The sequence below is a fragment of the Streptomyces sp. NPDC058812 genome, assembly GCF_042744565.1.
GTDB classification, from domain to species: Bacteria; Actinomycetota; Actinomycetes; order Streptomycetales; family Streptomycetaceae; genus Streptomyces; species Streptomyces thinghirensis.
This window is the reverse complement of the sequence record NZ_JBHYOB010000022.1, coordinates 81,035-135,724: the sequence shown is the minus strand read 5'-3', so window position 1 is coordinate 135,724 and position 54,690 is coordinate 81,035. Positions and strand designations below refer to the sequence as shown.

Annotated in this window: 47 protein-coding genes, 1 tRNA gene and 1 riboswitch (1 of these 49 running past the window's edge); of the genes, 38 read left to right on the top strand and 10 right to left on the bottom strand. The window is 72.3% G+C overall.

The window, feature by feature from the left end; genetic code table 11:
* The 5 genes from ACFW48_RS33285 to ACFW48_RS33265 all read left to right on the top strand — a co-directional run.
* Window positions 1-549: flavodoxin-dependent (E)-4-hydroxy-3-methylbut-2-enyl-diphosphate synthase (locus ACFW48_RS33285; RefSeq protein ID WP_386321478.1), on the top strand; the 549-nt coding region annotated here is incomplete at its 5' end.
* Between the two features lie 27 nt (window positions 550-576).
* The gene (gene dxs / locus ACFW48_RS33280; protein ID WP_386321476.1) at window positions 577-2,517 is read left to right on the top strand and encodes a 1-deoxy-D-xylulose-5-phosphate synthase; all 1,941 of its coding nucleotides are present in this window, start codon (window positions 577-579) and stop codon (window positions 2,515-2,517) included.
* Complete coding sequence (locus ACFW48_RS33275; protein WP_386321473.1) at window positions 2,518-3,903, top strand: aspartate aminotransferase family protein; 1,386 nt, start codon at window positions 2,518-2,520, stop codon at window positions 3,901-3,903.
* Window positions 3,904-3,979: 76 nt separating this feature from the next.
* The gene (locus ACFW48_RS33270) at window positions 3,980-4,630 is read left to right on the top strand and encodes a helix-turn-helix domain-containing protein (protein WP_386321470.1); all 651 of its coding nucleotides are present in this window, start codon (window positions 3,980-3,982) and stop codon (window positions 4,628-4,630) included.
* Window positions 4,627-4,749 (top strand): DUF6126 family protein, encoded by a 123-nt coding sequence (locus tag ACFW48_RS33265; protein WP_386321467.1) that lies wholly within the window; start codon window positions 4,627-4,629, stop codon window positions 4,747-4,749. Before ACFW48_RS33270 ends, ACFW48_RS33265 begins: the two co-directional genes overlap by 4 nt.
* 9 nt (window positions 4,750-4,758) lie before the next feature.
* Here ACFW48_RS33265 and ACFW48_RS33260 read toward each other — a convergent pair whose 3' ends face one another.
* Window positions 4,759-5,556 carry a tyrosine-protein phosphatase gene (locus tag ACFW48_RS33260; protein ID WP_386321464.1) on the bottom strand — a complete coding sequence of 266 codons (798 nt, stop codon included), beginning with the start codon at window positions 5,554-5,556 and terminating at the stop codon, window positions 4,759-4,761.
* Window positions 5,557-5,978: 422 nt separating this feature from the next.
* A riboswitch (cyclic di-AMP (ydaO/yuaA leader) is annotated at window positions 5,979-6,136 on the top strand.
* A gap of 4 nt (window positions 6,137-6,140) precedes the next feature.
* On the opposite strand from ACFW48_RS33260, the gene ACFW48_RS33255 reads away from it, so the two are divergent.
* Complete coding sequence (locus ACFW48_RS33255; RefSeq protein WP_386321461.1) at window positions 6,141-7,112, top strand: peptidoglycan DD-metalloendopeptidase family protein; 972 nt, start codon at window positions 6,141-6,143, stop codon at window positions 7,110-7,112.
* Window positions 7,113-7,316: 204 nt separating this feature from the next.
* Window positions 7,317-8,102 carry an SGNH/GDSL hydrolase family protein gene (locus ACFW48_RS33250; protein ID WP_386321499.1) on the top strand — a complete coding sequence of 262 codons (786 nt, stop codon included), beginning with the start codon at window positions 7,317-7,319 and terminating at the stop codon, window positions 8,100-8,102.
* A gap of 332 nt (window positions 8,103-8,434) precedes the next feature.
* Here ACFW48_RS33250 and ACFW48_RS33245 read toward each other — a convergent pair whose 3' ends face one another.
* On the bottom strand, window positions 8,435-9,055 hold the full coding sequence (locus ACFW48_RS33245; RefSeq protein WP_386321459.1) for a TetR/AcrR family transcriptional regulator: 621 nt from the start codon (window positions 9,053-9,055) through the stop codon (window positions 8,435-8,437).
* Window positions 9,056-9,114: 59 nt separating this feature from the next.
* A complete protein-coding gene (locus ACFW48_RS33240) occupies window positions 9,115-9,699 on the bottom strand; it encodes a carboxymuconolactone decarboxylase family protein (RefSeq protein ID WP_386321457.1) in 585 nt (194 codons plus the stop codon).
* A gap of 168 nt (window positions 9,700-9,867) precedes the next feature.
* On the opposite strand from ACFW48_RS33240, the gene ACFW48_RS33235 reads away from it, so the two are divergent.
* The 4 genes from ACFW48_RS33235 (at window position 9,868) to ACFW48_RS33220 (ending at window position 12,866) form a co-directional block, all read left to right on the top strand.
* The gene (locus ACFW48_RS33235; RefSeq protein WP_386321454.1) at window positions 9,868-11,061 is read left to right on the top strand and encodes an MBL fold metallo-hydrolase; all 1,194 of its coding nucleotides are present in this window, start codon (window positions 9,868-9,870) and stop codon (window positions 11,059-11,061) included.
* Window positions 11,062-11,149: 88 nt separating this feature from the next.
* Window positions 11,150-11,338, top strand: coding sequence for a hypothetical protein (locus tag ACFW48_RS33230; protein WP_386321451.1), 189 nt, complete (start codon window positions 11,150-11,152; stop codon window positions 11,336-11,338).
* Between the two features lie 38 nt (window positions 11,339-11,376).
* The gene (locus tag ACFW48_RS33225; protein WP_386321448.1) at window positions 11,377-12,210 is read left to right on the top strand and encodes an ATP-binding cassette domain-containing protein; all 834 of its coding nucleotides are present in this window, start codon (window positions 11,377-11,379) and stop codon (window positions 12,208-12,210) included.
* Window positions 12,207-12,866, top strand: coding sequence for a hypothetical protein (locus ACFW48_RS33220; protein WP_386321446.1), 660 nt, complete (start codon window positions 12,207-12,209; stop codon window positions 12,864-12,866). Before ACFW48_RS33225 ends, ACFW48_RS33220 begins: the two co-directional genes overlap by 4 nt.
* Before the next feature lie 519 nt (window positions 12,867-13,385).
* On the opposite strand, the gene ACFW48_RS33215 is transcribed toward ACFW48_RS33220, so the two are convergent.
* A complete protein-coding gene (locus tag ACFW48_RS33215; RefSeq protein WP_386321444.1) occupies window positions 13,386-14,327 on the bottom strand; it encodes an SDR family oxidoreductase in 942 nt (313 codons plus the stop codon).
* Window positions 14,328-14,561: 234 nt separating this feature from the next.
* Between ACFW48_RS33215 and ACFW48_RS33210 the strand changes: the two genes are divergently transcribed.
* Complete coding sequence (locus ACFW48_RS33210) at window positions 14,562-15,410, top strand: helix-turn-helix transcriptional regulator (RefSeq protein ID WP_386321441.1); 849 nt, start codon at window positions 14,562-14,564, stop codon at window positions 15,408-15,410.
* Between the two features lie 195 nt (window positions 15,411-15,605).
* On the top strand, window positions 15,606-16,814 hold the full coding sequence (locus ACFW48_RS33205; protein WP_386321438.1) for an oxygenase MpaB family protein: 1,209 nt from the start codon (window positions 15,606-15,608) through the stop codon (window positions 16,812-16,814).
* Window positions 16,815-16,955: 141 nt separating this feature from the next.
* Here ACFW48_RS33205 and ACFW48_RS33200 read toward each other — a convergent pair whose 3' ends face one another.
* From ACFW48_RS33200 to ACFW48_RS33185, 4 genes are all read right to left on the bottom strand, one after another.
* Window positions 16,956-18,119 carry a TetR/AcrR family transcriptional regulator gene (locus tag ACFW48_RS33200; RefSeq protein WP_386321436.1) on the bottom strand — a complete coding sequence of 388 codons (1,164 nt, stop codon included), beginning with the start codon at window positions 18,117-18,119 and terminating at the stop codon, window positions 16,956-16,958.
* A gap of 194 nt (window positions 18,120-18,313) precedes the next feature.
* Window positions 18,314-19,405: an NAD(P)-dependent alcohol dehydrogenase gene (locus ACFW48_RS33195; RefSeq protein ID WP_386321433.1), complete on the bottom strand. Its 1,092-nt coding sequence runs from the start codon at window positions 19,403-19,405 to the stop codon at window positions 18,314-18,316.
* Window positions 19,402-19,917 (bottom strand): DUF4334 domain-containing protein, encoded by a 516-nt coding sequence (locus tag ACFW48_RS33190; protein ID WP_386321430.1) that lies wholly within the window; start codon window positions 19,915-19,917, stop codon window positions 19,402-19,404. Before ACFW48_RS33190 ends, ACFW48_RS33195 begins: the two co-directional genes overlap by 4 nt.
* Before the next feature lie 49 nt (window positions 19,918-19,966).
* Window positions 19,967-20,659, bottom strand: coding sequence for a TetR/AcrR family transcriptional regulator (locus ACFW48_RS33185; protein ID WP_386321428.1), 693 nt, complete (start codon window positions 20,657-20,659; stop codon window positions 19,967-19,969).
* Between the two features lie 262 nt (window positions 20,660-20,921).
* Between ACFW48_RS33185 and ACFW48_RS33180 the strand changes: the two genes are divergently transcribed.
* The 5 genes from ACFW48_RS33180 (at window position 20,922) to ACFW48_RS33160 (ending at window position 28,880) form a co-directional block, all read left to right on the top strand.
* Window positions 20,922-22,076, top strand: coding sequence for a CaiB/BaiF CoA transferase family protein (locus ACFW48_RS33180; RefSeq protein WP_386321426.1), 1,155 nt, complete (start codon window positions 20,922-20,924; stop codon window positions 22,074-22,076).
* A gap of 137 nt (window positions 22,077-22,213) precedes the next feature.
* Window positions 22,214-23,356 carry an acyl-CoA dehydrogenase family protein gene (locus ACFW48_RS33175; RefSeq protein ID WP_386321496.1) on the top strand — a complete coding sequence of 381 codons (1,143 nt, stop codon included), beginning with the start codon at window positions 22,214-22,216 and terminating at the stop codon, window positions 23,354-23,356.
* A 100-nt stretch (window positions 23,357-23,456) separates the two neighbouring features.
* The gene (locus ACFW48_RS33170; protein WP_386321424.1) at window positions 23,457-24,671 is read left to right on the top strand and encodes an acetyl-CoA C-acetyltransferase; all 1,215 of its coding nucleotides are present in this window, start codon (window positions 23,457-23,459) and stop codon (window positions 24,669-24,671) included.
* Between the two features lie 51 nt (window positions 24,672-24,722).
* Window positions 24,723-26,936 carry a 3-hydroxyacyl-CoA dehydrogenase NAD-binding domain-containing protein gene (locus ACFW48_RS33165; protein WP_386321421.1) on the top strand — a complete coding sequence of 738 codons (2,214 nt, stop codon included), beginning with the start codon at window positions 24,723-24,725 and terminating at the stop codon, window positions 26,934-26,936.
* 111 nt (window positions 26,937-27,047) lie between these two features.
* Window positions 27,048-28,880, top strand: coding sequence for an AMP-dependent synthetase/ligase (locus tag ACFW48_RS33160; RefSeq protein ID WP_386321418.1), 1,833 nt, complete (start codon window positions 27,048-27,050; stop codon window positions 28,878-28,880).
* A 59-nt stretch (window positions 28,881-28,939) separates the two neighbouring features.
* Here the strand turns inward: ACFW48_RS33160 and ACFW48_RS33155 are convergent, their stop codons facing one another.
* Entirely contained in the window at window positions 28,940-30,079 is a 1,140-nt protein-coding gene (locus tag ACFW48_RS33155; RefSeq protein WP_386321416.1) for an acyl-CoA dehydrogenase family protein, read from the bottom strand.
* A gap of 74 nt (window positions 30,080-30,153) precedes the next feature.
* On the opposite strand from ACFW48_RS33155, the gene ACFW48_RS33150 reads away from it, so the two are divergent.
* On the top strand, window positions 30,154-30,750 hold the full coding sequence (locus ACFW48_RS33150) for a TetR/AcrR family transcriptional regulator (RefSeq protein WP_386321414.1): 597 nt from the start codon (window positions 30,154-30,156) through the stop codon (window positions 30,748-30,750).
* A gap of 26 nt (window positions 30,751-30,776) precedes the next feature.
* Here the strand turns inward: ACFW48_RS33150 and ACFW48_RS33145 are convergent, their stop codons facing one another.
* A complete protein-coding gene (locus ACFW48_RS33145; RefSeq protein ID WP_386321412.1) occupies window positions 30,777-32,282 on the bottom strand; it encodes an aldehyde dehydrogenase family protein in 1,506 nt (501 codons plus the stop codon).
* 475 nt (window positions 32,283-32,757) lie between these two features.
* Here ACFW48_RS33145 and ACFW48_RS33140 point away from each other — a divergent pair, with 475 nt between their 5' ends.
* From ACFW48_RS33140 to ACFW48_RS33050, 19 genes are all read left to right on the top strand, one after another.
* Window positions 32,758-34,671, top strand: a complete 1,914-nt coding sequence (locus ACFW48_RS33140) for an ATP-binding protein (RefSeq protein WP_386321409.1) — start codon at window positions 32,758-32,760, stop codon at window positions 34,669-34,671.
* Window positions 34,672-34,769: 98 nt separating this feature from the next.
* Window positions 34,770-35,204 (top strand): roadblock/LC7 domain-containing protein, encoded by a 435-nt coding sequence (locus ACFW48_RS33135; RefSeq protein ID WP_279560566.1) that lies wholly within the window; start codon window positions 34,770-34,772, stop codon window positions 35,202-35,204.
* Between the two features lie 2 nt (window positions 35,205-35,206).
* Window positions 35,207-35,581, top strand: coding sequence for a DUF742 domain-containing protein (locus tag ACFW48_RS33130; protein ID WP_193776113.1), 375 nt, complete (start codon window positions 35,207-35,209; stop codon window positions 35,579-35,581).
* Window positions 35,559-36,203 (top strand): ATP/GTP-binding protein, encoded by a 645-nt coding sequence (locus tag ACFW48_RS33125; RefSeq protein ID WP_386321404.1) that lies wholly within the window; start codon window positions 35,559-35,561, stop codon window positions 36,201-36,203. The genes ACFW48_RS33130 and ACFW48_RS33125 overlap by 23 nt, the downstream gene beginning before the upstream one ends.
* Before the next feature lie 82 nt (window positions 36,204-36,285).
* Window positions 36,286-36,861, top strand: coding sequence for a GAF domain-containing protein (locus ACFW48_RS33120; protein ID WP_386321401.1), 576 nt, complete (start codon window positions 36,286-36,288; stop codon window positions 36,859-36,861).
* 178 nt (window positions 36,862-37,039) lie between these two features.
* Entirely contained in the window at window positions 37,040-38,068 is a 1,029-nt protein-coding gene (gene tdh, locus ACFW48_RS33115) for an L-threonine 3-dehydrogenase (protein ID WP_386321398.1), read from the top strand.
* Between the two features lie 42 nt (window positions 38,069-38,110).
* Window positions 38,111-39,304, top strand: coding sequence for a glycine C-acetyltransferase (locus ACFW48_RS33110; protein WP_386321395.1), 1,194 nt, complete (start codon window positions 38,111-38,113; stop codon window positions 39,302-39,304).
* A 59-nt stretch (window positions 39,305-39,363) separates the two neighbouring features.
* Window positions 39,364-40,266: a LysR family transcriptional regulator gene (locus tag ACFW48_RS33105; RefSeq protein WP_386321392.1), complete on the top strand. Its 903-nt coding sequence runs from the start codon at window positions 39,364-39,366 to the stop codon at window positions 40,264-40,266.
* 66 nt (window positions 40,267-40,332) lie between these two features.
* Entirely contained in the window at window positions 40,333-40,911 is a 579-nt protein-coding gene (locus ACFW48_RS33100; RefSeq protein WP_386321494.1) for a helix-turn-helix domain-containing protein, read from the top strand.
* On the top strand, window positions 40,908-41,426 hold the full coding sequence (locus ACFW48_RS33095) for a GNAT family N-acetyltransferase (protein WP_386321389.1): 519 nt from the start codon (window positions 40,908-40,910) through the stop codon (window positions 41,424-41,426). Before ACFW48_RS33100 ends, ACFW48_RS33095 begins: the two co-directional genes overlap by 4 nt.
* Before the next feature lie 57 nt (window positions 41,427-41,483).
* A complete protein-coding gene (locus tag ACFW48_RS33090) occupies window positions 41,484-41,843 on the top strand; it encodes an MmcQ/YjbR family DNA-binding protein (RefSeq protein ID WP_386321387.1) in 360 nt (119 codons plus the stop codon).
* Between the two features lie 184 nt (window positions 41,844-42,027).
* Window positions 42,028-43,353: an MFS transporter gene (locus ACFW48_RS33085; RefSeq protein WP_386321385.1), complete on the top strand. Its 1,326-nt coding sequence runs from the start codon at window positions 42,028-42,030 to the stop codon at window positions 43,351-43,353.
* A gap of 103 nt (window positions 43,354-43,456) precedes the next feature.
* Window positions 43,457-43,530: transfer RNA gene (locus ACFW48_RS33080), tRNA-Pro, on the top strand.
* 960 nt (window positions 43,531-44,490) lie between these two features.
* Complete coding sequence (locus ACFW48_RS33075; RefSeq protein WP_386321382.1) at window positions 44,491-45,915, top strand: 3-phosphoshikimate 1-carboxyvinyltransferase; 1,425 nt, start codon at window positions 44,491-44,493, stop codon at window positions 45,913-45,915.
* Complete coding sequence (locus tag ACFW48_RS33070) at window positions 45,908-47,185, top strand: aspartate aminotransferase family protein (protein WP_386321379.1); 1,278 nt, start codon at window positions 45,908-45,910, stop codon at window positions 47,183-47,185. Before ACFW48_RS33075 ends, ACFW48_RS33070 begins: the two co-directional genes overlap by 8 nt.
* Window positions 47,182-48,459 (top strand): Coenzyme F420 hydrogenase/dehydrogenase, beta subunit C-terminal domain, encoded by a 1,278-nt coding sequence (locus tag ACFW48_RS33065; protein WP_386321376.1) that lies wholly within the window; start codon window positions 47,182-47,184, stop codon window positions 48,457-48,459. Before ACFW48_RS33070 ends, ACFW48_RS33065 begins: the two co-directional genes overlap by 4 nt.
* On the top strand, window positions 48,456-49,550 hold the full coding sequence (locus ACFW48_RS33060) for a hypothetical protein (protein ID WP_386321375.1): 1,095 nt from the start codon (window positions 48,456-48,458) through the stop codon (window positions 49,548-49,550). The genes ACFW48_RS33065 and ACFW48_RS33060 overlap by 4 nt, the downstream gene beginning before the upstream one ends.
* The gene (locus tag ACFW48_RS33055; protein ID WP_386321372.1) at window positions 49,544-51,526 is read left to right on the top strand and encodes a non-ribosomal peptide synthetase; all 1,983 of its coding nucleotides are present in this window, start codon (window positions 49,544-49,546) and stop codon (window positions 51,524-51,526) included. The genes ACFW48_RS33060 and ACFW48_RS33055 overlap by 7 nt, the downstream gene beginning before the upstream one ends.
* Window positions 51,519-54,690, top strand: partial view of a beta-ketoacyl synthase N-terminal-like domain-containing protein gene (locus ACFW48_RS33050; RefSeq protein ID WP_386321369.1) — the 5' portion only. The gene runs 1,550 nt beyond the window's last position; only the first 3,172 of its 4,722 coding nucleotides appear in the window; its start codon is at window positions 51,519-51,521; the stop codon falls past the right edge of the window. The genes ACFW48_RS33055 and ACFW48_RS33050 overlap by 8 nt, the downstream gene beginning before the upstream one ends.

The following is a 54,690-nucleotide window of genomic DNA, read 5'->3' as shown; positions in this document are numbered from 1 at the left end:
TACCGCCAGCTCGCGGCCCAGTGCGACTACCCGCTGCACCTGGGTGTCACCGAGGCCGGCCCCGCCTTCCAGGGCACCATCAAGTCGGCCGTCGCCTTCGGCGCACTGCTCTCCCAGGGCATCGGCGACACCATCCGCGTCTCCCTGTCGGCCCCGCCGGTCGAGGAGATCAAGGTCGGCATCCAGATCCTGGAGTCGCTCAACCTGCGCCAGCGCGGCCTGGAGATCGTCTCCTGCCCGTCCTGCGGCCGTGCCCAGGTCGACGTCTACAAGCTGGCCGAGGAGGTCACCGCCGGCCTGGAGGGCATGGACGTCCCGCTGCGCGTCGCCGTCATGGGCTGCGTCGTCAACGGTCCCGGCGAGGCCCGCGAGGCCGACCTCGGCGTCGCCTCCGGCAACGGCAAGGGCCAGATCTTCGTCAAGGGCGAGGTCATCAAGACCGTCCCCGAGTCCAAGATCGTGGAGACGCTGATCGACGAGGCGACGCGGATCGCCGAACAGATGGAGAAGGACGGCGCGTCGGGGGAGCCGGCCGTCACCGTGAGCTGAACAGCACGGACCGAAGGGGGCCCGAGCGTGACGATTCTGGAGAGCATCCGGGGACCACGCGACCTGAAGGCGCTGTCCGAGGCGGAACTCGGCGAACTGTCCGACGAGATACGTGACTTCCTGGTGCACGCGGTCGCCCGCACCGGCGGACACCTCGGACCCAACCTGGGGGTGGTGGAACTCACCGTCGCCCTGCACCGGGTCTTCGAGTCACCGGCCGACCGCATCCTGTGGGACACCGGCCACCAGAGCTACGTACACAAGCTCCTGACCGGCCGCCAGGACTTCTCCAAGCTGCGCGGGAAGGGCGGACTGTCCGGTTATCCGTCGCGCGAGGAGTCCGAGCACGACGTGATCGAGAACAGCCACGCCTCCACCGTCCTCGGCTGGGCCGACGGCCTCGCCAAGGCCCGCCAGGTGCGGGGGGAGCGCGGACACGTCGTCGCCGTCATCGGCGACGGCGCGCTCACCGGAGGCATGGCCTGGGAGGCCCTGAACAACATCGCGGCGGCCAGGGACCGGCCGCTGATCATCGTCGTCAACGACAACGAACGCTCGTACGCGCCGACCATCGGCGGCCTCGCCAACCACCTCGCGACGCTCCGGACGACCGACGGCTACGAGCGGGTGCTGGCCTGGGGCAAGGACGTCCTCCAGCGCACCCCCGTGGTCGGAAACACCGTCTACGAGGCCCTGCACGGCGCCAAGAAGGGCTTCAAGGACGCGTTCGCCCCGCAGGGGCTCTTCGAGGATCTGGGGCTGAAGTACGTCGGCCCGATCGACGGGCACGACACCGGGGCCGTCGAGTCGGCGTTGCGGCGTGCGAAACGCTTCCACGGGCCGGTGCTGGTGCACTGCCTCACGGAGAAGGGCCGCGGCTACGAACCCGCCCTGCGCGACGAGGAGGACCACTTCCACACCGTCGGTGTGATGGACCCGCTCACCTGCGCGCCGCTCAGCCCCTCGAACGGACCGTCCTGGACCTCCGTGTTCGGCGAGGAGATCGTCCGCATCGGCGAGGAGCGCGACGACGTCGTGGCGATCACCGCGGCCATGCTGCACCCGGTCGGCCTCGCCGCCTTCGCCGAACGTTTCCCCGACCGGGTCTGGGACGTCGGCATCGCCGAGCAGCACGCCGCCGTGTCCGCGGCCGGCCTCGCCACCGGCGGCCTCCATCCGGTCGTCGCCGTGTACGCCACCTTCCTCAACCGCGCCTTCGACCAGTTGCTCATGGACGTGGCCCTGCACCGCTGCGGGGTCACCTTCGTCCTGGACCGGGCCGGCGTCACCGGCGCCGACGGGCCCTCGCACAACGGCATGTGGGACATGTCCGTCCTCCAGGTCGTCCCCGGTCTGCGCATCGCCGCGCCGCGCGACGCCGACCAGCTGCGCGCCCAGCTGCGCGAGGCGGTCGCCGTCGACGACGCGCCGACGCTGGTGCGCTTCCCCAAGGAGTCCGTCGGACCGGCCGTACCCGCCGTCGACCGGGTCGGCGCGATGGACGTCCTGCACGCGGCCGACCGGCCCGAGGTGCTGCTCGTGGCCGTCGGCGTGATGGCGCCCGTCTGCCTCCGCGCCGCCGAGCTGCTCGAAGCCCGCGGCATCCGGTGCACCGTCGTCGACCCGCGCTGGGTCAAACCCGTCGACCCGGCGCTCGCGCCCCTGGCCGCCCGGCACCGTCTGGTGGCCGTCGTCGAGGACAACAGCCGCGCCGCCGGGGTCGGTTCGGCGGTGGCACTGGCGCTGGGCGACGCCGACGTCGACGTACCCGTGCGCCGGTTCGGCATCCCCGAGCAGTTCCTCGCGCACGCCAAGCGCGCCGAGGTGCTCGCCGACATCGGTCTCACGCCGGTCGAGATCGCCGGGCGGATCAGCGCGAGCCTGGCCGTCGGCGCACAGGCCGGGGAAGCGGCCGGAGATCAGGCCGGGGACGTCCGGACCGTCACGCCAGTCCAAGGAGAGAGCTGAATGACCAAGGAGTTCGACCTCGCCGCGCTCTTGGCCGAGCGCGGAGCCGAGCGGTACGAGCTGCACGCCAGGCACCTCAACCACCAGTTGCCGCGCATGCTGCACACCATCGGCTTCGACAAGGTCTACGAGCGGGCCGAGGGCGCGCACTTCTGGGACGCGGACGGCAACGACTACCTGGACATGCTCGCCGGGTTCGCGGTGATGGGCCTGGGGCGCCACCACCCTGTCGTACGCAAGGCGCTGCACGACGTCCTCGACGCCTCGCTGGCCGACCTCACCCGCTTCGACTGCCCGCCGCTGCCCGGGCTGCTGGCCGAGAAGCTGCTCTCCTACAGCCCGCACCTGGACCGGGTCTTCTTCGGCAACAGCGGCACGGAGGCGGTCGAGACCGCGCTGAAGTTCGCCCGGTACGCGACGGGCAGGCCGAGGATCCTGTACTGCACGCACGCCTTCCACGGGCTGACCACCGGCTCGCTGTCCGTCAACGGCGAGGACGGTTTCCGCGACGGCTTCGCCCCGCTGCTCCCCGACACCGCCGTCCCGCTCGGCGACCTGGACGCTCTGGCGCGGGAGCTGGCCCACGGCGACGTGGCCGCCCTGATCGTGGAGCCGGTCCAGGGCAAGGGCGTGCACGAGCCCCCGCCCGGCTATCTGCGTGCCGCGCAGGAGCTGCTGCACCGGCACAAGGCGCTGCTGATCGCCGACGAGGTGCAGACGGGCCTCGGCCGGACGGGCAAGTTCTACGCCTTCCAGCACGAGGACGGCGTCGAGCCCGACCTGGTGTGCGTGGCCAAGGCGCTGTCCGGCGGATACGTGCCGGTGGGGGCCACGCTGGGCAAGGACTGGATCTTCCAGAAGGTGTTCTCCTCGATGGACCGGGTCCAGGTCCACTCGGCGAGCTTCGGGTCCAACGCGCAGGCCATGGCGGCCGGGCTCGCGGTGCTGTCGGTGATGGAGAACGAGGAGATCGTGGCGAACGCGGCCGCGGTGGGAGAGCGGCTGAAGTCCCGGCTGACGGAGCTGGTGGACCGCTACGAACTGCTCGCCGACGTCCGGGGGCGGGGGTTGATGATCGGCATCGAGTTCGGCCGGCCCAGGTCCCTGAAGCTGCGCAGCCGCTGGACGATGCTGCAGGCCGCGCGCAAGGGTCTGTTCGCGCAGATGGTCGTGGTGCCGCTGCTGCAACGGCACCGGATCCTGACGCAGGTGTCCGGCGACCACCTGGAGGTGATCAAGTTGATCCCGCCGCTGATCATCGGCGCGGCGGACGCGGACCGGTTCGTCGACGCCTTCACCGAGGTGATGGACGACGCCCACAACGGCGGCGGCCTGATGTGGGACTTCGGAAAGACCCTGGTCAGGCAGGCGGTGGGCAATCGTTAGCGCGTCCACCCGCGACCGTCTTTGCCTCTGAGGCAAGAAAATTGCCTGTCGGGCAGGTTTCGGGCTGAATGGAGGCATGACCTCCCACGAGACCGGTCCGCCGTCGCCGGACGCGCCGGCGGACGCGGTGTCCGTCGTGGCACCGCAGCTGCGTGCCCTGCGGCGCAGGGCCGCCCTCACCCTGGAGGCGGCGGCCCGCGCCGCCGGGCTGTCGCCCGCCCACCTCTCCCGCCTGGAGACCGGGCAGCGCCAGCCCTCGCTGCCGATGCTGCTCTCCCTCGCCCGTGTCTACGGTACGACCGTCTCGGAGCTGCTCGGCGAGACGGCCGCGGACCGGGACGCCGTCGTGCGTGCCGACGCCATGGAGCCGACGTTCGCGGGCGGCTGGACGTACTGGCAGGCCGGCGGGGCCGGGCGTGGGATGCAGGCCCTGCGGGTCCATGTGCCGCACGGCTCACAGGGTGACATCGTGCGGGTGCATCCCGGTGAGGAGTGGCTGCACGTCCTGCGCGGCCGGCTGCGTCTGCGCCTCGGGGACACCGTGCACCGGCTCGGTCCGGGTGACAGCGCGCACTTCGACTCGCTGACTCCGCACCGGATCGCCGCTCAGGACGCCGACGGGGTCGAGCTGCTGTTCGTCCACACCCTGCTGCAGAGTCCGACGGCGGCGCTGTGCCTGGGACCGGCCGGCACGCCGGCCCACCCCACCCCTGGAGAGACGCGATGAACCTGCAGGAGAAGTTCCCACGCGCCCTGTGGGTGCGGCTCTTCGTCTACCTCATCGTGGGGCACGTCTTCGCGGCCTTCGTCTACCTGCTCTTCGAGGTGGGCACCAACGGCCGGTGAGCGGGTGGCTCAGTCCAGCATCCGCTCGCGCAGCCGCTCCCGGGTCTCCGGCGTGATCCGCAGGCCCTTCTCCAGGTAGGCGTCGACCCCGCCCCAGGTCTCCTCGACGGTCTCGAAGGCCGCCGCCAGATACTCGGCGCGCGCGTCGAAGAGGGGGCTGAGCAGCTCCATGACCTCGGGGGAGTAGGCGGAGGCGGCGGAGCTGCTGCGGCGCACCTTGTAGCGGCGGTGCGTGGCGTTGGACTTCAGGTAGTCGTCGATGACGGCCTCGCGCTCGACGCCCAGGGCGAGCAGCGTGATCGCGATCGACAGGCCCGCGCGGTCCTTGCCGGCCGCGCAGTGCATCAGGGCGGGGACGCTGTCCTCGGCGAGCGCGTGCAGCACCCGGGAGTGCTCCGCCGTGCGCTCCTTGATGATCATGCGGTAGGAGTCGATCATCCGGTTGGCGGCCTTGCCGTCCGCCAGGATCTCGCGCAGCTGGTCGAGGTCGCCGTCGCGGACCATCTTCCAGAACTCGGCACCGTCGGCCGGATCGCTCAGCGGCAGGTTCACATTGCGCACGCCGGGCAGCTCGACGTCCGGGCCCTCGAGCTTCTGGTCGGCCGCGTTGCGGAAGTCGAAGATGGTGTGCAGGCCCAGCGAGGCCAGGAACGCGGCGTCCTCCCCGGTGGCGTGCGCCAGGTGGCCGCTGCGGAACAGCACCCCTTGTCGCACCCGCCGCCCGTCCACGGTCGGCAGCCCGCCCACGTCACGGAAGTTACGCACACCGGCCAGCTCGGGTTCGGTCGACGGGACCTGCTGCGTCACGGGGACTCCTCCCACTCCGCCCCGCCGGCGCTGCTCGCCGACGGGCACCACTCGAAGATACGGCACGGTCCGGGGGCGTCGGCTGCGCAGCCGCCCGACTGCGCCACATCTGGACCGTCTGTCCGAATTGTTGCCTTCCTTCCAACTAGCGCCGGAATGAAAGGGGCTGGAGAGGCGGCGCGTGAGCAGCGTCATATCCGTGACCGTGCGTTGCTCGTCATGTTCACGTAATTCGGCCGGTTTTCAAGGCTGTTTACGCGAAAGGGCACTGCGCGAATCGACGGAGGGTGACCGGTGTTCCCGTAAAGGATCAATCGGAACACCTGTCAATGGAACCCCTCGCTTGTCCCCGCGCGTCTTGGTCCCTTACGTTCACCACCGATCCGGACGGACGCCTAATCCTGCCGCCGACCGGAGCCCGCACTCATCCACCACCCGTACACGGCAGGAGCGGGGGACCCACAGGTACAACTGCCTGTTCCGGTTCCCGGAACGGCTTGGGGTAAAGCCGCGTCTCGGCGCGGCCGGGCATCTCCAGCTCGCACCCGACAGCTCACCTCGTAGGCGCCGGAGAGGAATTCACCATGCCCGCGAAGGGTAAGCACCGCCGTACCAGGGCCATGCGCCTGACCCGCACCATCGCCGTCGCCGGAACCGGTGGCGCCGCGCTCGCGCTCCCGCTGCTGGGTGCCGCCGGCGCCCACGCCGCTCCCGCGCAGTCCGTTTCCGAGCAGGCCGTGCAGTCCATACCGACGACGGCGAAGAAGGCCGCCGGCAGCGGCACCGAGAAGAACGCGGACTCGCGGACGTACACCGTCAAGAGCGGTGACTACCTCTCGAAGATCGCCGACGAGCAGGACGTCGACGGCGGCTGGAAGAAGCTGTACTCGGACAACCGCGACGCCGTCGGCTCGGACCCGTCGCTGATCCACCCCGGCCTGAAGCTCTCGGTCGGCGAGCAGGCCGCGAAGTCGTCGGCCCCCTCCTCCTCCGCCGAGTCGGAGAAGCCGGCCGAGAAGCCCGCCGCGCCGAAGAAGTCGTCCTCCGAGAAGTCCGAGTCGGCCGAGAAGCCGTCGGACGCCGCGAAGACCTCGTCCTCGGACTCCTCCGACTCCTCGAACGCGAGCGCCCAGTCCGCCGGCACCACCAGCGGCTTCACCTCGCCCGTGCCCGGCGGCGCCGTCGGCACCCCGTACCACCAGACCGGCAGCATGTGGTCCAGCGGCTACCACACCGGCACGGACTTCGTCGTCCCGACCGGCACCTCGCTCAAGGCCGTCGGCGCGGGCACCGTCGTCTCCGCCGGCTGGGGCGGCGCGTACGGCAACCAGGTCGTCATCCAGCTCGCCGACGGCCACTACGCCCAGTACGCCCACCTGTCCTCGCTCTCCGTCTCCGCCGGGCAGTCCGTGACGGCGGGTCAGCAGGTCGGCCTCTCGGGTGCCACCGGCAACGTGACCGGTCCGCACCTGCACTTCGAGATCCGCACCACGCCGGACTACGGCTCGGACGTGGACCCGATCGCGTACCTGCGCTCGCACGGCGTCTCTCTCTGACGACGGCTTGGGCGCAGCCTCCGCGCCACCGAAGGCCGGACCCCGATCCCCGGGTCCGGCCTTCGGCGTATTCCGGAATTGACGAACACTTTAGGCGTGGTCTTTCTCACCGCCCGTCAACCCTTTCCTACGGTCGCGTAGGTCACATTCCAAGGTGAATCATGGGCCGATGTGGCAGACGATTCGAAGAGTGACAGCAGAGAAGTGATCGGGTCGTACGTGGCGGTGGGGGACAGCTTCACCGAGGGCGTCGGTGACCCAGGCCCCGACGGGGCGTTCGTCGGCTGGGCGGACCGGTTGGCCGTACTGCTCGCGGACCGGCGCCCCGAGGGCGACTTCAGGTACACGAACCTCGCCGTGCGCGGCAGGCTGCTCGACCAGATCGTGGCGGAGCAGGTCCCGCGGGTCGTCGAACTCGCGCCGGACCTGGTCTCGTTCGCGGCGGGCGGCAACGACATCATCCGCCCCGGCACCGACCCGGACGAGGTGGCCGAGCGGTTCGAGCGCGCCGTGGCCGCGCTGACCGCGGCGGCCGGCACCGTCCTGGTGACGACCGGCTTCGACACCCGTGGGGTGCCCGTCCTCAAGCATCTGCGCGGCAAGATCGCGACCTACAACGGGCACGTCCGTGCCGTCGCCGACCGCTACGGCTGCCCCGTGCTCGACCTGTGGTCGCTCCGGAGCGTCCAGGACCGCAGGGCATGGGACGCCGACCGGCTGCACCTGTCGCCGGAGGGCCACACACGCGTGGCGCTGCGGGCGGGCCAGGCCCTCGGCCTGCGTGTCCCTGCCGACCCGGACCAGCCCTGGCCGCCGCTGCCGCCCCGCGGCACCCTGCACGTCAGGCGCGACGACGTGCAGTGGGCGCGCGAGTACCTGGTGCCGTGGATCGGACGCCGGCTGCGAGGCGAGTCGTCGGGCGACCACGTGATCGCCAAGGGGGCGCTGTCGCCGGACGACATCAAGGTGCGGATCGCGGCGGTGGCCTGACGGCGGCGTACGGGGTGCGGGCGTGCGGGGTGCGGGCGTGCGGGGTGCGGGCGTGCGGGGTGCGGTTTGCGGCGGACGATCGCGGGGCCGCTTCGCCGCTTCGCCGCTTCGCCGCTTCGTCGGTTCGCGCGGGCGGACGTGGGCCGGGTGGGCGGGCCCGGTCGTCGGTGGAACGGTGTTCGAGGGGTCGGCCGGTCGTGCTGTGGACGCGGGGCGGGGCGAGCCCGGTCGTCGGCGGAACGGTGGCCGAGGGGTCGGCCCGTCCCGCTGTGGACGCCGGGGCGGGGGTGTCCGTCCGCGGCGAGGTGCCGCCGGTCCGCGCGAGGCCGCGGCTAACGGCGTGGTGTCGTCAACGCCTCGCGTTCCAGGCCGAGTTCGCGAGCCAGGGCCTCGTCCGTCCACTCCTGGGCCCGGGCCTGGGACACCGCACCCGGGTAGGACGTCAGCTGCACGGCCAGCCCGTCGAGCAGGGCGGTCAGACGCAGCGCCGCGCCGTCGGGCTCCGGGCACGTGAACTCCCCGGCGGCCACGCCCTCGGCGATGACCTCGGCGATCGCCGCCTTCCACTGACGGTCCAGTTCCCGCGTGACCTCCCGCAGCGCGGGCTCGCGCAACGCCACCGCCCAGCCCTCGATCCACAGCCGCCAGCCCTTGGCCTGCCCGGTCGGGGCGTACCAGCGCACGGCCGCCCGCAGCCGGCGCAATGCCGACGTACGGCGGCCGAGCAGCTTGCGCAGACGGGAGAGATCGTCCTCGGCGGCGTACGTGAACGCCGCGGCGACGAGCTTCTCCTTGGTGGAGAAGTGGTAGAGCACCAGCGCGTTGCTGACACCCAGCGCGGCGGCCACGTCGGCGATCCGCAACGCCGCCACACCCCGCGCGGATATCTGCTCGATCGCCGCGCGCAGCAACTCCTCGCGCCGCTCCGCGACACCCAACCGGACTCTCACCACGCCCGTCACCCTATACACGCACCCGGACATGCGGCGACGGCCGCTACGGGCCCGGTCGCTCAGTCCGTCGTCGCGGTGACCGGGCCGGTGCGCTCCGTGCCGGGCAGGTCGCAGGAGTCCTTGAAACCCTGGCTGGTGAGGTCGAGCGCCGCGTTGATGCGGGAGCGCAGGTTCTCGACGGCGACCATGGCCGTCAGCTCCACGAAGGCGGGCTCGCCCAGCCGGGCCCGCAGCCGCTCGGCGAGGTCGTCGCCGACGGTGGGCGGCGTCGCCGTCACCGCCTCGGCGTACTCCATGACGTCCCGCTCCAGCGGCGTGTAGGCGTCGCTCTCCCGCCACACCGGAACGTCGTGGAGCTTGCGCCGGTCCATGCCGCGCTCGGCGTTCTCCCAGTACCCGAAGTCCATGCACCAGGAGCAGCCGATCGAGGCCGCCGAGGCCATCACCGCGAGCGCCTTCAGGTCGGAGTCCAGCCTGTTCCACTTGGCCACGGACTGCTCGAAACGCAGGTCGCCCCAGAGCACGCGCGGGTTGTGGGCAAGCGCCTTGCCGGGGTCGAGGACCTTGCCGTAGGTGCGCAGGGAGTACCACTCCATGACGCGGAGGAGGAGCGTCCGGGGCGGGGTGAGGGATACGCGGGCCATGAGGGCCACCTTCCTGTCCGTCGGTCGTGCCGTTGGTTCCCGGGCGCTTCGGCGCGGGCGCCCTCACCGGTACGACGGGTGGGGGGAACTCGGATGTGACATCGGGCGTTCGAGGTGACGTCGGACGAGACGACAATGAGAGCCTGATCTACTCCACCTGGAGGTACCGTGGCCGGTTTCCGTTCCCCGAACTCGGCGCTCCGCGTGCCGCGGCCCGCGGCCTTCGGCGCGGACCCGAGTGGTGAGCGCATGGCACGTATCCGCAGATCGCCGCACTTCCGTGACGGCGTCTTCCAGAACCCCGGAGGCACGGCCCGGACCCGGCCCTCCGGATCGGCCGCGGAATTCGCCAAGATCTACTTCGACCGGCAGGCCCGGCTCCGTCGCGCGCCGCTGGGTACCGTGCCGGTGCACGCCACCACGCTCGCCGACCTCGCCCGGCCGCCCGCCACCGGACTGCGGCTGACCTGGATGGGGCACTCCAGCGTGCTCGCCGAGATCGACGGGCAGCGCGTGCTCTTCGACCCGGTGTGGGGCGAGCGCTGCTCCCCGTTCCCCTTCGCCGGTCCCCAGCGGCTGCATCCGGTCCCGGTGCCCCTGGCGGCCCTGGGCCCGGTCGACGTCGTCGTGATCTCGCACGACCACTACGACCACCTGGACATGCCCACGATCAAGGCGCTGGCCGGCACGGACACCCTGTTCGCGGTGCCGCTCGGCGTCGGCGCCCACCTCGAACACTGGGGCGTGTCCGCCGGCCGGCTGCGCGAGCTGGACTGGCACGAGTCGACGCGCGTCGGCGGCCTCACCCTGACCGCCACTCCGGCCCGGCACTTCTGCGGACGCGGGCTGCGCAACACCCAGCACACTCTCTGGGCGTCCTGGGTCGTCGCCGGGGAGGAGCACCGCGTCTTCCACAGCGGCGACACCGGCTACTTCGACGGCTTCCGGGACATCGGCGCCGCACACGGCCCGTTCGACGCCACGATGATTCAGCTGGGGGCGTACGCCGAGTTCTGGCCGGACATCCACATGACCCCCGAGGAGGGCGTACGCGCCCACCTCGACCTCCAGGGAGGCCGGCCGGGCGGCGCCCTGCTGCCGATCCACTGGGGGACCTTCAACCTCGCACCGCACGCGTGGGCGGAGCCGGGGGAGTGGACGACGGACGCGGCCGAGGAGGTCGGCCAGGTGGTGGCGTGTCCGCGGCCGGGTGAGCCGTTCGAGCCGGCGGGAAAGCTGCCGGTGGAGCCGTGGTGGCGGGCAGTGTCCGGTCCGATCGCGCACCCGTGGCGGCGTCCCCGGAGCACTGAGGGCTTGGCTGAGGCGAGCAGGGGTGATCTGGATCTTGCGGGTGAGCGGTGAGGTTGGTCGGCGACGAGCTGGGGGAGACGGTCCGGATGCTGGAGCGTCTCCCGGCTGAGGTCCTCAACAACCTGCCCGGGTTCAGAAGGTGGCCCAGTTCCTGCCCGACGCGGCCGGCGGGATCATCATGCGCCGAGAGCCCCAGGAGCACATGATCCTCACCGCGTGGAGCGGCATGGCCGTCCTCGCGGCGCGGAGGCCGAGCCCCGTAGTCTGCGAGCACGTGGGGGCGTTGCACCGGACGGAGGAGAGCAGTTGTTACGTCTTCGATCCGTGAGCAAGCGCTATGGCCGTGGCGATTGGATCCTGAGAGACGTGGACGTGGAGGCCCCGGCCGGTGAGGTCGTGGCATTCGCAGGCGGGAACGGATCGGGGAAGTCAACGCTGCTGCGGATCGCGGTGGGCCTGTCCCGGCCGACCTGCGGCACGGTGGCCGCCCGGCCGCCCGTTGTCGGGTACGTCCCGGACCGGTTCTCCCCCAACGAACGTATGTCGGCCGCGGCGTATCTGACACACATGGGCCGCGTTCGTGGGCTGACCACCTCGGTCGCCTCGGCGCGGGCCGGCCGGCTGCTGGACCGGCTCGCCCTGGTGGGCGGCAAGCACGCCCCCCTGCGGAGCCTGTCGAAGGGCAACGCGCAGAAGGTCGCGCTGGCCCAGGCCCTCCTGGTGGAACCCGGGCTGCTCGTCCTGGACGAGCCGTGGTCCGGGCTGGACACCGACGCCCACGGCGTGCTCGCCGAGATCATGACCGAGGTCGCGGCCTCCGGCGGCACCGTCGTGTTCACCGACCACCGCGAGTCGGTCACCCGGGCCCGCGCCACCCGGACCTACACGGTCAGCAAGGGCCGCGTGTCGTTGCGGGGGCCGGAGCCGCGGGCCACCGAGCAGCGGCCCGCGTCCGAAGTCGTCCTGACCGCGGGCCGGGACGGCCGCGTACCGCAGGACCTCGCCTGGGAACGACTGGACGGCGTACTGACGGTGAGCCGGGACGACATGGGCGTCAGGATGCGCGTGGGACGCGAGTCCATCGACGCTCTGCTGTTCACCGCGCTCCAGCACGGCTGGTCCGTCGAGCGCGTCACCGGCGGGACGGCCACGGACCACCACCGGACGCCGAACGCCGCGACGAACGGGGAGATGCGGTGATCGCGCTCATCCGCTACACCTTCGCCACCGTGCTGCACACGCAGCGCTACCTCGCCCCGCTGCTCCTGTTCATGGGCCTGATGGGCGTGCTGACCGTCAACGGCAGCGGCTCGCTGCCCCCGGCCTACGCCTCGTCCGCCGGCGCGCTGTTCGTCTGCTCGACCTGGCTGACCATCGCTCTGATGAGCCTGGACGACCCACCGCAGCGGGCGATCGTCGTCATCACCGCGGGCGGCCGGTCGCTCACGGTCCTGCTCGCGGCGATCGGCACGGCTCTGCTGAGCTGTCTCGTCCTGATGGTCTTCGGCCTGTTCTTCCCGTTGTGGATGGGCGACTACGTGGTCACCACGTCCGACCTTCTGCTGGGCATCGAGGCACAGCTCACCTGTGCCCTCGTCGGCATCGCCATCGGAGTGCTGTGCTCGCGGCTGGTCTTCAAACGACAGGGATACGCGCTGGTCGCCGCCCTCGCGCTGGTGATGGGAGTCCTCTTCACCAAGGACATGCCGCCGGTCAACCGCCTGTTCACCCTGATGTCCACGACCCCCGACGCGGCGAAACTGCTCGCCCCCGCCGGCGTCATGCTGGTGATCTCCGCGGTGATCCTTGCCGTGTTCACCGCCGCCACGCAGTTCGTCGCCGGGCGCAGAGAATAGACCGTCGGCCCTCCGCGCCGGACCGCGGCCGAACCGGGCGATGCCCACGGCGGTGGGTGGCTTGGAGACGGGCGGGCGAGTCGTACATGCCGATCAGGGGTTTGCTGTCCGGGCCGATGACGGCCCCGGCGAGGCGCAGGCACAGGGCCTCGGCCTGGTCGCGGAACCAGCGGTAGTGGGCCACGCCCACGTGCAGCCGTGGTTGCCGATGGCTGACCCTGATCTGCGGCGTGGTCGTCACCTCCGAGGCCGCACATGCGACCCGGACCCTGTCCGGGCGGACGTGGGCGGACGTGGGCGACGGCCCTCGTGAGGGGAGCGGCAGCGGCCACCTGGCTGCCGGACCCTCTGCCGTTCACCTGACACCCCACCCCGGCCACTGAGCCAGGCAGGCCCCGCACCGGCGGCCGGCCCCGGTGAACCCGGGCCGGCCGTTGGTCGGCGTAGGACTGGGCACGATGCCGATCCGGCCCCGGTGGGCTCGGCCGAGACTGGTCCTTCGGAGCAGCGGCATCGGGTCTACGCCCGGGATCGAGCACCCACGAGTTCCTCGGAGGTCTGCCACATGCGCCGCGCTTCCTCCGTGCTGCGCAGGCGGCTGTACAGCCGCTGCTCCGCCGGAGGGCCACCCAGGTGCCCGGGCCCGCTCGGGCCGTAGAACCCGCCGCCCACGGCCCGGGGGGAAGTGGCGGCGTAGAGGGCGGGCAGTTGCGCCGTGTGGACCGTGCCGACGACGATGCCACGCGCGGACAGGGCGCGGATCAGGCGCACGCCCAGTGTGTCCTTGGCGCGGCCGACCTCGGGGCGGGCGGCGAGGAGGCTCGTCGGCGCGACTCCGGGGTGGGAGAGGTTGCTCGTGATGCCCCAGCCCGCCGCTTCGCTGCGCCGGTCGAGTTCCAGAGCGAAGAGGCCGAAGGCGATCTTCGACTGGCTGTAGGCGCGCATGCCGTTGTAGGACCGCTCCCAGTTCAGGTCGTCCCAGTTGATGGCGTTGCGGTTCGCCGCGACGCTGATCTGGGACGTCACGCGGGCCTGGCCGGCTCGCAGCAGGGGCAGCAGGTGGTTGACCAGGGTGAAGTGGCCCAGATGGTTCGTGCCGAACTGCAGCTCGAGGCCGTCGGTCGTCGTCTGCCGGTCGGGCGGTGTCATGACGCCGGCGTTGTTGACGAGGAGGTGGATGGGGCGGTCCTCGTCCAGCAGGGTCTTGCCGAGTTCCGCGATGGAGGCGAGCGAGGAGAGGTCGAGGGCGCGCAGCGACACGTTCGCGTCGGGGATCCGCTCACGGATCCTGGCGGCCGCTCCTTCGCCCTTGCGCGGATTGCGGACCGGCATGACGACCTCCGCGCCGGCGGCGGCCAGACTCAGCGCGATGCCGAGCCCGATCCCGTCACTCGCTCCGGTGACGACAGCGCGCTTCCCGGTCAGGTCGGGAACGGTGATGTCGATGTCCTGGCGTGGCATGTCCGCACTCCCTCACGACGTCGTTGTCCCTACCGTGACCCCGACGAACGGACCTATCCAGGGACTCCCGATCCACCGATACGCGCGGACAGGGTACGGCCGACCCGGGACGGTGCCGGGACACGACTGCCCGCCGCCCGACCCCGCCGGGCGGCGCCCGAGAGGGGGATCGACGATCCGTGGATGAACGCGGGTGCGCGCGCTAGAAAGGATCAGTACGGGAGGAGACGACGCATGGAGATCGACCGGGCCGGACTCGCGGCGTTCCTGCGGCGCCGCCGGGAACTGCTGCAACCCGAGGACGTCGGCCTCCCGCGCGGACAGCGGCGCAGGACCAGCGGGCTGCGCCGTGAGGAGGTCGCCGAGCTCTGCCACATGTCGACCGACTACTACGCTCGGCTGGAGCGCGAGCGCGGCCCGCAGCCGTCCGAGCCGATGATCGCCTCGATGGCGCAGGGGCTGCACCTCTCCCTCGACGAGCGGGACCACCTGTTCCGTCTGGCCGGCCACGCCCCGCCCGTCCGGGGCACGGGCACCGTCAGCGAGCACATCAGCCCCGGCCTGCTGCGGGTCCTCGACCGACTGGGCGACACGCCCGCGGAGGTCGTCACCGAGCTGGGGGAGACGCTGCGGCAGACCCCGCTCGGCGTCGCCCTCACCGGCGACACGACCCGCCGCACCGGCCCGGCGCGCAGCATCGGCTACCGCTGGTTCACCGACCCGGCCACGCGCGAGCTCTACGAGCCGGCGGATCACGCGTTCCTCTCCCGCATGTTCGTGTCCGGCCTGCGTGAAGTGGCCGCCGTACGGGGGCCCGGCTCCCGGGCCGCCCAGTACGCCGAGCTGCTCCTCACCCGCAGCGACGAGTTCCGCGGCCTGTGGGACAAGCACGAGGTGGGCGTCCGCCCCCATCACGTCAAGCGTTTCCGCCACCCGGAGGTCGGCCCCCTCGAACTGAACTGCCAGACCCTCCTCGACCCGGAACAGTCACACCGCCTGGTCGTCTACACCGCGGTCCCGGGCAGCGAGAGTCACGACAGACTCCGCCTCCTCGCGGTCATCGGCCCGCAGGCGATGCGCTGACCGACCCGGGCACCCGGCCGCCGCCCCGGCGCGACCACGAACCCTCGGTCACCCCCATTGCCCGCACTGACGCGCCTCGCTATGTTAACGAGAAATCACATGGTTCCGCAGGGCTCGGAGTGTGGTGGTCGCTCAACTGGCATGCAGGGAAAGACACGGAGCACCGTCCGGTTCTCAGGGAAGCGGGGTAAGTCAATGGAGAATCTCAGCAGACGAGGAGTCCTGTCCCTCGGTGTCGCGCTCGGGCTCGTGAGCGTGGCGGACAGCGCCAGGGCGTGGACGTGGCCGTCCGCCGACTCGGTGGCCGGCACCGGCGAGGGTGCCGATCCGGAGTACGTCTGGGACAGCGCGACGGACCCTCTGATGGCCGCGCTGATCAAGAAGGGCCGGGTTCCGTCCATCAACACCGCGATGGAGGGGTGGGTGAACAACGGCGACCCGCTGCCCAGCGGCCTGCCGGCCGAGCTCACCGCGCATCTGCGGCAGGTCAACAGGCTGCCCTCCTGGGCCGACCGCGGCAAGCTGGCCCGCGCGGCCGACTTCAACCGGCGCAGGGACACCTACCTGTTCATGCTGTACGGCCTCGGCAGCGGCATCATGAGCACGGTGATCCCGCGCGAGGCCAGGAGCGTCTACTGGTCGGCGGGCGGCGCCGACATGCAGGACCGCGCGGCCAAGACGTTCACGTTCGGCTACGACCTGTCCCAGCTGGGAGCCTTCGAGCCACGTGGACAGTTCGTCGTCACCGCCAACAAGACCCGGCTGGTGCACGCCGCGGTGCGCCACCTGCTGCCGCAGTCGCCGCACTGGAAGTCGGGCGCCGACCAGGACATCCCGATCAGCGCCGCCGACATCCTGGTCACCTTCCACAGTCTGGGTACCTACGTACGCAGCAAGCTGATCCAGTGGAAGATCCCGTTCCCGGCCGAGGACCAGGAGGCGTTCCTGCATTCCTGGCAGGTCGCACTGCACCTGCTCGGTGTGCCGGACGAGTACATCCCCAAGACCTGGGCGGCCGCGGAAGCGCAGTCGGCGCAGGTGCTCACCCCGATCCTCGCCCCGACGACCGAGGGCATCGAGCTGGCCGAGGATCTGCTCGGCCTGACCGCGCAGATCGATCTCGGTGTCACTCGCGGGTTCCTGAACGAGTTCGTGCGCTACGTCCTCAGCGACGAGGTCGGCGACTGGCTGGGACTGCGTCGCGACTACGCGGCAGCGGCCCTGGTCCGCACCGCATGGCCGGCGTACATCTTGTTCCGCGAAGGGCTGTCGCCCGTCGTCCCCGGCGCCTTCTACATGATCGACCAGTTCGTGCGCGCGCTGGCCATGCTCTTCCTCAACAAGGGCTCCTCCGGCACCACCACGCCCATCACGATCCCCACGGGGAACAGGCCGGCCGGCTGAGCCGCCGCTCCCGTCCCGCAGTTGCCCGCCCCGCAGGCGCCCGTCCCGCGGCAGACATGTCGAGGGGCGGGCATCCGGGCGACTTCCCCCGCGGCACGGCACGGCGCGGCGTCTCGTGCCGCCACCGGTTCCGGTGCCCGGTCACAAGCCCAGGGCGCCCACGACCAGAGCGGTCACGGCGTCACGGTGGTCGGCGCTGTCCTGCCAGCGCAGCCTGCGTCCGGCCTCGACCACCACGCCGAAGCCCGCATGCACCAGCAACCGGGCCTGACGCGGGTCCAGCTCCGGACGGGCCAGCCGCAACTGCTGTTCCCAGACGGCGATGTGTTCGCGCTGCGCGAGGACCAGGGGCCGCCGCAGGTCCGCCGGCAGACCGGCCAGCTCCGCCTCGGCGACGCTGTTGAGCGCGGTGTACTCGAAGCTGTACGCCACGTACGTCCCGGCCAGCGCGACGACGGCCTCGCGCGGGCCGGCCACCTCGTGCAGACTCCGCTCCACCCACTGGCCCAGCAGTCCCGCCGCCTGGAGGCACGCAGCCGCCAGGATGTCGACCTTGCCGGGATAGTGGCGGTACAGCGCGGACGGGGCCAGGCCCAGCGCCCGCGCGATCTGTCCGTTCGTGACGTTGGCGAACCCGTCCCGTGCGAACAGCGGGATGGCGGCCGCGAGGATCTCCGCGCGACGGGTGCGCGGCACCGGCTGTGCGGGCAACTCGACCGGGCGCGCGCACCACTGGACCGCGGCGGGATCGGTGGCGGCCACGCGCAGCGCGGATGCCGACAGCAGGTTCTCCGCCCGGCGCCCGGCGATCGAGGTGTGGTGCATCGTGATGGACCCGATCGCGCCGAGGGCTGCCACGGCCCGCAGCCGCTCGTCGGGCAGTGGGTACTCACGCTGCACCGCCTCGTCCACCCGGTCGACGAGCCGCCCGAACTTCGCCTTGAGACGCCGGCGGTCCTCACGATTGAGGTACCGGGCCTCCCACCGGTACACGCCGCCCGACGCACGATGCGCGACGGTGACCCCGGCGACGGCGGTGAGTACGTCCGCCAGGGGCGCCTCCGACGGCACCTCGTCGAGCGCGGCGACCAGTCCGTCCGCCATGACGTCGGCGCACTCGGCGAAGAGCGCGTACTTGTTCGGGAAGTGCCGGTACAGGGCCGCCGCCGTGATGCCCACACCGGTGGCGATCTCCTCCATGGACGCCCGGTGGTAGCCGCGCTCGCTGAAGACGCGGCCTGCCGCCTCGACGATGAGCTGCCTGCGGTTGCGGGGCCGAGCAGCCGTGGTCGGCTCGGCGGTCACGGCCGAACGGGCGGATGCGGAGGCGGGACCATGAGAATCAGTCAATCACACGTCGCCCGAGCGGCTCGGGCTTTCCCCGCGCGGACCGCAGGGAACGTGTACCTCACATCAACCCCACATCACCTCCCGGCGCCCCGTGCCCGCGCGGGACACGCACCGGGCCGGTGTCTTCGGTCCGGCCCGGCGCGTCCGGGTCAGGCGAAGGTCAGGACCGGCTTGACGGCGCTTCCGTCGCGCATGGCGGCCACGGCGGCGTCGATCTCCTCGAAGGGAAACGTGGTGATCAACCGGTCCACCGGGAAGAGGCCGCGCCGGTGCAGACCGATCAGCTCGGGGATGAAGCGGGCGGGCTCGGAGTCGCCTTCCATCACTCCGTGCACGCGAACCCCCTTGACCATCAGGCGCGTCATGTCGAACGTCACCTCACCGCCGAGGGCGAGGAGGGCGAGTTCGCCGCGCGGGCGCAGCGCCCCGACGGCCTGGTGGAGCATCTCGGGCCGGCCGGTGGTGTCCACCACGTGGTGTGCCCCGCCGTCGGTGAGGTCGCGCAGCGCCGCCACCAGACCGTCACCCGGCGGCAGGGCCGCCCGCGCGCCGAGTTCGACCGCCAGGGTTCGCCGGGAGGCGACCGGGTCGACGGCCACCACCGGGTCGCAGCCCACGGCCACCGCGGCCATCAGCGCACTCAGTCCGACCCCGCCGGCCCCGAGGACCACGAGCGAGGTCCCCGGACCGGGGCGCAGCCGGTTGAGCACGGTCCCCGCGCCCGTCTGCGCTCCGCAGCCCAGGGGCGCGGCGACCGTGGCCGGCAGGTCGGGGGGCAGCTTGACCACTCCGCGTTCGTGGACGACGGCGTACGTGGCGAAGCTGGACTGTCCGAAGAAGCCGCCGTGCAGAGGGGCGCCGTCGAGGCGGAGCGCGGTGGTGCCGTCGCCGCGCCCGCCGGAGAGGTTGAGGTCCCGCGCGAGGTGGCAGTACGGCGGATGGCCCGCCGCGCACTGCGGGCACGTGCCGCAGCTGGCGAACGTGAGGCAGACGGCGTCCCCCGGCGCGAGACCCGTCACCTCCGCGCCCACCGCCTCGACCCGGCCGGCGCCCTCGTGACCGAAGACGACGGGGGTGAGGTGCCGGGGCCAGCGGGCCTGGATCCCCACGTCCGTGTGGCACACCCCGACCGCGGTCATCCTGACCAGCACCTCACGCGGCCGCGGTTCCTCCAGCTCCACGTCCCGGAGGGTGAACGGCGCGCCCGGCTCCCCGGTGACGGCGGCGCGGACACGCCTCACGCCTCCGCTGCCTCTCCGGAGCGCTCGCTGCCGGGAACGGCCCCGGCCACGCGGTCGAGGAAGAAGTAGTAGAAGGGGCCGTCGGCGGGAACGCCCTTGCCGTTCATGATGCCCATGAGGGTGTCGTCGTCGACCCGTTTGAAGTGGTCGAGGACCGGCCGGCCGTCGTAGACCATCGTCGCGGTCGACTCGCCACGGAACTCGACGGTCCACAGGCTGGCCTCGCCCTGGCCCAGCTCTCGGTCGGAGTACAGCTCGCCCTTGGCGTCGCGGCAGACCAGCGGCTTGACGTCGTGCACGGAGGTGAACGTCTTGCCGTACCAGCCGGCCTGCGCCAGCATCCCGTTGAGGGGATGGCCGGTGTCGAACTCGCCGCCCTTCCACTCGCCGAGGATCTCCTCGGGCCGTACGGTGTCCAACTCGGCCCAGACCGAGTCCAGTTCCGCCGTCTCGACCGGGCCGTTCGTCTCGCGGAGCGCCTGGAAGCGGGCGCGGGCGTCGCGGGGGTCCATGCGGTGTCCTCTCGTCGATGCTGAAACGTGCCGGCGGGGCCGAACCCCGTCAGGCGCGGGCCCGCCGGAGGAACGGGAGCGTCGCTTCGCCGGTGGCCACGCCTGGGTGCCCCACGGTGCCGAGGCACAGCAGGACGTGGCGTTCGGCGACCTCTTCCGCGGTGAGCGGGCCGTCGGGGCGGAACCAGTTGGCGACGCCCTGGCACATGATGAGGACCGAGCGGACGGCGTCCGCCGGGATCGGCGTGGTGAACACCCCCTCGGCGCGGCCCGCCTCGACCGTGTCCAGCAACATGTGCTGGAGATAGTCGCGCAGGGCCACGTAGCGGGCCCGGTTCCCGGGCTCCAGGCTGCGGATCTCGGTGTCCAGGAAGGCCAGTGACCTGCGGTGGGCCATGTAGAGCACGATCGACTCGACCATGCCGCAGAATCTCGCCAGGGGAGTGGTCCCCGCCTCCGCGGCCGCCGCCCGGCACCGGTCCAGGACGTCCTTGATGGAGGTCTCCAGCAGGGTGGCGAGCAGCGCCTGCTTGTTCTCGTAGTGGTAGTACAGCGCGGGCACGGTGACGCCGACCCGGCCGGCGATGTTCCGGACCGAAGTGCCGTGGTAACCCTGCTCGTTGAAGGCCTCCATGGCGTGCACCAGGATCGGGTGCAGGTCGAGTGGCCCGTACGAGCGCCAGTGCTGCGCTGCGGCCGTGGTGTCCTGGCTCGGCTCGGTACTCAACGGCTCGGTGCTCAACGACTCTCCTCGGAACGTGCGTCGACGGGCGACATCGTACGGCCGTGCGTTCGCAATTCCTCTCCCCGGCCACTTAGCGATCGTTCAGTGATCGCGGGGCGCGCGGGTGTCCGGCTCCGTCTCCATTCCCCGGCAAGTGCCGCCAAAACTCTTCGGATTGAGGCGTTGACCGATGGGCCGAGCCCTCCTACGTTCTTAGCGAACGCTCAGTAAGGTCCCGGTCGCGCGTCGGCGAGCCCGTCGTGTCCCGAGAGAGGAACCCATGAGCCACCACCCCCCTGACTCCCCGCGCCGCGGCGGTGCCGGGCCGCTGGACGGCGTGCGTGTGGTCGAGCTGGCGGGCATCGGCCCCGGCCCGTTCGCCGCGATGCTGCTCGGGGACCTGGGCGCCGACGTGGTGCGCGTCGACCGCCCCGGCGCCACACCGCCGGCCGGCGACCCCGCCCACGACCTGACCAACCGCAACAAGCGCTCGGTCCTGGTCGACCTCAAGTCGCCCGAAGGGCCGGAGACCGTACGGGCCCTGGCGGCGCGCGCGGAGATCCTGGTGGAGGGGTACCGCCCGGGTGTCGCGGAGCGGCTCGGGGTCGGCCCCGAGGAGTGCATGGCCGTCAACCCCGCCCTGGTGTACGGCCGGATGACCGGCTGGGGCCAGCGGGGACCGCTCGCGCCCCTGGCCGGGCACGACATCGGCTACATCGCCACGGCCGGCGCCCTCTCCATGATCGGCGCTGCGGACGGTCCGCCCGCCGTCCCCGCCAACCTGCTCGGCGACTACGCCGGCGGCTCGCTCTACCTGACCACCGGCGTCCTGGCCGCGCTGCTCACCGCCCGCACCACCGGCCGCGGCCAGGTGGTGGACGCCGCGATCGTCGACGGCACCGCCCACCTCACCTCGCTCTTCTGGGGCATGCTCGCCGGGGGCGCCTGGCGGGACGCCCGCGGACGCAACCTCCTGGACGGCGGCTGCCCGTACTACGGCGTCCACGAGACCGGCGACGGCGGCTGGATGGCGGTCGGCGCCCTGGAGCCGCAGTTCTACGCCGTGTTCGTCCGCCTGCTGGGCCTGGACGGCGACGATCTGCCGGACCGCGCCGACCCGGGCAACTGGCCCGAGCTGCGGGCCCTGTTCACCGCCCGGTTCAAGACGGCGTCCCGTGACGAGTGGACCGCCGTCTTCGAAGGCACCGACGCCTGCGTCGCCCCCGTCCTCTCGCTGCGCGAGGCGGCAGGCCACCCGCACCTGGCCGGGCGCGGCACCTACACCGAGGCGTACGGCATCACCCAGCCCGCCCCGGCGCCCCGCTTCTCCGCCACCCCGGGCACCCTCCGGCTGCCTCCCGCCGTCCCCGGCGCCGACACCGACGACGTGGCCCGCGACTGGGACCTGCCCGGCCTGCTGAAGGACCGCCGCTGATGCGACTGCCCCCGCCTCCGACGTACACCGGCGACCCGCGGAGTGACGATGCTCGACGTCAGCCCCGTAGGCCCTGAACCCGCCCGCCTGAACCAGCGCGTGAGGAGTTGGCTGTGACCTTGGAGACCTTGGAGACCTTGGAACGAGACCTGTACGGCCCCGACCACGAGGCCTTCCGCGAGACGGTGCGGACCTTCCTCGCCAAGGAGGTGGCCCCGCACCACGAACGGTGGGAACGCAACGGCGTCGTCGACCGCGAGGTGTGGTGCGCGGCGGGCCGTCAGGGCCTGCTGGGCCTGGCCGTCGGCGAGGAGTATGGCGGCGGTGGCACCGAGGACTTCCGCTACAGCGCCGTGCTCATCGAGGAGTTCGCCCGCGCCGGCGCCTCCGGACTGGCCCTGAGCCTGCACAACGACATCGTCGGCCCGTACCTGACCCGGCTGGCCACCGAGGAGCAGAAGCGGCGCTGGCTGCCCGGCTTCGTCTCCGGCGACGTCGTCACCGCCATCGCCATGACGGAACCCGGAGCCGGTTCCGACCTGCGGGGCATCCGTACCACCGCCGTCGACCAGGGCGACCACTACCTGCTCAACGGCTCGAAGACCTTCATCTCCAACGGCATCCTCGCCGACCTCGTCGTCGTGGTGGCCCGCACGACGCCCGAGGGCGGCGGCGCGGGGCAGAGCCTGCTCGTCGTCGAGCGCGGCACGGACGGCTTCGAACGCGGCCGCAACCTCGACAAGATCGGCCAGAAGGCGCAGGACACCGCGGAGCTGTTCTTCAACGACGTACGCGTCCCCAAGGAGAACCTGCTGGGGGAGGAGAACCGTGCCTTCACCTACCTGATGGGCAACCTCGCCCAGGAGCGGCTGGCCATCGCGGTCGGCGCCGCCGCCGCGGCCGAGGAGATCCTGGACGTCACCACGCGGTACGTGAAGGAGCGCGAGGCGTTCGGACGGCCGCTGGCGAAGCTCCAGCACATCCGCTTCGAGATCGCCGAGATGGCCACCGAGGCGGCGGTCACCCGGACCTTCCTGGACCGCTGCGTCACCGAGCACAGCCAGGGACGGCTGGACGCCGTGCACGCCTCGATGGCCAAGTGGTGGGCGACCGAACTGCAGAAACGGGTCGTCGACCGCTGTCTGCAACTCCACGGCGGCTACGGCTACATGAGCGAGTACCGGGTGGCGCGGGCGTTCCTCGACGGCCGTATCCAGACCATCTACGGCGGCACCACCGAGATCATGAAAGAGATCATCGGCCGCTCCCTCCTCGGCTAGCCCGGCACCGACCGACCGACCGACCGACCGACCGACCGACCGCACCGAAGCCCGTACCGCGTCCGCGGCTTCTCATGAACCCACTCGGAGGGCACCCAAGGTGAGCACCGAAGCGTACGTGTACGACGCGATCCGCACCCCGCGCGGACGCGGCAGGGCGAACGGCGCCCTGCACGGCACCAAACCGATCGACCTGGTCGTCGGCCTGGTCCACGAGACCCTCCGCCGCTTCCCGGCCCTCGACCCGGCCGCGATCGACGACATCGTGCTCGGGGTGGTCGGCCCCCTCGGCGACCAGGGCGCCGACATCGCCCGCACCGCGGCCGTCGCGGCCGGGCTGCCGGACACCGTGGCGGGCGTCCAGGAGAACCGCTTCTGCGCCTCGGGTCTCGAGGCCGTCAACATGGCGGCGATGAAGGTGCGTTCGGGGTGGGAGGACCTGGTACTGGCCGGCGGCGTGGAGTCCATGTCCCGCGTCCCGATGGGCAGCGACGGCGGCGCCTGGTTCAACGACCCGATGACCAACCTCGCCACCGGCTTCGTCCCGCAGGGCGTCGGCGCCGACCTGATCGCCACCCTGGAGGGCTTCACCCGCCGCGACGTCGACGAGTACGCGGCCCTCTCCCAGGAGCGCGCGGCCAACGCCTGGAAGGAGAACCGCTTCGAGCGGTCCGTCGTGCCCGTCCGGGACCGCGCCGGCCTCACCGTCCTCGACCGTGACGAGCACCTGCGGCCCGGCACCACCGCCGAGAGCCTCGCGGGCCTCAAGCCCTCCTTCGCCGATGTCGGCGAACTCGGCGGCTTCGACGCCGTGGCGCTGCAGAAGTACCACTGGGTGGAGCAGATCGACCACGTCCACCACGCGGGCAACTCCTCCGGCATCGTCGACGGCGCCTCCCTCGTCGCCATCGGCTCCAAGGAGGTGGGCGATCGCTACGGGCTCGCCCCGCGCGCGCGGATCGTCTCCGCCGCCGTGTCCGGCTCCGAGCCCACCATCATGCTGACCGGGCCCGCCCCCGCCACTCGCAAGGCGCTCGCCAGGGCCGGGCTGACCATCGACGACATCGACCTCGTCGAGATCAACGAGGCGTTCGCTGCGGTCGTCCTGCGTTTCGTCAAGGACATGGGCCTGTCCCTGGACAAGGTCAACGTCAACGGCGGCGCCATCGCGATGGGCCACCCGCTCGGGGCCACCGGCGCGATGATCCTCGGCACGCTCGTCGACGAACTGGAGCGCCAGGACAAGCGCTACGGCCTCGCCACCCTGTGCGTCGGCGGCGGCATGGGCACCGCCACCGTCGTCGAACGCCTCTGAGCGCGCCGCCTCCTCAGCAGCCCGTCCGCCTTCACGGGAGAGACCTCAGCCATGGACACCACCGCGCAGCCCTCCACCATCCGCTGGGAAGAGTCCGAGGACCACGTCGTCACGCTCGTCCTGGACGATCCCGACCAGTCCGTCAACACCATGAACGCCGCGTTCATCGACTCGCTGGACGCCGTCGCGGCGCGGCTCGCGGAACGCCGTGACGACATCCGGGGCGTCATCGTCGCCTCCGCCAAGAAGAGCTTCTTCGCCGGCGGCGACCTGCGCGACCTGATCTCCGTGACCCCCGAGAGCGCGCAGAAGTCCTTCGAGGCCGGTATGCGGGTCAAGCGCGCGCTGCGCGTCCTGGAGACCCTGGGCAAGCCGGTCGTCGCGGCGATCAACGGCGCCGCTCTGGGAGGCGGTTACGAGATCGCTCTCGCCTGCCACCACCGCGTGGTCCTGGACACCCCGGCCGCCCGCGTCGGGTGTCCCGAAGTCACCCTGGGCCTGCTGCCCGGAGGCGGGGGAGTGACCCGCACCGTCCGGATGTTCGGCGTCGAGGAGGCGCTGCGGAAGGTCCTCCTGGAAGGCACACAGTACGGACCGGCTCGCGCACTGGAAGCCGGCCTGGTCGACGAGATCGCCGCCGACCGGGACGAACTCCTGAGCAGGGCAAGGGCGTTCGTGAACGCCAACCCGGCGTCGGCCCAGCGGTGGGACGCCCCTGACTACCGCATCCCCGGGGGCACGCCCTCGAACCCGGAGTTCGCCGCCCGACTCCCCGCCCTTCCCTCGCTGCTGAGGAAGAGGACGGGCGGCGCTCCCTGCCCGGCGCCGCGCAACATCCTCGCGGCGGCCGTGGAGAGCGCCCAGGTCGACGTGGACACGGCCTTCGTCGTGGAGGCCCGGTACCTGACGGAACTCGTCACCGGGCAGATCACCAAGAACATGATCCAGGCGTTCTTCTTCGACCTCCAGGCCGTCAACTCCGGTGCGAACCGCCCCGTGGGCGTGGAGCCGCGCAAGGTGGCGAAGGTCGCCGTCCTCGGTGCCGGGATGATGGGTGCGGGCATCGCCTACTCGTGTGCCCGTGCGGGCATCGAGGTGGTTTTGAAGGACGTCGCCCTGGAGTCGGCCGTCAAGGGCAAGGGCTACTCGGAGAAGCTGTGCGCCAAGGCGGTGGCCAAGGGCCGTACGAGCCGGGAGAACGCGGACGCGCTGCTGGCCCGTATCACGCCGACCGCCGAGGTGGCCGACCTCGCGGGCTGTGACGCGGTCATCGAGGCCGTCTTCGAGGACACCTCTCTCAAGCACAAGGTGTTCCAGGAGGTCCAGGACGTCGTGGCCCCGGACGCGCTGCTGTGCTCGAACACCTCCACGCTGCCCATCACCGCGCTGGCCGAGGGTGTCGAGCGTCAGGTGGACTTCATCGGGCTGCACTTCTTCTCGCCGGTCGACAAGATGCCGCTGGTCGAGATCATCAAGGGTGAGCGGACGGGGCAGGAGGCGCTGGCGCGCGCCTTCGACCTGGTCCGGCAGATCAGCAAGACGCCGATCGTGGTCAACGACTCGCGTGGTTTCTTCACCTCCCGGGTCATCGGCCACTTCATCAACGAGGGCGTGGCGATGGTCGGCGAGGGCATCGAGCCCGCCTCCGTGGAACAGGCGGCGGCCCAGGCCGGCTACCCGGCCAAGGTGCTCTCGCTGATGGACGAGCTGACCCTCACCCTTCCGCGCAGCATCCGCGAGGAGTCCCGCCGCGCGGCCGAGGAGTCGGGGCAGACCTGGGAGCCGCACCCCGCGGACGCCGTCGTGGACCGCATGATCGACGAGTTCGGCCGCCCGGGACGCTCGGGCGGTGCCGGCTTCTACGACTACGCGAACGGCAAACGGGTCGGTCTGTGGCCGGGCCTGCGCGCGCACTTCACGGAGCCCGTGAAGCGGCCCGCCGACCTGACCGAGTTGACGGAGCGGATGCTCTTCGTGGAGGCCCTGGACTCGGTGCGCTGCCTGGAGGAGGGTGTACTGGTCTCGGTGGCGGACGCCAACATCGGCTCGCTGCTCGGCATCGGCTTCCCCGGCTGGACCGGCGGCGTCCTCCAGTACATCAACGGCTACGACGGCCACGCCGGGGCAGGTGCCGGCCCGCCCGGCTTCGTGGCCCGCGCGCGGGAGCTCGCCGACCGCCACGGCGAGCGGTTCACGCCGCCCGCGCTGCTGCTGCGCAAGGCCGAGCGGGGCGAGACCTTCACGGACTCCCGACCCCTCTCCTGATCACCCGGCGGCCCTCCGCACCCCCGCCGCGCTGCTCCCGGCACGCCTGCCGGGGCGCCCCACCGCCCCGGTCTCCCCGGACGCTCCCATCCGAACCGCAAGGAGGCCCCGATGACATCAGCGCCCCGTACCACGGGCGAACCGCCCGACGCCCCGGCCTACCGGACCCTGCCGCAGCTGCTTGTCCGCAACGCCCGTGAGTACCCCGGGCTCCCCGGCCTCTCCTGGCAGCCGGCGGACGGGGACGGCGCCTGGGCGACGCTCACCTGGGCGGAGATCCACGAGCACACCGGGCGGCTGGCCGCCGGGTACGCGGCGCTCGGCGTCGGCCGCGGCGACCACGTGCTGATGATGATGGCCAACCGTCCCGAGCACTGGCTGTCCGACCTGGCGCTCGTCCGCCTCGGTGCCGTCCCGGTCAGCGTCTACGGCACCGCGGCCCCCGAACAGATCACGCACATCGCCCGCAACTGCCGGGCCCGTGTCGCCGTGGTGGAGGGGACGGCGCAGGTGGAGGTGTGGGAGCCGCTGCTGACCGACGGCGGCACCCCGCTGGCGCGGCTGGTGGTGGCCGAGGCGGGCGCCGAGGGCGGCCACGTCCCGTACGCCGCCCTGCTTCGGGCCCCGGCGCCGGAGCGGTTCGCGAAGGAGCTGGACGCCGCGGGTCCCGGGGATTCGCTGACCGTCGTCTACACCTCCGGAACCACCGGGGAGCCCAAGGGCGTCGTCCTGACCCATCGTCAGGTGATCGCCAACGCCCTCGCGCTGGACGCCGTGGTGGAGCTGCCGCCGCACGTCGAGCACATCTGCTACCTGCCGTTCGCCCACATCGCCGAGCGCATGCTGGGCATCTACCTGCCCTGCCACCGGGCCTCGCACGTCTACCTCTGCGCCGACCCCACGGCCGTGGGCACGGTCGTGCGCAAGGTGCGGCCCGCGCAGTTCTTCGGAGTGCCGCGGATCTGGGAGAAGCTGTGCGCCGCCGTGCGGGCCGTCCTCTCCCTGATGCCGGCCGGGGAGCGGGAGGCCATCGACGCGGCGTCCGCGGTGGCCCGCGAGCACGTCGGGTACCGCGAGCGGGGGGAGACGCCCCCCGCCGAGCTGGAGCAGCGCTACGCCCGTGCCCGCCAGGACGTCCTGCTGCCGCTGCTGGCCGCGGGCGGACTGGACCGGGTGACCTGGGCGGCCAGCGCGTCGGCGCCCATGCCGGTCGACGTGGTGGACTTCTGGGCCGGGTTCGGCATCGTGATCATGGATGCCTGGGGGCTGACGGAGACCACCGGCGTGGCCACCACCAACAGCCCGCGAACCGGCTTCCGGATCGGTTCGGTGGGTCGCCCCGTGGAGTCCGTGGAGGTCCGGATCGCCGCGGACGGCGAGATCGAGGTGCGCGGCGAGTCCGTCTTCGCCGGCTATCTCCAGCCGGACGGATCGGTGCGGTCCGCCGTGGACGCCGACGGCTGGCTGGCCACCGGCGACATCGGCCGGACGGACGAGGACGGCTATCTCTGGCTCACCGACCGGAAGAAGGAGATGATCATCACCTCGACGGGCAAGAACGTCTCGCCCGCCCTGGTGGAGAACGCGCTCAAGGAGCACCCGCTGATCGGTCAGGCGCTGGTCCACGGCGACCACCGCTCCTACCTCGTCGCCCTGCTGGTGCTCGACGCGGAGGCGGCCCCCGCCTGGGCCGCGGCCAACGGTGTCGAGGCGGACGGCGGACTCGCCGGGCTGGTCCGGCACCCCGCCGTCCGGGCCGAGGTGGAGCGCGCGGTGGCCGCCGCCAACTCCCGGCTCAACCGCACCGAGCAGGTGAAGCGGTACGAGCTGCTGTCCGAGGAGTGGGGCCCGGCGACCGGCGAACTGACGCCCTCACTGAAGATGCGGCGCCGGGTGATCCGGGACAAGTACGCCGACGCGCTGTCCGGGCTCTACCAGGACTGAAGAGGGAGGCGCCCCGCCCGACCCGACCGGGTGGGCGGGGCGCCTCACACAGGGCCGGTTCAGAGGCCGTAGGTCTTGCCGATCACGTCGCGCTGGATCTCGCTGGTCCCGCCGTAGACCGTGGAAACGACCGCGGCCCGCAGGTGGCGCTCCATGTCGAACTCGGTGGTGTAGCCGTAGCCGCCCATCATCTGCATGCCCTCCAGAGCGGCCCGCTTGGCGATCTCGGTGGCCTTCAGCTTGGCCATGGACGCCTCCCGCGGGAACAGTTCGTCCGGCTGCGCGTCGCAGTCCCGGGCCACCTCGCGCACCAGCAGCCGGGTGCACTCGATCTCGGTGGCGAGGTCGGCCACCCGGTGCCGCAGCGCCTGGAAGGAGCCGACCGGCCGCCCGAACTGCTCGCGTTCACGGACGTAGGCGAGCGCGTCGTCGAAGGCGCGGCGCGCCAGGCCCAGCATGTTCGAGGCCAGGAAGAGCCGTTCGTGGTTCAGCCCGGCCATCAACTGCCGCCAGCCGTCGTCCACCCGGCCCACCACCGCGTCGGCGGGCAGCCGGACGCCGGTGAGGAACACGTCGTTGACCTCCCTGCCGCCCATGGTCTCGATCCCCCGCACCTCCACGCCCGGGGTGTCGGAGGGCAGGTGGAACATGGTCAGCCCGCCGTGCTTGTCCTCGCCGGTGCGGGCCACCAGCAGGATGCTCTTCGCGTGGTGCGCGTTGGAGATCCAGGTCTTCTGCCCGTCGATCACCCAGCCGCCGTCCGCGTCCCGCCGGGCCCGGCAGCGCAGCGCGCCGACGTCCGACCCGGCCCCCGGCTCCGACATGGCGATCGACAGCACGTCGCCGCGCACGGCGCCGGACAGCACCTCCTGCCGCTGCCGCTCGGTGCCGAACCGTTCGTACGCCTTCGCGGCGATGACGGTGGTGATGAAACCGCCGGCCGGGACCAGCCCGTACGAGGTCTCCTCCAGGAACAGGCAGGCGTCGGCCAGCCCTCCGCCGGCGCCCCCGTACTCCTCCGGCAGGCACACCCCGAGCCAGCCGAGGCCGGCGAGCCTGCCGTACAGCCCCGGATGGTGCGCCTCGCGACCCGCCCCGGTCAGCGCGTCCCGCTGCTCCCGGGTGCCGCACTCGCGCTTGGCGAAATCTCTGACGGCCGCCACGAACACGGACTGCTCCTCGGTGAGACGACTGCCCATCAGGTCCTCCAGAAGTCGTGTTACAAAGTGTTGGTGGTTGTTTCTTGATTTCCCGGGACGGGGGTATCGGTTTCGTGAGCACGGTCCCGGAGACCGAGGCGGAGGACCCGACCGCACGGCGCATCCTCGACGCCGCGCTGGAGCAGTTCACCGTCTTCGGCCTGCGCCGTTCCTCCGTGGACGACGTCGCCAAACGGGCCGGCGTCTCCCGGGTCACCGTCTACCGGCGCTTCCAGACCAAGGACAGACTGGTCGAGCACACCCTGCTGCGTGAGAACAGCCGGTTCTTCCAGCGGCTGGACTCGGCGGTGGCGGCGCTGCCCACCATGGAGGAGCGGGTCGTCGAGGGATTCGTCGTCGCCCTGCGCCACACCCGCGCGCATCCGCTCTTCGGCGGCCTGCTGCGCCTGGAACCCGAGGTGGTGCTGCCCTACCTGACCGTGCACGGCGGCTCCTCGCTCGCCGCCACCGTCGAGTACCTGACGGGCCATCTGCGCCGGGCGCAGCAGGCCGAGGGCCGCCCGGACGAGGATCCGCGCCCGGTCGCCGAGCTGATGGTGCGGGTGGCCGTCTCCTTCCTGCTCAACCCGGCCGGCTGCATCGAGATGGAGGACGAGGAGCAGGCCCGGGCCTTCGCCCGTCGCTACCTCGCCCCCCTGCTGCACGCCTGACCGGCCGGGGGGCGCCGCCCAGCGAGTCAGCGCCGCAGGTGCAGTGTCCGGGCCAGCCGTACCGCGCGCTCCCGGGCGGCGGCCGGTACCTCGAAGGAGGTCAGCGCGATCGGCGGGGTGAACCGCTGCACCGTCGTGGACTGCACGGCGGTGAAGGCCCGCAGTCCCTCCTCGCCGTGGATCCGACCGAAGCCGGAGTCCCCCGAGCCGCCGAACGGCAGCGCCGGCACCGCCGCGAAGCCCAGCACCGAGTTCACCGACACCGCCCCCGCGCGCAGCCGCGCCGCGATCGCGGCTCCGGTGCGCCGGTTCCGGCAGAACACCGCGGCTCCCAGCGCGTACCGCGAGTCGTTGGCGCGGGCCACCGCCTCGTCCACGTCGGCCACCGCGTTGATCGCGACGACCGGTCCGAAGGTCTCCTCCGTCATGGCCGCCGAGTCCTCCGGCACGTCGGTCAGGACGACGGGCGCGACGTACGGCGCCCGGACGGACTCGGGCCCGCCCAGCAGGGCCCGCGCGCCCGAGGCGACCGCTCCGGTCACGTGCCGCCCGACGGTCCCGACCTGGCCCGGCAGGGTCATCGGACCGTAGGCCGCGTCGCCGTCGGCGCCCGGGCGCAGCGCACCGGCGCGCTTCACCACCCGCTCGCACAGCGCCGCGTGGATCCCGCGCACGGCGTAGACGCGTTCCACACCCGCGCAGGTCTGTCCGGCGTTGCTCAGCGCGCCCCACACGATCGCGTCGGCGGCGGCGTCCAGATCGGCGTCCGCGGTGACGATCACGGCGTCCTTCCCGCCGCACTCGGCGAGGAACGGGATGAGCGTCTCGGCGCACACGGCCATCACCTCGCGCGCCGTCCCGGGCGATCCGGTGAACGCCAGCTTGTCGACCCCGGAGCGGGCCAGCGCCTCTCCGGTGGCCGCGGCGCCGGTGACGGTCGTGAGCAGGCCGGCGTGCGCGGGCACGGCGGCGTCGAACGACTCGGCGAGCAGCAGGCCCGTGCCCGGGGTCAGCTCGGACGGCTTGAGTACCACGGCGTTCCCGGCCGCCAGGGCGTACCCGACGGAGCCCATCGGGGTGTAGCAGGGGTAGTTCCAGGGCCCGATCACGCCGACCACGCCCAGCGGCCGGTGCACCAGCGAGGCCCGCTGGTGGACGGCGAACAGCCCGGTGCGCACCCGCCGTCGGCACAGCACGCGGTCGGCGTTGCGGGCGGCCCACCCCAGGTGCTCCAGCGTGAGGACGACCTCCAGCGCGGCGTCACCGGCCGGCTTGCCGGTCTCCTCGGCGATGGTCCGGGCGACGGTGTCCAAGTCGGAGGCCAGGGCCCGCTTCCAGCGCAGCAGCTGGTCGCGGCGCCGGGCCGGGGGCAGCGCGGCCCACTCCGCCTGGGCCTCCCGGGCCCGGGCCACGGCACGGGCGACCTGCTCGGGGCCGGCCACCGGATGCTCGGCGAGTGGCTCGCCGGTCGCCGGGGAGCGGGTGGTGAACGTCGCGGTGCGGGGTGCGGCGTCCGGGGTGGTTTCGGTCATCGGGCCCCCTGTGAATCGAAGATACAAAAACTATTTACTTGTTTCATGGGTGCGTCAATACTCCGGCCGCGAGGGAGGTGCGCCATGTGCCCTCACCGCTTCCCGGAGTTCTTCTCTCCCGTCGGGGCGGGGGCTCCGCCGTCACTCGCGGTGACTGAACTTGATCGAGTCGGACCAGTTCCCAGTGCTTCGCGAACGGAAGCTTCACCGGCTTATCGGGCTGTCGTACGAAGCCTCATACCAGAGCGGGACGTTGTCCGAGGGACTTTGGCAACTGCCCACCGCACATGATGTCCGGGCGACTACTGTCAGTGTCCGTCGGGCGACGTAGACCGGATCCCCCGGTCCGCTCGGTCGACACCGCGACGACGCGTGCCCGCGTGGCGTCGCGTGTCCGCGTGGCATCCGCCACCACGCGCGAGCACCAGGGCCCGATCCGGGCCCGACGGACCAACGGACCAGTACGAGGACCCCGATGTCTCACCTCCGCGCCCCGGCCGCGCGAGCAGACCGCCGTGAGGGCGGGCGGCACGGCCGGCCGGCCTCCCGTACCGCCCCCGCGCTGCCTGAGACCCACATACGCCCCCAACTCCTGCGTCTCGCCGTGCTGCCGCCCGTCGCGGTGGCCCTCAGCGCCTGCGCGGTCGTCCTGTTCACCGTCCGGTCCACCGGCGCCCGGCCCGGCCTCGTCCTGTGGGGCGTGCTCGCCGGGGCGGTCTCGGTGACCCTCGCGGCCGTCGTCATCGCCGCCGTCGCCGCCGACCGCGCCGCGCGGTCCGTACACGACCGCGTCGGCGCCCTGCGCCGCAGCACCGCGCGCTCGGAGGGCGAGCTGCGCGCCGTGGTCGAGGCGTTGCGCCGCGGCGAGACGCCGCCCCAGCGCAAACCGCGCGGCGGACCGCCGGACGACGCCGACGACTTCGAACTGCTCGCCGCCGACCTGACCCGCGCCCACGACGGTGCCGTCACCGCCGTCGTCCGGGCCGCCCAGCTCTCCAGCCAGGCGGGCAGCGAACAGAAGCTGGAGGTCTTCGTCAACCTCGCCCGGCGCCTGCAGTCGCTGGTGCACCGGGAGATCTCCATCCTGGACGAGCTGGAGAACGAGATCGAGGACCCCGACCTCCTCAAGGGCCTCTTCCACGTCGACCACCTCGCCACCCGCATCCGCCGCCATGCCGAGAACCTCGCCGTGATGGGCGGCGCCGTCTCGCGCCGGCAGTGGAGCAACCCCGTCGACATGACCGAGGTGCTCCGCTCGGCCATCGCCGAGGTCGAGCAGTACTCGCGCGTCCGGCTGGTCCCGCCGATCGACGGCACCCTGCGCGGCCACGCCGTCGCCGACGTCATCCACCTGCTGGCCGAACTCGTCGAGAACGCCACCCTGTTCTCCGCCCCGCAGACCCAGGTGCTGATGCGCGCCAACCTCGTCACCTCGGGCCTCGCCGTCGAGGTCGAGGACCGCGGACTCGGCATGCCCGTCGGCGAACAGAGCCGGATGAACGCCCTCCTCGCCGACCCCGACCAGGTCAACGTCGCCCGCCTGCTCGCGGACGGCCGCATCGGGCTGTACGTCGTCTCCCAGCTCGCCAAGAGGCACGGGATCACCGTCCGCCTGCAGACCAACATCTACGGCGGTGTCCAGGCCGTACTGGTCGTGCCGCAGGCCCTGCTGGGCACGGAGCCGGGAGCGCTCCCCGGGAGCGGGGCCCGGCCGGCGGAGGCCGGCGGGGCCGAACCCGTGGCGCTACCGCCGCCCCGGCAGCAGCCGCAGACCGGCGCCCCCGCGATGCCGCCGGCTCCCGCCGCAGCCGCACCCGCTCCCCTCCCCTTCGCATCCGCCCCCACGGTGCCCGCGCCGGCCGCGTCCCGCAGGGCGGACGGAGGCGAACCCGTGCCGCTGCCCGTGCGCGGCGCCCACCGGGACCGGCCCACCCCGGCAGCCGCCGTGCCCGGTGTCCGGCCCGAAGACCGGGGTGTCCTCGCCGAGCACGCGGCCACCCCGCCCGTCCCGCGCCACAGTGCGGTGCGCGGCACCATGGGCAAGCCCCAACTGCCCCGCCGCCGCGCCCAGGAGCACATCGCCCCCCAGCTGCGCGGCGGCCCCGCACCGCGCCAGGAACCCGAGCAGCACGCCGGCCACGACCCCGGACTCATGGCGGCCTTCCAACGCGGCATCGGCCTCGCGGAGGCCCAGCAGCACATGGAGCCGGCCCCCCTGGAGCCGACCCACGTCGATCCGGCGCCGGCCTCCACGGAACCGGCCGCCATGGAACCGGCCGCCACGGAACCGGCCGCCATGGAACCGGTCCCTATGGAACCAGCCCCTATGGAACCGACCTCCGTGGAACCGACCCCCATGGAACCGACCCACAGAGACCCGGCCGGATGAGCAACCCCGCGACCACCCCTCGCTTCCTCCACACCCCCACCCCCACCACCACGACCAGCGCTCCCGCAGACCTTCGTACCCCAAGGAGTCGATCCACCATGGCGAGCGACGCGCCGACCGGCCATGTATCCGACCTCGACTGGCTGATGAGCGGCCTCGTGCAGCGCGTGCCGCACACGTCCAGCGCGGTGCTCCTGTCCTGCGACGGACTGGTGAAGTCCGTCCACGGCCTCGACGCGGACAGCGCCGACCACATGGCGGCCCTGGCCTCCGGCCTGTACTCCCTCGGCCGCAGCGCCGGTGTCCGCTTCGGCGACGGCGGGGACGTACGGCAGGTCGTCGTCGAACTCGACTCGACCCTGCTCTTCGTCACCACCGCCGGCTCCGGCACCTGCCTCGCCGTGCTGGCCGGCCGCGAGGCCGACGCGGCGGTGCTCGGCTACGAGATGGCGATGCTGGTCAAGAGCGTCCGCCCCTACCTGGTCACCGCGCCCCGGCAGCACGCCGTCGAACCCCCGGCGATGAGGCCTTGAGGGTGGCCGCGGCCGGCGACGGGCCCTGGCTCGACGACGCGGCCGGACGGCTGGTGCGCCCCTTCACCGTGAGCAACGGCCGTACCCGGCCCACCGTCGAGCTCGACCTGATGTCCCAGGTGATGGCCACGGGGGCGACCCCCCTCGGTTACCTCGGTCCCGAACACGCGCAGGCACTCGACCTGTGCCGGGCGCCCCTCCCGGTCGCCGAGCTCGCCGCTCATCTGAGGCTTCCGGTGGCAGTCACCAAAGTGCTGCTGTCGGACCTCGTCGACTGCGGTGCGCTGACCACCAAACCCCCCGCCTCGTTCCACCACAACCCCACGGACCGGGCCCTTCTGGAGGCAGTGCTCGATGGACTACGACGACAGCTCTGACTACGGCCACGGACCCGTCCCGGGATCCGGCCACGACACCAACGACCCCTTCCCCACCGCGCTGAAGATCCTCGTGGCGGGCGGGTTCGGAGTGGGCAAGACGACCTTCGTCGGCGCGGTCAGCGAGATCGCACCGCTGAGCACGGAGGAACTGCTCACCACGGTCAGCGCCGCGACCGACAACCTCGACGGAATCGAGAACAAACTCGAAACGACCGTGGCCATGGACTTCGGCCGCCTCACCCTCGACCCGGAACACGTGCTGTACCTGTTCGGGACGCCCGGCCAGGAACGGTTCTGGTTCATGTGGGACGAGTTGTGCGAGGGCGCCCTCGGTGCCGTGATCATCGCCGACACCCGCCGCCTCGAGGAGTCCTTCGCCGCCGTCGACTTCTTCGAGGAACGCGGACTCGGCTTCATCGTCGCGATCAACGAGTTCGACGGTGCGTACCGCTACGACCCCGAGGAGGTGCGCGCCGCCATGGACCTCCATCCCGAGATCCCGATCGTGCGCTGCGACGCCCGGATCTCCAGTTCCGGCGTACAGACCCTGCTCACCCTCGTACGCCACCTCATCGCCCACACACCGGCCCCCACGACGGGGCACGGCGCCCACAGGTGATCCCCAGGTGACCCCAGGTGATTCCCGTACCCACCGCCACGGAGCCGCACATGACGCACGCCCACAGCGACGGAGCCCGCCCATGAGCTATGACCCGCCGCGCCCGGTCGGACGGCTGCTGCTCACTCCCGAGGACCGGGAGGCCCCCGCACGGGTGCGACGGCTGCGCCGGCTCGGTCTGGCGGAACGCCCGGATCCGGCGCTCGACGCCTACGCGGCCCATCTCGCCGGGCTCGCCGAGGCGCCGTACGCGATGGTCAACTTCCTGGTCGAGGGCGGGCAGTTCTTCGCGGGCCTGCGGGTGCCCGAGATCCCGCCGGTGACGCGGGGGGACGGCACCAGTCCCGAGTTCACCCGGGTCCAACCGCGCGACCACGGCTTCTGCCCCCATGTGGTGGTCCGGCGCAAGGCCCTGGTCCTGGAGGACGTGCGCGACTATCCGCGCTTCGCGGGCAACCCGGTCGTCGACGAGTTCGGCATCCGCTCCTACCTGGGAGCCCCGCTCATCGACAGCACGGGGACGGTGCTTGGCGCGGTGTCCGCCGCCGACGTAAGGCCCCGGACCTGGGGCAGGGCGGGCCTGGCGACGATCAAGTCGACGGCGGCCGATCTCGTACGGCGCATCGAACGCAGCGCGGAGGACGGACTCCCGCTGTGAGCCGACGGGCGCGACCGGTGTGAGGGCGTGAAGGAAAGCTGCGACCGGGCTTAAGAAAGGCTCGATGGACCCGGGACGGTGTCATACGGCAGATTGCTGTGCGATTCCCCTCCCCTTCCCGGACGCGGGCTGCCTCTGCATGCCCGGAGCCGGGACCTCACCGTCAGGAGCCGTAGCGTTGAAGGCGCTGGTCAAGGAGAAGGCGGAGCCCGGCCTCCGGCTCGCGGACGTCCCCGAGCCCACCATCGGACCCGGTGACGTCCTCATCAAGGTGCTGCGCACCGGCATCTGCGGCACCGACCTGCACATCCGGGCCTGGGACGGCTGGGCGCGGCAGGCCATCCGCACCCCCCTCGTCGTCGGGCACGAGTTCGTCGGCGAGGTCGTCGACACCGGGCGGGACGTCACCGACATCAAGGCGGGCGACCGGGTCAGCGGCGAAGGACACCTGGTCTGCGGCAAGTGCCGCAACTGCCTGGCCGGCCGGCGCCACCTGTGCCGCGCCACCGTCGGACTCGGCGTCGGCCGGGACGGCGCGTTCGCCGAGTACGTCGCCCTGCCCGCCACCAACGTCTGGGTGCACCGCGTCCCCGTCGACCTCGACGTCGCCGCGATCTTCGACCCGTTCGGCAACGCCGTGCACACCGCCCTGTCCTTCCCGCTGGTCGGCGAGGACGTCCTCATCACCGGCGCCGGGCCGATCGGCCTGATGGCGGCCGCCGTCGCCCGGCACGCGGGGGCCCGCAACGTCGTGATCACCGACGTGAGCGAGGAACGCCTGGAACTGGCGCTCAAGGTCGGCGTGAGCCTCGCCCTCGACGTGTCGAAGGCGACCATCGCCGACGGACAGCGCGAACTGGGCCTGCGCGAGGGCTTCGACATCGGCCTGGAGATGTCCGGCCGACCCGAGGCCATGCGCGACATGATCGCCAACATGACGCACGGCGGCCGGATCGGGATGCTCGGCCTGCCGTCCGAGGAGTTCCCGGTCGACTGGGCCCGCATCGTCACCTCCATGATCACCGTCAAGGGCATCTACGGCCGCGAGATGTTCGAGACCTGGTACGCCATGTCGGTGCTCCTGGAGGGCGGTCTCGACCTCGCTCCCGTGATCACCGGCCGGTACTCCCACCGCGACCACGAGGCCGCGTTCGACGACGCCGCCGGCGGCAAGGGCGGCAAGGTCATCCTCGACTGGACCGCGTAAGTCAGCCCGCACAAGCCACCCGCCCCCCTAGGAGCTTCCGACATGTTCGACTCCGTGCGCGACGACCTGCGCGCCACCCTCGACGAGATCCGCGCCGCAGGCCTGCACAAGCCCGAGCGCGTGATCGGCACGCCGCAGTCCGCGACCGTGAACGTCACCGCCGGCGGCCGCCCCGGCGAGGTCCTCAACTTCTGCGCCAACAACTACCTCGGCCTCGCCGACCACCCCGAGGTCGTCGCCGCCGCCCACGAGGCGCTGGACCGCTGGGGCTACGGCATGGCGTCCGTGCGCTTCATCTGCGGCACCCAGGAGGTGCACAAGGAACTGGAGGCCCGGCTCTCCGCGTTCCTCGGCCAGGAGGACACGATCCTCTACTCCTCCTGCTTCGACGCCAACGGCGGCGTCTTCGAGACCCTCCTCGGCCCTGAGGACGCGGTGATCTCCGACGCCCTGAACCACGCGTCGATCATCGACGGCATCCGCCTCAGCAAGGCCAGGCGCCTGCGCTACGCCAACCGCGACATGGCCGATCTGGAGGCGCAGCTCAAGGCCGCCGGCGACGCCCGCCGCAGGCTGATCGTCACCGACGGCGTCTTCTCCATGGACGGCTACGTCGCCCCGCTCGCCGAGATCTGCGACCTGGCCGACCGCTACGACGCGATGGTCATGGTCGACGACTCGCACGCCGTCGGCTTCGTCGGCCCCGGCGGGCGCGGCACCCCCGAGCTGCACGGTGTCATGGACCGCGTCGACATCATCACCGGCACCCTCGGCAAGGCCCTCGGCGGCGCCTCCGGCGGCTACGTCGCCGCCCGCGCCGAGATCGTCGCCCTGCTGCGCCAGCGCTCCCGGCCGTACCTCTTCTCCAACACCCTCGCCCCGGTGATCGCCGCCGCCTCCCTCAAGGTGCTCGACCTGCTGGAGTCGGCCGACGACCTGCGTGTGCGGCTCGCCGAGAACACCGCCCTGTTCCGCCGCCGGATGACCGAGGAGGGCTTCGACATTCTCCCCGGCGACCACGCCATCGCGCCGGTGATGATCGGCGACGCGTCGAGGGCGGGCCGCATGGCGGAGCTGCTGCTGGAGCGCGGGGTGTACGTGATCGGCTTCTCCTACCCGGTCGTGCCGCAGGGCCAGGCCCGCATCCGGGTGCAGCTGTCCGCCGCCCACTCCACGGCGGATGTGAACCGCGCGGTGGACGCGTTCGTGGCGGCGCGCAAGGAACTGGACGCCTGACGCGGGCGTGACCTGCGGCCCCGGGCGCGGCGGGTGCGGCGGGTGAGAGAATCGATCCCGTGATCGAAGCGCGGCGGCTGCACATCCTCCGGGCGGTGGCGGACCACCGCACCGTGACGGCGGCTGCCGCCGCGCTGTACCTCACCCCGTCGGCGGTCTCCCAGCAGCTGGCCGCCCTGGAGCAGGAGACCGGCCACCGCCTGGTCGAGCGCGGCGCCAAGGGCGTACGGCTGACCCCGGCCGGCGAGATCCTGCTCAGCCACACCAACGCCGTCCTCGCCCAGCTGGAGCGGGCCGAGGCGGAACTCGCCGCGTACAGCTCGGGCGACGCGGGCACGGTCACGGTCGCCTCCTTCGCGACCGGTATCGCCCTGGTCGTCGCACCCGCGCTGGCCCGCCTCGCCGAGTCGGCGCCCGGCATCCGCATACGCGTCCAGGACGCCGAGGGCGACGCCAGTCTGCCGATGGTCCTCGACCGGCAGGTCGACGTGGCCGTCGCCGTCGAGTACCGGGGGGCGCCGCCCGCCGACGATCCGCGGCTGACCCACGTCCCCCTGTACGCCGAGCCCTTCGACGCGGTCGTCCCCCTCGCCCACCGCCTCGCCGACGCCGACGAGGTGCCGCTCGGGGAGCTGGCCAAGGACCCGTGGATCGGCCCCTACCCGGGCAACCCCTGCCATGACGTGGTGGTCCTGGCCTGCGAGAGCGCCGGCTTCCAGCCCCGCATGGAGCACTCCTCGGACGACTTCCGCGCGGTCGTGTCGCTCGCCGCGGCCGATGTCGGCGTGGCACTCGTCCCGCGCTCGGCGCTGCACGGCACGGACCTCACGGGCGTGGTCGTCCGCCCGGTCGACGGGGTCGCGCCCACCCGTCGCGTCTTCGCGGCCGTCCGCCGGGGAGCCGAGGAGCACCCGCTGATCCGCCCGGTCCTGGACGCGCTCGACGAGGCGGCCCGGGCGTGAGGTCTCGTTAACACGGCTGTCTCCTGTCCGTCCCATATCCGGGATAGCATCCCGAATATGAGAGACATGGATGAGGGGTCGAAGGCTCCCGACCCCGTGGACGCCCGGCTCGCCGCCCGGCTGGCCGAGCTTCGGGCCGAACGCGGCTGGTCGCTCGGCGAGTTGGCGGAGCGCAGCGGAGTGAGCCGGTCCACGCTGTCCCGCGCCGAACGAGCGGAGATCAGCCCCACCGCCTCCCTGCTGAACCGCCTGTGCGCCGTCTACGGACGGACCATGTCCCGGCTGCTCAGTGAGGTCGAGGCGGAACCCGCGCTGCTGGTGAGGGCCGGCGAGCAGCCGGTGTGGGAGGACCGGTCCGCCGGGTTCGTACGCCGCTCCGTGTCCCCGCCGCACGCCGGGCTGCGCGGCGAACTGGTCGAGGGACGGCTCGCCGCCGGCGCCGACCTCGCCTACGACCGGCCGCCCGTGCCCGGCCTGGAACAGCACATCTGGGTTCTCGAAGGGGCCCTGGAGGTGACGGCCCAGGACGTCGAGCACCACCTCGGCACCGGGGACTGCCTGCGGATGCGAGTGTGGGGGCCGACGAGGTTCTGGTGCGCCGGCCCCGAGGACGTGCGCTATGCGCTGGTGGTGGTGCTGCCGTGATCGTGAGCCGCGTGGACGAGGGACGACTCACTGCACTGCTGGAGGAGTTGGCCGACCTGCTGACCGACACCGTCGAGGGCGGCGCGTCCGTCGGCTTCCTCGCGCCGCTCGACCGGGCGGATGCCGTCGCCTGGTGGCGGGAGCGGGCCGCGGCCGTCACCGCCGGGCAGCTCGCCGTCTGGGTCGCGCACGAGGGGGACCGGGTGCTCGGAACGGTGAGTCTCGCCCTGCCCGACAAGCCCAACAGCCGCCACCGCGCCGAGCTGGTCAAGCTGATGGTCTCCGGCACGGCGCGCGGCCGGGGGCTCGGCCGCCGGCTCCTGACCGCCGCCGAGGAGGCGGCCGCCGCGGCCGGCATCTCCCTGCTCCACCTGGACACCGAGACCGGCAGCCCCGCCGAGCACCTCTACCGCTCCACCGGGTGGACCCGCGCCGGAACGATCCCCGACTACGCGGCGGACCCGGGCGGGCAACTGCGGCCGACGACGCTCTACTTCAAGCGGGTCGGCAGGTAGGCGGGCGCCCCGGCCGGAGCCGGGCGAATGTCAGTGGCGGCGGCTACCGTGCCTGACATGCCGGACGCAGAAGACGTACGCCGTATCGCCCTGTCCCTGCCGGAAACGACGGAGAAGATCGCCTGGAGCATGCCCACGTTCCGGGTCGCGGGGAAGATGTTCGCCACGCTGCCCGAGGACGAGACCTCCATCGCGGTGCGCTGCCCCAAGGAGGAGCGCGACGAACTCGTGCTGGCCGAGCCGGGGAAGTTCTGGATCGCCGGCCACGAGGCGCAGTTCGCCTGGGTGCGGGCCCGCCTCGCCGTCCTGGAGGGCGAGGACGAGCTGCGCGACATCCTCGCCGACTCCTGGCGCCAGGCGGCCCCGACCCGGCTGCTGGAGGCCCATCCCCGGCTGGGGCTGCCGGCCGGGGGCTGAAAACCCCTCGGGCGTTGTCAGTGCCCCGTGGCATGATCCGGGGCAGGCGTGGCAGCCGGGGCCGGAGGGGGGCTCCGGCTGTCGGACGTACGACGCGCGCGGGGATCAGGGGCCGCGCGGGGATCAGCGGGGGCCGCACGGGGCGGTGGCCGGCGGGGGCCGGCCGTGGAGGGGAGAGCGCGGGATGGCCGGGACGTCATCGCAGTCCACGCACGAGGGGGCGGCCGGGGCGGGCGCGGCGCGAGCCGTCTGGTCGCGGGACTTCGCGCTGTTCTTCGTGGCCCGGGCCATCGCCCGGCTGGGCGACACCATGCTGCCCGTCGCGCTCGCCGCCGGTCTGCTCCAGCACGGGTACGGGGCGGGCGCGGTCGGTCTCGCCATGGCCGCGACGGCCGCCGCGTTCGCCGGTCTGGTCGTCTTCGGCGGGGTGCTCGCCGACCGCTTCAGCACCCGCAAACTGATGATCGGCGCCGACCTGGTGCGGCTCGGCACCCAGGCGCTGGCCGCCGGCCTGTTCTTCTCCGGCCACGTCGTGCTGTGGCAGATCTGCGCCATCGGTTTCGTCAACGGCGTCGCGGGCGCAGTCTTCCAGCCCGGTGTCGCCAGCACCGTGCCCCGGCTCGCCTCCGACATCCAGGGCGCGAACGGCGCGATACGCGTCGCCGAGTCCGCCGCCCAGCTCGCGGGACCCGCCGTGGCCGGTCTCCTGGTCGGCTTCGCCTCACCGGGCGGGGTCTTCGCCGCCCATGCGACCACGTACGGAATCAGCGCCCTGTGCCTGCTGCTGCTCCGGCTGCCTCCGCTCGCGCCGGGCAGCCGAGTGGTGGTCGGCGGCGGGGCGAAGGCCTTCCGCGCCGACCTGGTCGAGGGGTGGCGGGAGTTCCGCTCCCGGCAGTGGCTGTGGGGCGTCATCGCCGTCTGGTGCGTCTACATGATCGCCGTGTGGGGCCCGACCGTCCCGCTGGTGGCGACCGAGGTGGTGCAGGAGCACGGTCCACGCGCGTACGGCCTGGTCAACTCCGCCCTGGGTGCGGGAACCGTCGTCGGCGGGCTCCTCGCGGTGCGGCTGCGTCCCCGCCGCATGCTCCGTGCCGGCGCGATCGCCCTCGTCGGCTTCGCCGCCTTCCCCGCGAGCGTCGGAGCCGGGCTCGGCGTCCCCGCCATGGCGACCGGAGCCGCCGTCGCCGGGGCCGGGATGTCCTTCTGGGGCGTCATGTGGGCGACCAGTGTGCAAACCCAGGTCCCGCCGGACGTCCTCAACCGCATCCACGCCTACGACGTGGCGGGCTCGCTGGCCATGATGCCCGTCGGCCAGGCCCTCGCGGGACCGGCCGCCTCGGCCATCGGCGCCGACCACGTGCTGCTCGTCGCCGGCGCGACGAGCTTCGCCGTCTGCGCCGCCCTGCTGCTGATACCGGCGGTACGCGGACTGGTGCGGGTCGACGCGGCCGCGGCCGGCTCCGACCGCACGGCGGCCGCACCCGAGCCGTCCCGTGCGGAGAAGTGCTGACGGCGGACGGCGCCCCCGGGAAAGCGATGCGCGACCACCGGCCCGAGTGCGGTATGGTTTTCCTGCGCGTTCGGCCGGGGGAAACCCCAGGTCAGACGGGCAACGGGACGTGGCGCAGCTTGGTAGCGCACTTGACTGGGGGTCAAGGGGTCGCAGGTTCAAATCCTGTCGTCCCGACTGGAGACAGTCGCAGGTCAGGGCCGGTTTCGGAGGCATCCGAAACCGGCCCTTGATCATTCTTGCGGACCAGATGGGGACCGGCGCCCTTGACCGAGGCCAGCGGGTCACGGCGATCGGGCTCGGCAGTGAGCGTGGTGCGCGTAGCACGCTCAGGTGTGCGGAGAGTGCCGCCCCAGCGGCCGTGATCTTGTGTACGTCGGGGTGCGGGGCAGGTCAGTCCGGTGTGCGGAGGCCGTGGCGGCGCAGGTGTTCGTAGCCGAGCTTGGTGACCACGTCGTCCCCGTGTGTAGCAGGCTGAGGCGCCGCGATTCCGAACACCCTGGACCGCGAGATCCGTCACGACCTGCACGTTGACCCGGTGGCGCCGATGCTCGGAACTCACTTTCAACCCTGGCGGATCGAGCCTGGCGCGATGACGCTGAGCGGCAGATCGACCTGCTCCTGGGTGTCGGTATACGTCGCGCAGAAGGTGCCCGAAGAGCGTCGGCCGGAACCGACCTTGGCCGGTTGTCCGCGCGTCGGTGCGCTCTCCCTACGGTAACCGGATTCTATTCTCAAGGGTGTGTAAAACCCCATATGCGGGGCGCGGCTGCTTATAGGCGGGCAATTGAATTGGAAATGAAAGTGCTTGACGGGGTGTGGAGCCTTCCTGTTAGCATGATCTTTATTGATGCTGGGTGGCCACTCGTTGCAAAGGTCGCAGTCTTCGATGTGCATTCGATGGTGAAGGGGTGGACCGGATGGAATTGTCTCGTCCCGGCACGTCACGCATGGGCCGGTCGATGAGAGCCCCATCGTCACCTCCATCCGGTAGTTAAACCCTTTCGCAGATCGCACGCTCCTCCTGTACGACGCTCCGCGCACGTGTGCGCCGGAGAAGGTCGACGTTCATTCAGTCGGGCAAGAGCACAGCTCGTGGGCGCTTATCGGCCACGGAAATGAACCCGCCAGAGAAAGGTGCCTGTCATATTCGGGTTACGTGAGCACTCAACGCCATTGACGGAATCAGCAGACCTCATGGTGACCGGCGGCAGGGAATCCGAAGACATTTCCTTACGCACTGTCGAGGTCGCCGGCGACAAATCCGTGACGCACCGGGCGGTGATGTCGGCTCTCCTGCCCGGCGCCCCCTCCGTACTGTCCGTGCGAAACGCTAATTCCGGTGGTGCGGTGCGTGCGTTGTTACCCGCCCTGCACGCGCTGGGCATCCGGATCGAGGCGGTGGACGGCACCTACACCGTGACCCGCGGCGTTCCACCCGTCCCCCAGGGCATACGCCCGCACCCGACCGTGACTCGGTGGCCGGACGCACCGTACCTCCAGACGGAGGGCTCCAGCGCGGCCGCCCGGCTCCTCATAGGGACGCTCGCCGGCCTCGGGACCAGCGCCGTGGTGGACGGGGACGACGTGCTGCGGCATCGGCCCATGGAGTGGGTGGTCGAGCCCCTCGTCGAACTCGGTGCCGAGATCGACTACTTGGGGGAACCGGGCCGGCTCCCCGTGTTGCTGCGCGGCGGCGTCCGCCGGCCGGGCACCGTCCGGCTGACGGTCGGCAGCGCGCAGGCGCGCTCCGCCGTCCTGCTCGCGGCGGCGGCCGCCCGTCTCCCCGTCACCGTGGCGCATCCGGTCCGGTCCCGGGACCATACCGAGCGCATGCTCGCCGCCTTCGGCGCCGCTCTGACGGAGGAGGCGGGCCACGTCGCCTACACGGGCAGCCCGTACACCGTCGCGCCCGTCATCGACGTGCCCGCCGACCCCTCCCTGGCGGCGTACCCGGCCGCCGCGCACCTGTTCCACGGCGTCGGAGAACTCCGTGTCCCCGGCGTCTGCCTCAATCCCACCCGCCTCGGATTCTTCGAAGTCCTGCGCCGCGCGGGCGCGGACATCACTTATCACGACCCCGCCACGGGATCGAGCGGCGAGCCGGTCGGCACCGTGGTCGTGCGGGGCGGGCTCGGGCAGGTCGGCTCTGTACGGGTGGACGAGCCCGAGCTGCTGCACGCGCTCATCGACGAGGTTCCCCTGCTGGCCGCGGTCGCCGCGAGCCTGCCCGGCACCTCGTGGATCGGCTGTGCCGAGGAGCTGAGGTTCAAGGAGACGGACCGGCTGACGACGACGGCCCGCATGATCGAGGCCTTCGGCGGCAGCGCCGAGGTGCGAGGCGACGGCCTCGTCGTCCGCGGCGGCACACCCCTGCGGGCGGGCCGGGTGGCCGCCTTCGAGGACCACCGCATCGCCATGGCGGCCGCGACGCTGGCATCGGCTCTCCCCGGGCGCACCACGATCGTTGGTGGCGCCTGCTATCGCACATCCTTCCCCGAATTCGCCGAGGTGCAGCGCGCCGTGGGCGTCAGGATTGTCGAGGCTGCGAACGATGACTGACACGATCGAGACCCTGGTGGACGAGGCCACGGAGGCACGCTCCACCGGCACGACCACCGGCCCCCGGTTCAGCACCGGTGACGGGCCCTGGCTCCGTACCGAGGACGGCACCGCCTGGTTCGACGGCACCTCCGGCAGTGGTGCCACCACCCTGGGACACCAGCACCCCCGAGTGATCGCCGCGGTGACCGCGCAGCTCGGCCGGCTCGTCCACACCGGCTGCAAGCTCGGCTCCGACACCCGGACGGAGATGGTGCGCAGGCTCGGCGCGCTGTCCCCGTACACACGGCCCGCCGTGCTCCCGACCGCCACCGGCGCGGAAGCGGTCGAGTCGGCGCTGAAGGTGGCGCGGGCGGCCACCGGGCACCGGGCCGTGGTCGCCTTCCGGTACGGCTACCACGGCAAGACGTCCGGCGCCCTCGCACTGACCTGGCGTGACGGGTTCCGGGCGTACAGTCCGCTGCCCGGTGACACCGTGGTCACCTGCGGGCTGCCGGACCCCCGCCGCAGCGCCGCCGGCGACGCCGAGGGCTTCGCCGCGGAGCTCTCCGCGGCCCTGGACACCGCCGACCGCCACGGCGGCGCCGCCGCGGTCATCCTCGAACCGGTCCAGGTCACCGAAGGCGTACTGGCGGTCGCGCCCGCCGTTCTGGACGAGATCGCACGGCAGGCGCACGCCCGGGGCGCGCTGCTGATCCTCGACGAGATCTACACCGGTCTGGGGCGTGCGGGGAGGATGTTCGCCGCCGAGACTATGACGGAGCGCCCCGACCTCACCCTGATCGGCAAGACGCTCGGAAACGGCTTCCCGGTGGCCGCCGTGGTCGGCGAACGCGAGGTGCTCGACGCCCTGCCCGCCGGGGTTCAGACCTCCACGTTCTCCGGCAATCCGCTGTGCTGCGCCGCCGCCTGCGCGGTCCTGGACGTCATCGTCGGCGAGGACCTGCCGGGACGGGCCCGGGCGCTGGGCGAGCGGATGGCGGCGGATCTCGCGGAACTCGCCGCGCGCCACCCCTGGATGGCCGCGGTCCGCACGGCCGGAGCCCTCGCTGCCTTCGACTGCGCGCCTGACGGCCGGCCCTCAGCGGAACTCGCCCGCGCCGTCCAGCACGCCGCGGCGGAGGAACGCCTGCTCCTGTTCGGCGGGGGCCCCGAGGACGCGACGGTGAAGCTCGTCCCGCCGGCATTGCTCACCGACGACGATTACACCTTCTTCCGTGACGCCCTCGCGGCGGCCCTGACCACCGCGGAGCGGGGAGGCCGGATATGACGTTCCAGCAGCTCTCCAAGGACATCCTCGCCACCGAGCTCTGCACCGCGTGCGGCGCGTGCGAACTCGCCTGTCCCCCGGGGGTCATCGGTTTCGACGGCCTGGAGCCGGTTCTCACCCTCGCCTCCTGGACCGAGGCCGACTGCGGCGGTTGCGGCGACTGCCTCGACGTGTGCCCCGGAGCCGACCCCGCGACGCCGGCGGCCGAGGACAGGCTGTTCGGCCGACGCCGGACCGTGGAGGAGCGGTGGACTGGGATCTTCTCCGAAGTGCTCGCCGGGCACTCCCTCGAACCCGAGGTGTTCGAGGCGTCCGCGAGCGGAGGCAGCCTCACCGCGCTCATGAGGACCGCCATGTCCGTCCTCGACGTGGACGTGGTGCTGTCCATGGGCCGGGATCCCGACGAGCCGTGGCGGGCGGCCCCGCGGCTCGTCCGCGAGCCGTCCGGACTCACGGACACCGCCCAGTCGACGTACCAACTGGCCCCGTACCTCGGCGCACTGCGGGAGGTGATGGAGAAGTCCCCCGAGGACACCGTCGCGCTCACCGGGGTGGCGTGCCACATCCAGGCGATGCGCAAGCTCCAGGCCATGGACACCGAGGCAGGCCGGTGGGCACGCGACCACGTGGTGCTGATGCTCGAACCGGCATGCTCCTCCAGCACCCGCCCCGAAGGAACGCTCGCGGTGATCAGGGAGCGCGCCCGGGTACCGGTCGAGTCGGTGGTGCGGCTGCGGTATCGCGAAGGGGACTACCCCGGCGACATCTCCGTGCGCACCGACGACGGCGAGGACCACCGGGTTCCGTTCTGGCAAGCGGTCCGGGACTTCGCGGGGAGCAAGACGCACCGCTGTCTGTCCTGCGGTGACTGGATGTCGGGACTGGCCGACGTGAGTGTCAGCGACGGAGACCCGAACATCTTCGCCGCGAGCGTGGAAGGCGCCGATCAGCACAAGCACGGCAGGGTGTTCGTCCGTACCGGGGCCGGTGCCGCGGCGGTGGCCGCGGCGAGCGGCCACGGGCTGCTCGCCGTCAGCCCGGTGGAGCTCAAGGGGCTCAACCTCGGGCTGGAGCGCAAGCGCAACCGGCGCGCGACCTACGAACGGTCCGGCACGTGCATACCCCTCGGTCCGGTGCCGGGCCACCGTGAGGAGATCGAGATCATCCCCGACGAGCGGTGGATCGCCGCGCCGGAGACGACGGCCGGGGGCACCTCCGCGGACACCCCCGGGCGAACAGCCGACGGCGCCGAGGAGAGGGAGGGGAGACGATGACATCCGCGCACCACGCGCCGGCCGTGACCGCGCGCCGGCTCGTCGCCGACGGGCAGGCCCTGCCGTCCACCGAGGAGCTCCGCGTCGGCGCCCCCGCCAGGGGCGAGCTGCGGATCCGCGCCGCCTACAGCATGGTCAGCCCCGGTACGGAGCTGCACTACCTGGACCGCTCCGCACGCACCGGTGAACGCTTCCCCCTCGGATACTGCTCCTCCGGGGTGGTGGACGCCGTCGGCCCCGACGCGCCCGGCTTCGCCCAGGGGGACCGCGTCATCGCCATGAGCTGGGGCGAGGCGGTGCACGGCGACGTCATCACCGTGCCCTACCGGCTCTGCAAGCGGGTCCCGGACGGCACGGACCTCGCCGACGCCGTCGTCGCCAACCTCGCCGCGACCGCCGTGCACGCGGTCGACCGGGCCGAACTCTCGGCCGAGGACGAGACGGTGGTCGTCGGAGCGGGGATGGTGGGGCTGCTGGTGGCCCAGGTCGCCGCCGCCCGGGGAAGCCGCACCACCATCACGGACGTACGCCCGGCCCGGTTGCGCGCCGCGGCGGAACTCGGACTGGCCGCCCGTGACGGCGGCGTGCTCACGGAGGACGGCGGCCCTTCTTCCGCCGCCGACCAGTCTCTCGCCGCCGGCCCGTCTCCCGCCGGCGGCCGATGCGTCTTCATGTGCGGCGCCGGGGACGCCAGCGCCACGGTCGCCGACGCCGCGCGGTGGGCGGCACGGGCCTCCGGCCGTCCGCGACTGGTGGGAGTGGGCCGCTTCGCCGCACACATCGACTTCAGCGTCGAACTCGGCAACCTCGACATCCGGTACGCCGCACGCTGCGGCGCCGGCTACCGGGACCCCTCCTACGCGCGCGGACTCACCGACGTCACAGCGCCCCCCGGAGAAGGCACGGTTACCGAGAACCTCGGGCGTGCCCTCGGCCTCGTCAGCTCAGGCCACGTGCGCGCCGACCGCATGGGACTGCCGCGCCTGCCCTTCCAACGGGCCGCGTCCGCCTACACCGAGCTGCGCGAACGTCCTGCCCACCCCACCGTGCTCTTCGCCTACGAGCCGCCCGGAACAGAGGACACATGGTGACCTCCTCACCCGCACAGCACGTCGAGACCGGCCACCGGCCCTTCCCCACGGCGGAAGAGGCCGGGACCCTGGTGCACCGGTTCCTGGAGACGGCCGCCGCCCACGCCGAACGCGAGGCGGTGCTCACCCCGTCCACGCGGTGGACGTACCGGGAAACCGCGGAACTGACAGCCCGCGTCGCCGCGGGCCTCATCGAGGCCGGACTGCGCCCCGGCGACCGCGTGGGGCTGCTTTTCTCCCACGGCGCCGAGATGATCGCGGCGCTGCTGGGCGCTCTGCGCGCCGGCTTGTCGTACGTTCCCCTGGACGCCGCGTATCCCGAACAACGGCTCTCCTACATGGCCGAGGACGCCGGTGTACGCGCGCTGGTGTCGGCGGCCGGGCAGGCGGACCTGGCGGGCCGCCTGGCGGGTCCGGACCGTCCGGTGCTGGCGTACGGGGACCTGCTGGACGCCACACCGGTACACGGCCCGGCGCAGGCGGAAGCCACCCCCGACGGAGAGGCGTACGTCCTGTACACCTCCGGCTCGACCGGGCGCCCCAAGCCGGTCGCGCAGCTGCACCGCAACGTGCTGCACCACACCAGGGCCTGGAGCGACGGGCTGCGCATTGGGCCGCTCGATCGGCTCTCCCTCCAGTCCGCCTACAGCTGGGACTCGGCGGTCCAGGACACCTTCTCCGCGCTGCTCAACGGCGCGGCGCTGTATCCGGTGGACATCAGGGCGCTGGGCATCGCGGGCCTGCTGGAGTGGATGGCCGCCGAACGCATCACCGTCTACCACTCCACGCTGCCGCTGTTCCGGGCGCTGGTGCGCACGATGGAGTCCCGGGGCATCGGGCTGCCCGCGATGCGGATGCTCGCCCTCGGCGGGGACACCCTGCACCTCACCGACCTCGACTCCTACCGGCGGGCCTTCGGCGAACACTGCCATGTCGCCGGAGCCTACGGTTCCACCGAGTGCTCCTGTGCCCTGTTGCGCGTCGAGGACAGCGGATACCAACCGCCCACCGGGGTCTTCCCCCTGGGCACCCCGGTCGCGGAGACCGGCGTCCACCTGGAGGACGACGCCGGCCGCGTCGTCGAAGGACCGGGGGAGGGCGAGATCGTCGTCGTCAGCCGCTACCTCGCCCCCGGCGCCGTCGCGGCAGGACAGCCGTACCGCACCGGCGACCTCGCACGGCGGCTGGACGACGGCACGCTCCTGCTGGTGGGCCGCCGCGACTTCCAGGTGAAGATCTCGGGCATCCGCGTGGAGACCGGTGAGGTGGAGAGCGCGCTGACCCGGCTTCCGCAGGTGCGCGAGGCGGTCGTCATGCCGTTCACCGACGGCCTGGGCGAACGTCAGCTCGCCGCCTACCTGGTGCCGGCCGGGGACGAGCGCCCGGTGACGACCGCGCTGCGCGCCGCGCTGCGCCGTACGCTCCCCGACCATGCCGTCCCCACCGCCTTCGTCCTGCTGGACGCGCTTCCGCTGACGGCCAATCACAAGATCGACCGGGCGGCCCTCCCCGACCCGACGGCCGGTGCCGCGGTCGGCCGGCTTCCGGACGCGCCGGAGGACGCGTCGCCACGCCCCGACGGCGGCCCGGTGGAACAGGCCATCATCGCGGCGTGGCGCGAGGTACTCGCCGTGGAGCGGCCCGGTCTCGACGACAACTTCTTCGACCTCGGTGGCACCTCGCTTCGGATGGCCACCGTCCACGAACACCTCACCCGGACCATCGCGCCAGGTCTGCGCATGACAGAGCTGTACCAGGCACCGACCATCCGGGCCCTGACCCGGCTCCTCACGCCTTCCCAAGCCCCCGGGGCCGGGCTGGGCACCACGGGCGCCCCGGCGGGAACCACCCGCGGCGAGCGTCGGCGCACCGCCCTGCCGTCCCGCCGCGCCGCCCGCGCACACATACGCGACGCGCAGACCGCCTCGTCCCCGGCCGAGGCCCCGAACCCCGCCACAGGAGGCAACCATGGCTGAACGACCGCACGAAGAGCCCTCGTCGGCCGGACGGATCGCCGTCGTCGGCCTGGACTGCAGGGTCCCCGGCGCCCGCGATCACCACGAGTTCTGGCGCAACCTCCTTGCCGGCACCGACCACATCACCGCCCTGGACAGGGAGAGGATGCGCGAGGCGGGAGTGCCCGAGGAACTGCTCAGCGACCCCCGCTACGTACCCAAGGCGGCGGTAGTCGAGGACGCCGACACGTTCGACGCGTCGTTCTTCTTCCTCAGCTCCCGCGAGGCCGAACGGATGGACCCGCAGCTGCGGCTCTTCCTCCAGAGCTCGTGGGCGGCGCTGGAGCACAGCGGGCACGACTCCGAGGTGTACCCGGGCCGTGTCGGGGTGTTCGCCGGTTCGCTGACCAGCACGTACCTGCTGAACAACGTGCTGACCGGGGAGCGGGGCTTCAACGGCTCGCTCCAGCGGATGAGTCAGGACATGGCCACCCTCATGGGGAACGACCCCAACTACCTGACCACCCGCGCCTCCTACCACCTCAAGGTGACCGGGCCGAGCATCGCGGTCCAGACGGCCTGCTCCACCTCGCTGGTCGCCGTTCACGTGGCGGCGCAGAGCCTGCTGGCGCACGAGTGCGACCTCGCGCTGGCCGGCGGTGTCGCCTTGCGCTTCCCGCAGGAGGCCGGATACCTGTACGAGACCGACGGCATCGCCTCCGCGACGGGGACCGTCCGGCCCTTCGACGCCGGAGCGGACGGCACGGTCTTCGGCAACGGCGTCGGCGTCGTCGCCCTCAAGCGGCTGGAGGACGCGCTCGCCGAAGGGGACACCATCTGGGCCGTGCTCGCCGGTTCGGCCGTGGGGAACGACGGCAACGACCGTGCCGGCTACACCGCACCCGGTGTCACCGGGCAGGCGGCCGTGCTCTCCGAGGCCCTCGCCGTCGCCGATGTGAACCCGGCCACCGTCAGCTACCTGGAGGCCCACGGCACCGGTACCAGGATGGGCGACCCGATCGAGCTGACGGCCGCCGCGCAGGCGTACGGCGCCGAGGGCGCCCAGCCGCTCATCCTGGGCTCCGTCAAGGCGAACATCGGGCACCTGTCCTCGGCGGCGGGCGTGATCGGACTGATCAAGTGTGTGCTGATGCTGCGTCACCGCACGCTCGTACCCACCCCGCACTTCCGCGAGTGGAACCCGGAGTGCCCCGTCGAGGGGACCCGGTTCCGTATGGGCACCGAGGTGGAACCGTGGCGGTCGCAGGACGGGCCGCTGCGCTGCGCCATCACCTCCGCCGGCATGGGCGGAACCACCGCGCACGTGGTGCTGGAGGAGGCCCCCGACACCGCCTCGCTCAGCGCGAAGGCGGCCCCGGCCCCGGCCGTCGTGGTGCTGCCCGTCTCGGCCAAGTCGCCGACCGCCCTGGAAGCGGCCCGCACCGCACTCGCCGACCACCTGGAGGCCACGGCCCCGCAGGAGGACAACCCCCTGGGGGACACGGAGCTGGACGACGCCGCCTACACACAGGCGACCGGCCGCCACACCTTCGACTACCGGGCGGTGGTTACCGCGCCCGACCGGGCGACCGCCATCCGCGCACTGCGCACCGCCGACCCCCGCTTCGTGCACCAGGACTCGGGGCACCCCTCCGACCGGCCCGTCACCTTTCTGCTGCCCGGCCAGGGCGCACAGCACCCAGCCATGGGCCAGGGGTGGTACGAGCACCTGCCGGTCTTCCGCGGTGTCCTGGACGAGTGCGCGGAACTGCTGCGGCCGCACCTCGGCCTCGACCTGCGCGACGCGCTCTACCCGGAGCTCCGCGGCCACCGGGGCGAGCGGCACGATCTGAACCGCACCGGGCTGACCCAGCCCGCCCTCTTCGGCGTCGAATACGCCCTCGCCCGGCAGTGGATGGCCTGGGGCATCCACCCCACGGCGCTGATCGGCCACAGTGTCGGCGAGTACGTCGCGGCCACGCTCGCCGGGGTCTTCCGACTGCCGGACGCTCTCCGGGTCATCGCCGCACGCGGCCGGCTCGTCGACGAGCTGCCCGCCGGCGTGATGGCGGCGGTCATGGTGAGCCCGGCGGAACTGGCCCCCTACCTCGGGGCCGGGGTCGACCTCGCCGCCGTCAACGAGCCCGCCGTCTGCACGGTCGCGGGCTCCCGCGAGGCGATCCGCGCGCTCACCGCCAAGCTCACCGCCGACGGCATCGCCCACCGCAAGGTCAGCACCTCCCACGCCTTCCACTCGGCGATGATGGACCCGGCCGTCGAGCCGCTCACGGAGCTGCTGCGCGGCGTGGAACTGAGCCGTCCGCGGATCCCGTTCGTCTCCAACCGCACCGGCGACTGGATCAAGGACGACGAGGCCACCGACCCCGCGTACTGGGGCGGCCACCTGCGCGACACCGTCCGCTTCGCCGACAGCGTCGCCACGGTGCTCGCCGAGGGCGACCAGGTCTTCGTGGAGGTGGGTCCCGGCCAGACCTTGGCCACCTTCACCCGGCGCCACCCCGAGCGGGAGACCGGTGTCCTGGTCGTCACCTCCGCCGCCCGGGGCCGGGACGCCGAGGCCGACCTCATGGCCGTGACCGGGGCCCTCGGACGGCTGTGGGCCGTGGGCCTGACGCCCGACTGGGCGGGCTACTACGCCGGGCGCGGGCGCCGCAAGGCACCGCTGCCCACCTACCCCTTCGAAGCCGTCCGGTACTGGGTCGAGCCCGGTTCGCAGACCCTCGCCGGCGGAGGCGGAGCCCCAGGGCGTGCCGCTGCTCCGGCCGGGAAGCTGCCGCTGGACGAGTGGTTCTCGGCGCCGGTCTGGAAGCCGGCCGTCGGCACGCTCGACGTCGAGGCCCAGTCGTTGGACGAGCCGGTGCTGCTCTTCGCCGACGCCGGAGGCACCGCCACCCGCCTCGCCGCCCACGCCTTCTCTGGCGAGGTGCTCACCGTCACCGCGGGTGAGGCGTACGGAAGGAACGGCGACACCTGGACGGTGCGCTCCGAGTCGGAGGAGGACCACGCCCGGCTGATCGCCGAACTGCTGGCCGAGGACCGGCTGCCCGGCCGCATCGTGCACGCCTGGGCCACGGCCGCGCTGCCGTCCGAGCGGGGCGTCGACCGGTTCGAACAGGCCCAGCGCAACGGTCTCTACAGCCTGATCGCGCTGGTCAAGGCGGTCA

Excerpts from the sequence above, each read along its gene's own strand:
- ACFW48_RS33275 (WP_386321473.1), top strand. The coding sequence starts at position 2,518 with ATGACCAAGGAGTTCGACCTCGCCGCGCTCTTGGCCGAGCGCGGAGCC.
- ACFW48_RS33270 (WP_386321470.1), top strand. The coding sequence starts at position 3,980 with ATGACCTCCCACGAGACCGGTCCGCCGTCGCCGGACGCGCCGGCGGAC.
- ACFW48_RS33265 (WP_386321467.1), top strand. The coding sequence starts at position 4,627 with ATGAACCTGCAGGAGAAGTTCCCACGCGCCCTGTGGGTGCGGCTCTTC.
- ACFW48_RS33255 (WP_386321461.1), top strand. The coding sequence starts at position 6,141 with ATGCCCGCGAAGGGTAAGCACCGCCGTACCAGGGCCATGCGCCTGACC.
- ACFW48_RS33240 (WP_386321457.1), bottom strand. The coding sequence starts at position 9,699 with ATGGCCCGCGTATCCCTCACCCCGCCCCGGACGCTCCTCCTCCGCGTC.
- ACFW48_RS33215 (WP_386321444.1), bottom strand. The coding sequence starts at position 14,327 with ATGCCACGCCAGGACATCGACATCACCGTTCCCGACCTGACCGGGAAG.
- ACFW48_RS33210 (WP_386321441.1), top strand. The coding sequence starts at position 14,562 with ATGGAGATCGACCGGGCCGGACTCGCGGCGTTCCTGCGGCGCCGCCGG.
- ACFW48_RS33205 (WP_386321438.1), top strand. The coding sequence starts at position 15,606 with ATGGAGAATCTCAGCAGACGAGGAGTCCTGTCCCTCGGTGTCGCGCTC.
- ACFW48_RS33190 (WP_386321430.1), bottom strand. The coding sequence starts at position 19,917 with ATGGACCCCCGCGACGCCCGCGCCCGCTTCCAGGCGCTCCGCGAGACG.
- ACFW48_RS33180 (WP_386321426.1), top strand. The coding sequence starts at position 20,922 with ATGAGCCACCACCCCCCTGACTCCCCGCGCCGCGGCGGTGCCGGGCCG.
- ACFW48_RS33165 (WP_386321421.1), top strand. The coding sequence starts at position 24,723 with ATGGACACCACCGCGCAGCCCTCCACCATCCGCTGGGAAGAGTCCGAG.
- ACFW48_RS33160 (WP_386321418.1), top strand. The coding sequence starts at position 27,048 with ATGACATCAGCGCCCCGTACCACGGGCGAACCGCCCGACGCCCCGGCC.
- ACFW48_RS33155 (WP_386321416.1), bottom strand. The coding sequence starts at position 30,079 with ATGGGCAGTCGTCTCACCGAGGAGCAGTCCGTGTTCGTGGCGGCCGTC.
- ACFW48_RS33145 (WP_386321412.1), bottom strand. The coding sequence starts at position 32,282 with ATGACCGAAACCACCCCGGACGCCGCACCCCGCACCGCGACGTTCACC.
- ACFW48_RS33140 (WP_386321409.1), top strand. The coding sequence starts at position 32,758 with ATGTCTCACCTCCGCGCCCCGGCCGCGCGAGCAGACCGCCGTGAGGGC.
- ACFW48_RS33135 (WP_279560566.1), top strand. The coding sequence starts at position 34,770 with ATGGCGAGCGACGCGCCGACCGGCCATGTATCCGACCTCGACTGGCTG.
- ACFW48_RS33125 (WP_386321404.1), top strand. The coding sequence starts at position 35,559 with ATGGACTACGACGACAGCTCTGACTACGGCCACGGACCCGTCCCGGGA.
- ACFW48_RS33120 (WP_386321401.1), top strand. The coding sequence starts at position 36,286 with ATGAGCTATGACCCGCCGCGCCCGGTCGGACGGCTGCTGCTCACTCCC.
- ACFW48_RS33110 (WP_386321395.1), top strand. The coding sequence starts at position 38,111 with ATGTTCGACTCCGTGCGCGACGACCTGCGCGCCACCCTCGACGAGATC.
- ACFW48_RS33100 (WP_386321494.1), top strand. The coding sequence starts at position 40,333 with ATGGATGAGGGGTCGAAGGCTCCCGACCCCGTGGACGCCCGGCTCGCC.
- ACFW48_RS33090 (WP_386321387.1), top strand. The coding sequence starts at position 41,484 with ATGCCGGACGCAGAAGACGTACGCCGTATCGCCCTGTCCCTGCCGGAA.
- ACFW48_RS33085 (WP_386321385.1), top strand. The coding sequence starts at position 42,028 with ATGGCCGGGACGTCATCGCAGTCCACGCACGAGGGGGCGGCCGGGGCG.
- ACFW48_RS33070 (WP_386321379.1), top strand. The coding sequence starts at position 45,908 with ATGACTGACACGATCGAGACCCTGGTGGACGAGGCCACGGAGGCACGC.
- ACFW48_RS33065 (WP_386321376.1), top strand. The coding sequence starts at position 47,182 with ATGACGTTCCAGCAGCTCTCCAAGGACATCCTCGCCACCGAGCTCTGC.
- ACFW48_RS33060 (WP_386321375.1), top strand. The coding sequence starts at position 48,456 with ATGACATCCGCGCACCACGCGCCGGCCGTGACCGCGCGCCGGCTCGTC.
- ACFW48_RS33055 (WP_386321372.1), top strand. The coding sequence starts at position 49,544 with ATGGTGACCTCCTCACCCGCACAGCACGTCGAGACCGGCCACCGGCCC.